Raw genomic sequence first — 57033 nt, 5'->3', positions numbered from 1 at the left:
GGCGAAGTTGAGATCATCTGCTCCGACGGCACCATCCCCGCCGCTAACAGAACTGCCGATGAAAACCCCGCTGGCTACGAGGTCTACGCCGGTATTGCCGCCCGCCCCACCAGCAAAGGAACCCGGCGCTCCAGTGCCACCGTTGCCCCCCGATTCAGGGCCCCCTGGGATCACGATCGTAGCTCCCGTTCCGGGGTCGAACTGGCTGGAACCGCCGCCTTCACCGTTGCCCGCACCGCCGCTACCGGAACGGTTTGGTACGCCCGAGCCGCCGGGAGCGCTGCAGGCCTGGGTCGCGCCGGGCGCACAAGCCGCCCAAGCTGCCAGCGGAGAGCCGGCAAGGCCTAAACCCAAGGCAAGTGAGGATGCGGTGAGGAAGGCGTCTCTCGAGAGAGAGAATGAGGAAAGAGACGTGCCACTCAACAAGTCGATCCACAGCACCTTCATCGTGATGACAGGCCGCAACTGTCGCTCAGAGGCGGTGCTGGACTCATGCCGCTCGTTTCTCGAAAGGCACGGCTGCTTCATCGGTTCCTCCTCTGCAGCCCATAGGCTCAACTTGAAAGGTAGTTCGGCCGCGCAAGTATTATGATAAGAAGCCTATTCTTCCACTTTAAATCCTGGCTCGGGTCCTGTTTCTTTCAGATTGTTACCTTCGGGCAACTAAGGAGCATAAGGTTCTGTGGGTCAGTTTGGCTGCTGCCCAGCGAGGATCTATCGCAACCATTAGTCTCAGAGTTGCAGGTGCTCTGCGGAAGGCCCCAGCGGGGCCTTGTCACGTTAACCGCCTTTGAACGCAATGGAATTTGGTTAACGGCACAGTTGGTTCACGCGACAGCGCCGACCATAGTTTTCCATTTTACCGTCGAGGTGAGACGCTGCAGATTCATGGTAAGACTCCACAAGCCTCTGAGCGAAAGTGACCGCGACATCGCCGCAAAGGAACCATCGGTCTCGGATGCCTTATGCTCCGCAATCACGGATTAGGATAACTATTGGAGTCAGCATCCATTCAGGTCATCGAGGACTTCAGGCGTCCTCGCTTGCTGAGATTGGAGACGAGGTCGCTGAAACGGTCGCCTTGAACGGCAATGTGGTTCCGCAGCAGAGATCGGGCAGCTTCCGCATCACCGGCAAGGATAGCTTCGACGATTTCGCCGTGCTCCTTTAATGATCCCTTCATGCGGTTGCGCACGTGCAGCTGCAAGCGACGGTATGGGCGCAGCCGCCGATGCAGCGCCACGCATTGTTCCTCCAGAAAGCTGCTGTGACTTGCCGTATAAATAGCAAGGTGGAACGCTTCGTTCTCGTAGTAATAGCCATCGGGATCTTCTCTCATCGCCGCGGTCTCGCACCTCGCATGAGCGGAAAGCAATGCCTCGCGGTCCTGGTTCGTGTGGCGGCGGGCGGCAAGAGCGCCCGCCATCCCCTCTAATTCCGCCATAACCTCGAACATCTCGAATACCCGTTCCGGACCCGGATCGACGACGACGGCTCCGCGTCGTGGACGAATCTCAACGAGGCCGATCGCGCTCAACTGCATGAGAGCCTCTCGGATAGGAGTCCGCGACACGCCAAAGTGACTGGCGAGTTGGACTTCGTCGAGGCGCTCGCCCGGCTCGAACTCACCCTTCAGGATACCGTTCTCGATCTCGTCTCTCAGCTTGTGAAAAGTGTTCTCGACCATCCGCTCCTCGCTCAACAGGAGGCTGCCTAGCAAGACCCAATACGAGATTAGTCTTATTGTATACACACGAGTTGACAATGTGTGCAATGAGGAAGCACATTATCGTCAATTCGGCAGGATTGCCGGAACACGAGGGAGGAAAGAATGAGGAAATATGCGAAGCTGCTGAAGTTTTCTGCTGTTCTAAGCCTGGGCAGCCTGCTCGCCTCGGGTGCGCTTGCCCAGACTGTTCTGAAGGCATCTCATCAGTTCCCCGGTGGCAAGGGCGACATTCGCGACGAGATGGTGCAGATCATCGCCCGCGAGGTCGAGGCCGCCAATGTCGGTCTCAAAATTCAGGTTTTCCCCGGCTCTTCGCTCTACAAGCCGAACGACCAGTGGAATGCTGTAACGCGCGGCCTGCTCGACTTGACCTCATTCCCGCTCGACTATGCTTCGGGCCGTCATCCTGAATTCTCCGCCACCCTGATGCCGGGGCTTGTCGGCAGCTTCGACCGGGCAATGCGGCTCAATGATTCCGAGTTCATGGCGGACATCAAGAAAATCGTCGATAATGCCGGGGCTATTGTGATCGCCGATGCCTGGCTGTCAGGCGCCTTCGCGTCCAAAAAGAACTGCATTACCGCGCCGGATACGATAAAGGGACAGGTAATCCGTGCCGCCGGCCCGGCTTTCGAGGAGATGCTGGCCGCCGCGGGCGCATCGATTTCCTCTATGCCATCCTCGGAGATCTATACCGGCATGCAGACCGGCGTTCTAGACGCTGCCAATACGTCCTCGGCGAGTTTCGTTTCCTATCGCCTCTTTGAGCATGCAAAGTGCCTGACTGCGCCCGGCGAAAATTCGCTCTGGTTCATGTACGAGCCGGTCCTCATGTCGAAAAAGGTATTCGACAGGCTGAAGCCCGAGCAGCAGAAGGCGATCCTCGCGGCGGGCGAGAAGGCGGAGGCCTATTTTAACGAGGAAGTCCGGAAGGGCGATAAGGTCATGGTCGATGCCTACAAGAAGGCAGGTGTCGAAGTCGTCGAGATGTCGAAAGCCGATTACAACGCCTGGCTCGAATTGGCCAAGCAGTCTGCTTACAAGAATTTCGCTGCCAAAGTCCCTGGCGGAGACAAGCTGATCGAGAAAGCCTTGGCCGTGAAATAAGGCCTGGAGCTGTTGGTGGCGCGACCACGCCGCGCCCCCATGCCGTCTCTGCCCATTAGGAAGCCCAATATGGTCAAGGCCTTTATCAGAGGGGTCGGGAACCTGTCGCGTCTGTTCGCGATCCTGGCGACCCTCATGATCATCGCAGCGATGCTTGTCGTCTGCCAAATGATTTTCATGCGCTATGTTTTTCGTCTGCCGACGATCTGGCAGACGGACTTCGTCGTTTTCTCGGCCACGGCAGCGATGTTTCTTGGCGCTCCTTATGTCCTGCTAACAGGAGGGCATGTCGGCGTCGACGTCATCGAGCTCACGGTGACCGAACGGACCCGAGCCAGGATGCGGATCGTAAGCAGCCTTCTCGGCTTGATCTTCTGCATCATCATGGTGATCGCGACCTGGGTGCAGTTTCACGATGCCTGGAGCGGAAACTGGAAGCACTCGAGCGTATGGGCGCCGCCGCTATGGGTGCCACTCGCAACCCTTCCCCTTGGTTTCGGGCTGCTCTGCCTGCAATACGTAGCCCAGATCCTTGCACTCACCGCGCTCGACGGGAAGCAGGCAGGCGACCATGTCGCACCAGAGAATGGGCTGATCCACGACGACTTTGTTGAACTGCCTCACACAAAGGAGTTCCCGCGATGAGCCCGACCGGTGCCGGACTGCTGATCATACTGGCCCTCTTCATGCTGTTGGGAACCGGCATGCCGATTGCCTTTGCCCTCGGCCTCGCCGCATTTGCCGCGCTCTTCCTGCAGGATGGCGTGGATATCTTCTACGTGCTTGGAGACACCATGTTCTCGGGCATCGCAAACCTCGCCTATGTCTCCATTCCGATGTTCGTGCTGATGGGAGCCGCTGTGGCCTCCTCGCCTGCGGGATCGGATCTCTACTCGACCCTCGATCGCTGGCTGAACCGGATACCCGGCGGGCTCGTCCTCTCCAATATCGGGGCGTGTGCGATCTTCTCAGGCATGACCGGCTCGTCGCCCGCCACCTGCGCGGCCATCGGCAAGATGGGAATCCCGGAGATGCTCCGGCGTGGCTATCCCACCTCAGTCGCAACGGGCTCCATCGCGGCAGGCGGGACACTCGGAATCCTCATTCCGCCCTCCGTTACGCTTATCGTTTATGGCATCGCCACAGAAACATCGATCGGCCGGCTTTTCATGGCGGGGGTGGTGCCCGGCATCATGCTGACGATCATGTTCATGATCTGGGCGGTCATCGACTGCAAGCGCAAGGGATACGAGTTCGATGCCCGCGCCATCCGCTATACGTTCAAAGAGCGACTTGCCGGACTGCCGCGGATCCTGCCGTTTCTGCTGATCATCGCCGGAACGCTCTACGTGCTCTATGGCGGCCTGGCGACCCCCTCGGAGGCGGCGGGCGCCGGGGCGCTCCTCACCTTGCTGGTGGTCATTGTCACTTACAGGCTGTTCCGGTTCCGCGCTGTCGCTGAGATATTCGGCTCTGCCATGCGTGAAAGCGTCATGATCATGATGATCATGGCTTCGGCGGAACTCTTCGCATTCGCGCTCTCATCGCTGTTCATCACTCAGACCGTAGCGTCAGTGATCGCCGACATGGAAGTGAACCGGTGGGTTCTGATGGCGATCATCAACGTGTTCCTGCTGGTGTGCGGAATGTTCCTGCCGCCAGTCGCCGTCATCGTCATGACTGCGCCGATGCTCTTTCCGATTGTCACCCAAGCCGGTTTCGATCCGTACTGGTTCGCAATCGTGCTGACCATCAACATGGAGGTCGGCCTCATTACCCCCCCAATCGGCCTCAATCTGTTCGTGATCAACGCCATCGCGCCGGATATCCGGACGAAGGATATCCTCTGGGGATCATTGCCCTATGTACTGGTCATGTTCCTGGCCATCGTCATTCTCTGCGTCTTCCCTGAGATCGCGACATGGCTCCCGAACCAGATGCTGGGAGCTATCGAATGAGCACGCCATCGTTCCCCAGCAACACGGTTCTGACGATGGCCGAGTGCAGCCGAGGACTCCTTGCGCACGAGGTTTAACGGAGGCAGAGCATGAAGTTCTACAGCTCGAGGACTGGAATGGCCGACGCCTCTACGTTTCTCGGGGATCTCATCGATACGCTGACGGGAAGGGGGAGGGCCCTGCTCGGTCGCAAGAGTGATCGGGCCGGAATTCCGCAGCTCGACTTGGTCGCCATGAGCGAGTTGCTCCTGTCGCGGAGGGGTGAGGCATCCGGCGTGGCTTTGGCACAGGCACTCCTGGCGAGCTATGGCGCCGCGCCAGATGCAGACCGTGTTGCATTCCTGCAAGCCCTTGCCGATCGTTTCGGACCTGATCGCCGCCGGGTCGAACATGCGATTGAAGCGGTTCGCAAGGATCAGGGAAGGGAAGCACTGGAGGCACTGCATGCCGCGGCCGAGCCTCGGCGCCAGGAGCTGTTTCGGAGACTCAATCTTGCCCCGGACGGTACCGCAGCCCTGATCAGAATGCGTGAAGATCTCAGCAACCATGTCAAGGACAATTCAGGACTGAGGTGCGTCGATGCCGATTTCGCGCATCTCTTCTCGTCCTGGTTCAATCGGGGGTTCCTGGTGCTGCGACCGATCGACTGGACCACGCCGGCCAACATTCTCGAGAAGATCATTCGTTACGAGGCGGTGCATGCGATCCAGAACTGGGACGACCTGCGCAATCGGCTTGAACCCGATGATCGCCGCTGCTACGGCTTCTTCCATCCTCAACTCGTCGACGAGCCGCTGATTTTCGTCGAGGTGGCGCTGACGAAGGACATTCCCAGGGCTATCGGTCCGCTCCTCGATCTCGCTCGCAAGCCGATTGCAGCGATCGAGGCAACAACAGCGGTATTTTACTCGATCTCGAACACGCAGAGAGGATTGAGCGGCATAACTTTTGGCAACTTCCTGATCAAACAGGTGGTGGAGAATCTCAAACACGAACTGCCGAACTTGAAGACATTCGTGACGCTTTCTCCTGTGCCCGGCTTTGCTGCATGGCTCGCTCGTGAAAGGAAGACCGAGGAATCGGTTTGTCTCAATGCTAGCGCCAAGGAGGTATTGACGGCTCTCGACGAGCCCGCCTGGTATGAAGATGAAGCGAAAGCTGAAAGGGTTTGCGCTGTCCTCGTCCCGACCGCAGCCTATTACTTCTTGAAGGCGAAGGATCCGAAAGGCCGTCCCGTCGATCCGGTAGCCCGGTTTCATCTCGGCAACGGAGCCCGGCTGGAGTGCCTCAACTTCCTCGGCGATGTCTCCCCCAAGGGCCTGAATCAATCGCATGGAATGATGGTGAACTACCTCTATGCCTTCGACGAGATCGAGAAGAACCATGAGGCGTTCGCGGAGAAAGGCGCAGTCGCTGCTTCGTCTCTGGTCCGAAAAGCGTTGCGGACGGATTTTCCCTCCCGCGATCTGATGCCAGCCACATGACTACAACACTCCACGACGCCCATTTCAGAGCTCCTGCCATGAATGCAAACCTGTTCGCTCGGCTTGAACGATCAATTGCCACCCCCATGAAGACTGCCATCGCCACATCTGACGGTGAGACGATCAGCTATGCGGACCTGATCGCGCTGTCAGCCCGTCTGGCGAACGTTCTGGTTGCCCGCGGAGTCAAGCCAGGTGACCGAGTCGCCGTTCAAGTGGAAAAGTCGGCTCCGGCGCTGGTTCTGTACCTTGCGACCGTACGAGCAGGCGCTGTCTATCTTCCTCTCAATACAGCCTACACGCTGACCGAGCTTGAGTATTTCATCGGCGATTCCGAGCCCTCCCTGGTAGTCTGTGATCCCAGCAAGCGCGAAGGAGTCCAACAACTCGCCGCGAAGGTGGGTGCCAAGGTCGAAACGCTCGATGCACAAGGGCAGGGCTCTCTCACGAGGGCTGCAGACGATGCCTCCGAAGCGTTCACGACGGTGCAGAGGGCAGGGGATGATCTGGCGGCGATTCTCTATACGTCAGGTACGACCGGCCGTTCGAAGGGAGCGATGTTGACGCACGATAATCTCGCTTCCAATGCCCAGACATTGATCGAGTTCTGGCGCTTCACGGCGGATGACGTGTTGATCCATGCGCTGCCGATTTACCATACCCATGGACTTTTCGTGGCCAGCAACGTCATCCTGTTCTCCGGCGCGTCGATGATCTTCCTGCCGAAGTTCGATGCCGATGAGATCCTGAGGCTAATGCCTCGCGCCACCGCTCTCATGGGAGTTCCGACCTTCTACGTTCGTCTGTTGCAGCATCCCGGCCTCACGAAGGACTCAACGTCGGGCATGCGCCTGTTCGTGTCGGGATCAGCCCCCCTTCTGGCCGAGACCCATCGTGAGTGGAGTGCGCGCACCGGCCATGCCATCCTGGAGCGTTACGGCATGACGGAAACCAATATGAACACTTCCAACCCCTACGATGGCGAAAGAATTCCGGGTGCGGTTGGCCTGCCTCTGCCGGGTGTATCGGTACGCGTCACCAATCCCGACACGGGGGAGAAGCTGGCGTGCGATGAGATCGGCATGATCGAGGTGAAGGGTCCGAACGTTTTCAAGGGCTACTGGCGCATGCCGGAGAAGACGGCTGCCGAGTTCCGCCTAGACGGCTTCTTCATCACCGGCGATCTCGGCAAGATCGACGATCGTGGATACGTGCACATCCTCGGCCGCGGCAAGGATCTGGTGATCACCGGCGGCTTCAACGTTTATCCAAAGGAGATCGAAGATGAGATCGACGCTATCCCAGGCGTGTTCGAGAGCGCGGTGATTGGCGTGCCGCACAAGGACTTTGGCGAGGGAGTGACTGCCGTCGTGGTCCGCTCGAAAGAGGCAAGGGTAGACGAAACGGCAGTTTTGACCACGCTCGAGGGCCGCCTTGCAAAGTTCAAGCTGCCGAAGAGCGTCGTCTTCGTCGACGAACTTCCGCGCAATACCATGGGCAAGGTGCAGAAGAACGTGCTGCGCCAGCGGTTCGCTGATCTTTACGCTCCGCCGCCACAGGCGGCTCCGATGTCGTGAGATAATAGGGTTGTTGTCAGTAGCTTGGTCTTGCTCCGGTTTTGTGGAGAGCGGCTTGATAGCTGTCCGGTCAGCCTTTTCGCACTAAATCGGACTGAGATAGTCGAGTGTCGAGTGATGCCGGCCGCTCAGTTCCGCCCAAGCTTCTGTCCTGCCTACGCCGATCTCGCCGAAGAGCCACTCCCGGAAGATTTTGATCTTTGGGAGGTCGACAGCCGACTTGAGCGTCACAAAACCGTGGCCCTGCGCCGTGATGGCCTCGGATTTGAAAGGGATGACCAGTTTGCCGGCCTGTAGTTCCCGCTCTGCCAGAAGCATGCTGTCCAGGCACACGCCGAGACCATCGACGGCAGCGCTGATTGCCATGAAGGAACGGTCAAAGCGAAGGCCCCGTTCGAGATCGAGCTGAATCTTGTGGCGACGTGCCCACTCGCGCCAACTCACGATGTTGATCTCGGAATGGATCAGGGTGTGCCTACGCAGATCCTCCGGGCATCGAATGGGATTGAGGCCCGCCGCCAGAGCCGGTGAGCACATAGGGACGATGATGTCCGTTGGGAACGGGACGAGAACCGTCCCGACCTTTGGCGGTCCGGGATTATAGCGGATGTCGATATCGACTCCGTCGTCCGTCAGGTCGGCCGGCGTCACAGAGGCGTTCAGACGGATGTCGATATCCGGATTGAGTTCCTTGAAGCGAGCCAGCCTCGGGACCAGCCACTGAGTGCCAAAGCTCGGGGTGGAATGTACCGTAAGGATTGCACTCCTGCTGGCTGTCGCAACGTTTCGCGTCGCTCGATCAATGCGAGCGAACGCAGCCGTAACTTCGGCTGCATAGTAAGTGCCTGCTTCGGTCAGAATAATGGAGCGATGCGCACGGGTGAACAGCTTTACGCCGAGCTGCTCCTCCAAGAGCTTAATCTGGTGGCTAATCGCCGAGGGCGTAACAGCCAAGTCTTCTGCTGCGAGTGCGAAGGACCCGAGGCGCGATGCCGCCTCAAAGGCCTGTAGTGCTTTGATTGAGAACCGGTTTCGCATCGCAGTAATTACATGAGTTAATCTCACCTATCCGCCAGCTTATTCATTTGTTGAGTTCATCTCAAGACGCTACAGTTTCATGACATTCCGGCTGGCGACATCGTCATCCGACCAATTGCATCAAGATTGGAGCGCTTCGTCGCCAGCCTGGAAGCCCGACTTAGAAGGCGAGCCGGCGCAGAGGGCCGCGCGGACGACGGTTGCACAGGAGAGGACATGCTGCTTTCGAACAAGATCTGCGTGATTACAGGGGCGGCTTCGCGGCGCGGTATCGGGCGTGCGACTGCTACTTTGTTCGCCCTGCATGGCGGTCGTTCCATCATTCTCGACTTGGATGAGGATCAGGCGGCAGGAACTGCCGCTGAGCTAGGCGAGGCGCATCGCGGCTATGGATGCGACGTGACCGACAGAAGTGCGTGCACAGCCGCTATCGAGCGCGTGATCGCCGAGTTCGGCCGCGTTGACGTCCTGGTCAATAACGCGGGCATCACTCAGCCTCTGAAATTCCTGGATATCGCGCCAGAGAACTACGACGCCGTCCTCGATGTGAGCCTTCGTGGCACTCTTTATATGAGCCAGGCGGTCATTCCCCACATGCAGGGCCGCGGGTCGGGATCGATCGTCTGCATGTCCTCCGTGTCAGCGCAGCGTGGCGGCGGCATTTTCGGCGGCCCGCATTACAGCGCTGCCAAGGCCGGGGTGCTCGGTTTGGCGCGGGCGATGGCGCGCGAGTTCGGCCCTGCAGGAATCAGGGTCAATTCCATCACACCAGGCTTAATTCAGACCGACATAACGGGCGGCAAGCTGACGGACGAACTCAAGGCCGAAATCCGCAAGAGCATTCCGCTCAACCGCCTTGGAGACGCAGACGATGTCGCCCGAGCATGCCTGTTCCTTGCCTCTGACCTGTCGTCCTACGTCACGGGCGCCACGATCGACGTCAACGGCGGCATGCTGATCCATTGAGACTGATTGCTGGCTTCTGCAAAGCAGGGCCCTTCAGGCCCTGGCACTTAAAATTCCGGAGAGAGAAGTGGAAGGTCCACCTGTAGGGCACAACATCGATCTGGCCGAGCGCGCCTACCGCATTCGTCGCAATGCAGTGCGCATGGGCGAGGTGCAGGGCCAGGGATATATCGGCCAGGCGCTGGACATCGCCGACGTGCTGGCTGTCTCTTACTTCCATGCCATGCGTTACCGACCCGACGAGCCCAAGTGGGAGCATCGCGATCGTTTCCTGCTATCGAATGGCCACTACGCGATCGCTCTGTATGCGGCCTTGATCGAGGCGGGGATCATCCCGGAGGAGGAACTCGAAACCTACGGCAGCGACGACAGCCGACTACCGATGTCCGGAATGGCCAGCTACACACCTGGCATGGAGATGTCCGGCGGCTCCCTTGGGCTCGGGCTGAGCATCGCTGTAGGTATGTGTCTAGGCCTGAAGCGCAAGGCCTCCCACTGCCGGGTCTACACGCTTTTCTCCGACGGAGAACTCGATGAGGGCTCCGTCTGGGAGGCGATCATGTCGGCATCTCACTGGAATCTCGACAACCTCATCGGCATCATCGATGTCAACAACCAGCAAGCCGACGGTCCGTCCACGCAAGTGATGGCCTTCGAACCACTGGCGCAGAAACTCCAGGCATTCGGGTGGCATGTCCAGCGAGTGGACGGCAACAACCTGGATGCAGTGGTCGCCGCCTTCGATGCCGCACGCGATTGCACCGAGCCCAAGCCTCGTATGATCATTTGCGATACCCGCATGGGCAAGGGAGTGCCATTCCTCGAGGCTCGTGAGAAGAACCATTTTATTCGCGTCGACGCTCACGAATGGCAGCTCGCCCTCGATGCGCTGGATGCCGGGAGGAACGCATGAGCCAGGCAGCCAAACCACCCGCAGGAGAGAATTCCAAGCCGCGCCTGACCACCTCGGCGATGATTGCCTCAATCGCCTCGGAGGGGCAGCGCACCAAGCCGGCTCCCTTCGGGCACGCTCTCGTCGGGCTGGCCCGGACCCGACCGGACGTCGTCGGCATGACAGCCGATCTCGGAAAGTACACGGACCTTCACATTTTCGGGAAGGAGTTCCCCGAGCGCTATTACCAGATGGGAATGGCCGAGCAGCTCCTGATGGGAGCAGCAGCTGGGATGGCGCATGAGGGGGCGCTCCCATTCGCGACAACCTACGCAGTGTTCGCATCGCGACGGGCCTACGACTTTATCCATCAGACGATCGCTGAGGAAAACCTCAATGTGAAGATCGCCTGCGCTTTGCCTGGCCTTACCTCGGGCTATGGACCAAGCCACCAGGCCGCGGAGGATTTGGCATTGTTCCGCGCCATGCCGAACATGACCGTCATCGATCCCTGTGATGCGCACGAGATCGAGCAGGTCGTTCCGGCTATCGCCGCTCATGCAGGTCCAGTCTATATGCGCTTGCTGCGCGGCCAAGTGCCGTTGGTTCTCGATGAGTACGGTTACCGTTTCGAACTCGGCAAAGCGAAGCTCCTCCGCGACGGGGCGGATGTGCTGATCATCTCATCCGGTATCATGACGATGCGTGCGCTCGAAGCTGCTCAGGCGCTTGAGGCTGATAAGATCGGAGCGGCAGTGCTGCATGTCCCGACCATCAAGCCCCTCGATACGGAAACCATCCTGCGCGAGGTCAGACGCGCGGGACGCATGGTCGTCGTCGCCGAAAATCACACCGTGATCGGCGGCCTGGGCGAAGCTATTGCAGGACTGCTGATGCGCACAGGCGTGCACCCGGCATTCAGGCAGATCGGTCTGCCCGATGAGTTCTTAGCCGCTGGAGCGCTGCCGACGCTTCACGACCGATATGGCATTTCTACCAATGCTGTGAAGGAAAGCATCAAAGGCTGGCTATAGAATAACCAATAAAGGCCGTGAGTCATTAGCCGCTTGCGGATCAAAACAACGACAGAAGGCCCGATCAACGGGCTTCAATCCAGGAGGAGAACACACATGAAGAACTCGATATCACGCCGTACTCTTGTCACCGGTGCCCTGTCAGCGCCGGCCATCCTGACGCTGTCCCGCGGCGCATGGGCTGCAACCAATCTCACTCTCGGTCACAATGCGGCCCCAGGGAACCCGCGCAGCATCGCAACAGAGCGCTTCGGCGAGATGGTCAAAGAGCGGTCGGGAGGGCGGATTTCCGTTCGTGTCGCGGGAGCCGAGCAACTCGGCAATGAGCAGTCCCTGCTCACAAGCCTGCGAACAGGCGCCGTGGACATGACGGTCAACAGCCAGGGCTCCGTTTCGGCTCTGGTCCCGGAGATCGCGGCCCTCGGCCTGCCCTTCCTGTTCGAAGACAGCGCTGCCGCTTTCAGAGTGCTGGAAGGACCGATCGGTGAAGAACTCGCACAGCGGCTCTCGAAAGTTCAAATGGTGCCCCTCGGCTGGTGGGACAATGGCATCCGCCACATCACCAACAGCAAGCGGCCAATTTCTAAGCCTGCCGATCTGAAGGGACTCAAGATCCGCACCCCGCCGGACCCGATGACAATCGACATCTTCCAGGCACTTGGGGCCGGAACCGAACAGATCAGCTTCGGAGAGCTCTACATCGCACTGCAGCAGGGCGTCGTGGATGGTCAGGAAAACCCGCTGACCAACATCGCAAGCTCGAAGCTCTTCGAGGTGAACAAGTTCATCAGCCTGTCGGGCCACAAGTGGGAGGTTTCCCCTTTCCTAATCTCGCAGATCACCTGGACACGGTTGCCTGCTGCCGATCGTGAGATCATCAAGGCTTCCGCCAAGGAGGCGGGCGACCTGCAGCGCAAGCTGTTCGCCGAGAACGAGGCCAAGTACAATAAGGAATTCCGGAGCAATCCGAACCTAGCCGTCAACGAGGTCGACAAGGCGGCTTTCCGGGAGGCATCCGCCAAAGTCGTCGATACCTGGCGTTCGAAGCCTTTCGGCGCGTTTGTCGACCAGCTCACCAAGGCTGCCCGGGCATGACCCAAGTCGCCCCGCTCCCCGACCGTGAACAAGAAATGGCCACGGGGAGCGGTGCGCTCGCCGTGGCCACGATCATCGACCGGGCCATCGGTTGGGTGTGCAAGGCGATGATCCTGCTGACGGGTATTGCACTGCTCGCGATTCTCACGGCGAATGTCGTCGCCCGCTATGTTCTGGAAAGCGGGGGGTTCCGGTTCGCTCAGGAGCTTCCTGAGCGTCTTTTCCCCTGGTTCATCATGGCGGGCGTGGCGCTCGCGGTTCAGAAGGGTGGCCACATGGCCGTGGAGACCGTCCTGGCCCGGTTGAGCCGCAACGGAGCACGCATTCTGCTGCTTGTCGGGCACTTCATCATTATCCTCTCCTATGCCATTCTTGGTTGGGAGGCGATCGGTGTTGCCGACATCGTGTCGATCGAGAAAAGTCCCGTCCTTGGACTGTCCAGCAGCTACAGCTATTACGCGCTCGCTCTCGGCTGCCTGGCTATCATCCTGACGACATTCGCTCTTGCGCTCCGAGTGGCCATGCTTGGACCAGAGGCCATGCCGACGCCAGATCCAGAGGAGACGGGCGTATGAGCATCGTTCTCGTCATCGTATTTACGGTCCTCATGCTGCTGGCGATCCCGGTTGGCCATGCACTGGTCATCGCCGCCGGCGCGACATTGGCTTGGCAGCAGGAGCTGCCTCTGATGATCGTCGCACAGCAAATGTACCAGCAGACGCAATCATTCCCGATGCTGGCGCTCCCCTTCTTCATGATGGCGGGAAGCCTGATGCTGGGCGGAAGGCTAGGTCAGGAGCTTTTGACTTTCGCCAGCAAAGCTATGCAACGCTGGCGTGGTGGTCCTTTGTCGACCACGGTCGTCGCCTCGGTCGTCTTCGGAGGGGTGTCAGGAAGTGCGGTCGCCAATGCAAGCGCTCTCGGATCGGTGCTCATTCCGTGGCAGAAGCGGCAGGGCTATCCGGCCGGATTGTGCGCCGCCAACAACGCTACGTCAGCGGTCATCGACATCCTGATTCCGCCGTCGATTCCGATGATCCTGTACTCCCTTGTCAGCGGAGTCAGCATCGCCGATCTCTTCACGGCAGGCATCCTTCCTGGAATTCTCATGGCAGGTGGCTTCGTCGTAACCTGCAGCCTGATCGCGCGCTGGCGCGGTATCCACTCTGAGGATCCTGCTGTCGGGCGGATGGAGCTTCTAAAGCTCGCCGTGCTGAGTGGTCCCGCCCTTCTCATGCCGATCCTCATCCTTCTCGGCTTGCGGTTCGGTATCGCCACGCCCACCGAGATCTCCGTGCTGGCGGTTGTCTACGCCCTCGTTCTCAGCGCCTTCTTCTATCGCGATCTGACATGGAAACATTTCTACAATTGCTTGATCGAATCCGGTATAGCGACCGGTGTGGTCATGCTCGTGATCATGGGGAGCGCGATCGTCGGCTGGATTTTGACCTTCGATCAGGTCCCGGTCCGGTTTGCTGAATGGGTTTCGGCCACGATCTCCAATCCGCTTCTGGTGATCATGGCCATGAACATCCTGCTCTTGATCGTGGGGATGCCGCTCGATCTTCCGCCGGCGATCTTGCTGCTGGGGCCGATCTTCGTACCGCTCGCGGCGACCATAGGTCTGGATCCCGTACAGCTCGGGATCATCATGGTGCTCAATCTCGGAATTGGGCTCTACACGCCACCGATCGGAACCACGCTCTTCATTTCTTCCTCGATTGCACGAGCGTCACTTGCCGACACCACGCGTGAGCTCTGGCCATTCTTCGCTGTCGCCATGCTGGTCCTTCTCGCAGTAAGCTATATCCCGGCACTCACGATCTACTGAGTTGAGGCGTTCTATCCGAATACAGATCGAACGCATGTTCTGTGGTCGAAGTGAGCGAAGCCGACAATGGGTAGACCATCAAAGGTAGGACAAACGGCATGAAACGCGTTGCTTTCATCGGCCTTGGCGCCATGGGACTTCCGATGGCCACGAACCTTGTGGCGAGGGGCTTCACGGTCGCTGGATACGACCTGAATCCGAAAGCCCTCGGAACTTTCGAACGCGCGGGGGGAATTCCCTCAGATGCCGCGGCCAAAGCGGCAGCCGGAGCGGATGTCCTGATCATGATGGTGGTGAATGCGGCTCAGGCAGAAGCGGTGCTCTTCGCTGACGGAGGCCTGGACGCGCTTCCCCGTGGCAGCACCGTCGTGTTGATGGCAACTTGCGCGCCCGGCTCGGTCGAGGCGCTTGCCGCACGCGTCCAGGCAACCGGGCGCCACTTCGTCGACGCCCCGGTATCCGGTGGGGTGGTGGGTGCCGCTGGGGCCACGCTCACCATCATGGCGGCGGCGCCGCAGGAGACCTTCGAGACGGTAAAGCCGGTGCTGGATGCAATGGGAGACAAGGTCTTCCATGTGGGCGAGAGACCCGGCCAGGGAGCCGTCGTCAAGACCGTGAACCAGCTCCTGTGCGGCGTGCATATTGCGGTCGTCGCCGAGGCTTTCGCCTTGGCTGAAAAGGTTGGCGTCGATCTCAGGATCCTGCTGGAAATCATGAGCGGCTCCGCCGCTTCGAGTTGGATGTTGAAGGATCGCGGGCCGAGGATGCTGGAAACCGAGCCCATGGTTACAAGCGCAGTGGATATATTCGTCAAGGACCTCGGCATCGTGCTGGAGGCGGGACGGGATGCCAAAGCGGCGCTGCCTCTCGCGGCGGTTGCTCATCAGCTTTTTCTGGCGGCTTCAGGGCGCGGAGAAGGCGCCGCCGACGACAGCCAGGTGATCCGCACCTACCACGCGATGAATGGAACCGATCGGTCCCAGTCATAAGAGACAAGGCTTTCTGGTAATGACGAGCGTCAATCCCCGCTTGATGGCCAATGCGATACGCTTCCTGTCCATGGATGCTATCGAGCGAGCATGCGAGGGCCATCCCGGAACCCCGCTCGGCGCAGCCGACATCGTTACCGCACTCTTCACCCGCCATTTGAAGTTCAATGCTGCGGACCCGTCATGGTTCGACCGCGACCGCTTCGTGCAGTCGAACGGACATGGCTCGATGCTCATCTATTCCCTGCTGTACCTCACAGGATATGAAAAGATCACCTTGGATGAGATCAAGCGCTTTCGCGTGCTTGGTTCCCACTGCGCAGGTCATCCCGAATATGACCCGGCCGCAGGAATCGAGGTGACAACAGGCCTCCTCGGACAAGGCATTGCCAATGCCGCCGGCATGGCCCTGGCGGAGGCGTTCCTGAGCGCATGGTTCGGTCCAGGGATCGTCGACCACCGCACCTATGCTCTGGTCGGTGATGGATGTCTGCACGAGGGTGTCGGGCAGGAGGTTATCTCTCTCGCGGGGCATCTGCAGCTCGGCAAGCTCACGTTCCTGTGGGATGACAATCGGATCACGGATGACGGCGATATCGCACTCGCGTGGTCCGACGACATCGCGGCGCGGTTTCGTGCCAGCAACTGGCATGTTCAGGCGGTCGACGGTCACGACATCGAAGCTGTCTCCGCGGCTCTTGCACGAACCAAGGAGGATCCTCGCCCATCGGTGATTGCCTGCACGACGATGATCGGGCGCGGAATACCCAGAGTGGAGGGCCAGCGTGCCGCTCACGGTGGCCGGATTTTCAAGGAGGACACCGATGCAGCGCGCAAATCCCTCGATTGGACGCACGCGCCCTTCGATTTTCCAGACAAGGTTCTGTCTGCTTGGCGCGAGGCCGGGAGGAGGGGGACTGCGGAGCAGAAGGAGTGGCAATCCCGAGTCGATGCCATGCCCCCCGAAAAACGCCGGGAATTCGACCGCCTCCGGGAGGGGCGCCTGCCCGACGGGTGGGAGACCGCGCTGCACACGTTCAAGCAGGAGGCGGCCAGGAGCGGATACGCGGACCACGGATACAAGATTTCCGGGGAGATCCAGGATCTCCTGGCCAAGGCGATACCCGAGCTCGTCTCTGGCGCACCTGATCTCGAGGGAGCGACACTCCACAAGCGTAGCCTATCGGCCTTTTCTGCAGGAGACAGGAAGGGGCGCTACGTTCATTACGGCGTGCGGGAGCACGCGATGGCATCGATGCTGAACGGCATGGCCGCTCATGGGGGGGTTGTACCGATAGGCGTCACTTACCTGGTGTTCACCGATTACAATCGAGCGGCGATGCGGATGTCGGCCCTTATGGGCCTACCGGTCAAATACATATTCAGCCATGATTCCATTGGAATAGGCACAAATGGCCCCACCCATCAGCCCGTGGAGTTCCTTGCCTCGTTCCGGGCGATGCCGAATATGCTCGTTCTGCGCCCTGCCGATGCCGTGGAGGCGGCGGAGTGCTGGGAAATCGCAATGGAACATTGCTCCGGCCCCTGCGCGCTGATGTTCGCACGCCAACCTCTCGAACCAGTTCGTTTGACTGACACTGCCGAGAATCTATCCCGTCGTGGAGCATATGTGCTCCTGGATGCAGAGGGAGGGCCAAGACGCGCCACTATCCTGGCAACAGGGTCGGAGGTCGCAATCGCTTCGAAAGCGCGCGCAATGCTCCAAGCTAATGGAATACCAACAGCTGTCGTGTCGATGCCGAGTTGGGAGCTGTTCGAGCTTCAAGATAACGAGTACCGGAGCCAGGTCATCGGCAGGAATACGGTGCGTGTGGCCGTCGAGGCAGGCATCCGACAGGGATGGGAGCGCTATGTGGGCGAGGATGGCGGATTCGTCGGCATGAGCGGGTTCGGGGCTTCCGGCGCTGTCGCGGATCTGTATGCCCATTTCGGTATCACAGCGGATCGCGTCGCCGATGAGATCCGGCGGATGTGCACGACAGCATCGCCGCGTTGTCCTTGATCTCAGCGGGCGGAAGAGTCCGCCCAGGGCACGGCTTTACCGAAGCATGCTCCATGCTTTCAGGAAGAAGTCCGGAGCTCCGAAGTTGCCGGACTTGAGCGCGAGGACGAGATCATCGTTTCCGAGCGTCCGCGTCCATGGAACGCCTGGGTCAATTTCAGGGCCGATGGCGAGTGCCTTCACGCCGAGAGCCTGCACGACCGCTCCCGATGTTTCGCCGCCAGCGACGATCATCCGCGTGAACCCGAGCGCCGGGAGAGCACGGGCGATCTCCGCGAGGGTATGCTCGACGATCGCGCCCGCGTTCATACGACCGAGTTTGTGTTGAACGTCCTGCACCTCGCGGGGTGTCGCCGTCGAGTAGATCAGAGCAGGACCATCGGCCTCCTGCGCGGACAGCCAATCGAGAGCGGTTCGTGCGGTGAGCTCACCGGAGGCGAGCGACATGGGATCGAGGCGAAAGGCGGGAACACCCCGCGAGATTGCGATTTCAACCTGCTGGTTGGTGGCGCTGGAGCAGGAACCAGCCAGGATGATCGCCCGTCCCTGGGGCGCATCGAACCTGCTGTCGGTCGAGGGTGAAACGGACGGCTTGTCTCCGCGATAGGCTGCGGGCAATCCCATGGCAACTCCCGACCCTCCCGTGATGAGCGGCAGGTCGGCCGCCGCCAGACCAATCGAGCGCAGATGGTGGTCGGTCAGCGCATCGACGATCACGATCCGATGTCCTGCGGACTTCTCGCGCTCGAAGGCCGCGCGAATGGCATCAGGCCCCGCCTCGACATCCTCGAAGGCTACGAGGCCGATCGAGAGCTTTGTCTGCCGCTGCAGAACCCGCACGAGGTTCGAATCGCGCATGGGCGTGAGCGGATGATCTCTCATGCTGCTCTCATGCAGCGGCACGCCGTTGACGAACAGGTGCCCCTTGTAGACTGTTCGGCCATTGGCGGGAAACGCGGGGCAGGCGAGGGTGAAGGGACTGTCCGTGAGGGCGATGAGCGCTTCCGTGACAGGTCCGATATTGCCCTCGTCCGTGGAGTCGAACGTGGAGCAATACTTGAAGAAGAAGTGTTGTGCTCCCGCCTTGCGCAGGGCCTCCGCTGCGGCCAGGGACTGCTCGACAGCCTCCGGTGCCGGGATGGTCCTCGACTTCAGGGCAACGACGACGGCATCCGCCCTGGACAGGTCCACGTCCGGTCCCGGAACGCCAATCGTCTGAACCGTCTGCAGTCCTTCGCGGGCGAGCATGAGTGCGAGGTCGGTCGCTCCCGTCAGATCGTCGGCGATGCATCCAAGTTTCATGCGCTGCTCCCATCGAGGTTCGTTGCGGTGCGGTTACTCGACCAGGCCGAGAGCCAGCCTAGGCCGTCTTCCGTGCGTCCGCGCGGCTTGTACTCGGCGCCGATCCACCCGTCGTATCCCATCCGGTCGAGCGCCCGGCAGATCTCGACGTAGTTGACCTCGCCTTCATCCGGCTCTGCGCGGCTGGGTACGGCCGCGATCTGCACGTGCCCGATGAGCTTGATATAAGTTTCGAGACGGCGGGTCAGATCCCCCTGCATGATCTGCGTATGATAGCAGTCGAACATGATCTTCACATTGGAGCGGCCCACCTGCTCGATGATGGACGCCGCCTGCTCGATGCGGGAGAGAAAGTAGCCCGGTTTGTCGCGGTGGTTGATGGGCTCGAGAAGGATCGTCATGCCGGCGCGCGCCGCCTTATCGGATGCGATCGTCAGATTGTCGACAAATGCCCGCTCGGCCGCTGCAAGATCATCTGGCGGCACGATTCCGGCCATGCAGTGAACCGCACCGGCGCCGATCTCCGATCCATAGGAAAGGGCCTGATCCACGGCCTGCTGGAACTCGCCCTCCCGTCCGGGTTGGGCTCCTAGGCCGAAATCGCCTGCAGATGCATTCCCCACGGGCGTATTCAGGCCAAGCATGGTCAACCCGTTCTTCTCAAGGGCGTCGCGCGTGGCAGAAGCCGGGATCTGATAGGGCCAATGCATCTCGACGGCCTTGAAGCCGGCGGCGGCCGCGGCTGCTATGCGGTTCAGTTCGGAGTGGTCAGAAAAGAGAAATCCGAGATTGGCCGAGAAACGGGGCATCGGTTTATCCGCATTTGTGGGAATGGATGTGAGGCTCGGTGCAGGAATTCTCTGGGCTTGCCGCACCATTCGCGGCTAGCGCCTCGTCAAGCCCGAAATGATCGACAAGATCGCGCACCTGAGCGTGGGTCAGGAGGCGCGGATTGAGGCCGCGCAGGAGAAGATGGAGTTTGGCCGTCTCTTCCAGTTCCTCCATGGCATAGACGGCGGCCTCCAGGTCCTTGCCTGCGACGACGGGGCCGTGATTGGCGAGAAGAACGGAGGTGTATCGTCCCGCAAGCCCGCGGATCGCACCGGCCACGGCAGGGTCGCCCGGGCGGTAATAGGGCACGAGGGCCGTGCGTCCCACGCGCATCAGGTAATAGGCGGTCATTGGTGGAAGGACGTCTGCCGGGTTCAAATCCGGGAGCATCGAAACCGCAACGGAGTGGGTGGAGTGCAGATGCACGATGGCGCCTGCATCGCGACGGGTGGCGTAAAGAGCCATATGAAGCGGTAGTTCCTTGGTCGGCCTATCCCCGGAGAGAAGCCGTCCGTCCTTATCAAGGCGGCTTATGCCGACCGGATCGAGGAAACCGAGGGAGCTATTCGTGGGCGTCGTCAGCCAGCCCCCATCCTCGAGGCGGATCGAGATGTTCCCTGATGATCCGGCAGTCAGGCCGCGCTCGAACAGGGAGCGGCCGAAGCGGCAGATGGTTTCCCGGACTTGGCTCTCATCGCTCATTTGGAGGACCTCGAAGCAGGTGAGACAAGGATCGTCCGCGCCGTCCAGGTCTCAAGCCGGTGGCACGACAGGGTTTTACCGTCGGATGACTCTTTTGCCGCGCTCCCAGGTTTTCATCAAGTGCGCCGCCAGCACGCGGGATAGGCGCTCGACGACCGCGCTGGTCCGCTTTTCCGTGCCTCCGCTTCCGATGTCGCTGATCCGCCGCAGCCGGGCTTGGAAAATGCCGTGCACGCAGGAGGCCACCGCCTTGTTCTTCGAGAGGCGAAGGATAGTCGAATGGATACGCTGGTTGAGCTTGAATTAGGGCAGTCGGTTGTGTCGGGTAGACGTGTCCATCACGCGACCATGCAGCTTCCACACCACCTGAATCTCGGCGTCGGTCGCATTCTCACAGGCCAGACGGCCCGCTAGGCCTTCGAGATTTCTAAGAACGACGAGGCTGTCGTGAACATCCTCGGGGCTGAAGCACCATGCCACGGCCCCACGTTCCGGCGATAACTCCGCGTGTCCCTCGCTGGTGGAGAACGTGATGGCCTCCATGAGCCGTCCATCCGTCAATTTCGCTGATACATGGTACCGCAAGATGGCTCTATCGCAAACTTTTGTTCCATAGTTTCATTTCTGGAATGGCGGTCTCAGTAGAGGAGGAGCGGGTATTCAAGGACAGGTAATTTGATCGTTCGGCCGTCCTTCTGTGCGTCCGGTGGTATCTGGCCTACATTACGTCCCCTGAGAGACGCCAAATCCACTCGCCTTCCGTTTCGCCGACACAATACAGAGACGGATGGAAGAGCGAGGCCCCTGTCCGAATGAGCTAGGCCCCGGACTGAACCCCGGGCATTGGCCCGGGTTGTCCTGCCGGGGCGACTTTCCGGCTCCTATGATGGGCCGCAGGATCCACGGGAGCTCACCGTCGCCCCACATCCCGGGGCCGCATCGAAGATGGTGCCGGCGACCTGGGGGAGGACAGGATGACCTGGACGGCGGCCCTCGGGTGGTTCTTCGCGGCCTATGCGCTGCTCACCGGCGTCTTCATCCTTCTGGAGAACCGGCGCCCTCAGGCGACCCTCGCGTGGATGCTGCTGTTTCTGACCCTGCCGGGTATCGGACTTGTCATCTACGTCCTGTTCGGACGCGACCGAAAGGCATTCAGCCGGCAGAGCAAGCTGGCGCGCCAGAATCTGAAGGGGACCGCCGCGCCGCTGTTGAAGCAGTTCCTCGCCCGTCAGGACGCCGAGATCAGCAGACTCGAGACCCAGAGTCCGGTTCGCAGGCGGCTCATGTCGTTGGTGCGACGCAACTCACATTCCGCCCTGACAACACACAACCGAGTCGCCATCCAGCAGGATGCATCCACGTTCTACCCCAATCTGATGGAGGACCTGAGAAGGGCGCGGCAAACGATCTATCTCCAGTTTTACACCTGGGCCGACGACGCCTTCACGCGCGAGCTCAAGGCGATCCTGATCGAGCGGGCCGCCCAAGGCGTCGAGGTGCGCCTGCTCTATGACCCCTTCGGGTCACTGTTCCGCCTTACCCACCGCTACAAACGCGAGCTCAGCCAAGGCGGCGTGAAATGGGCGCCGGTGTCGGCGCTTTACTGGCTCCATACGATCTCCTACCGCAACCACCGTAAGATCACCGTGATCGATGGGCAGGTTGGCTACACGGGCGGTATGAACATCGGCCAGGAGCATCTCGATGGCGGTCCCACCTTCGACAATTGGCGGGACACGCAGGTTCGCTTCGAAGGGGAGGCGGCGGCAGCTCTGCTGGTGGTATTCTTCGTTGACTGGTACAACGCAACGGGCGAGGACCTCTTCGCGGCTGATCGCTTCCCGTCGCTTGCCAATGGGCTGCCGCCCCCAACAACGGAGGACCCAAGCGCAAGCGATGGATATGTGCCGGTACAGATCCTGACCTCCGGTCCGGATTCAGAGTGGCGAGCGATCCGCCAGCTGTACTTTGCCATGATCATGTCAGCCCAACGCAGTCTGCGGCTGCAGACGCCGTTCTTTATCCTCGACGCAACCATCGCGGAGGCGCTCAAGGCGGCGGCGCTGGCCGGCATTGCTGTCGACGTGATGGTGAGCAACCGCGGCGAGGGGCTGAACCAGACGCCGTACTGGGCCGCGAATACCTACCTGGCCGAAGTCGCGGCTGCCGGGGCGCGGGTCCACCTATATAGGAAAGGCTACCTGCATTCCAAGACGCTCAGCATCGACGGCGAGGTCTGCTCCATCGGCTCGGCCAACCTCGACATCCGCAGCTTCAGCATCAATTACGAACTCAATGCGGTGATCTACGACACGCGGCTCGCACAGGAGCTGGAGGCGGCGTTCGAACAGGATCTCCGCGACTGCTTCTCCTTCGATCCGGCCGAATACCGGCGCCGTTCCGGTCTGCTCCGATTGCGGGACTCCGTCGCCCGGCTTCTGTCGCCTCTGCTATAGGGTCGCATCCTAAGGCCGCCGGGCCAGAATCAACTCGATGGGAGCGCCCGCTTCCTGCGCGGCTATGACCCAGGACGGCAAGCCTGAGCCGCTGACAGGCATAGTCGATTGGGTGACTGCATAACAAAATGTGGCATCTGAGAGGGCAATAGGCTTATCATTTCTGAATATTGCCCCAAACCCGGGCAAACGGGACTTGACGTCCATGGCCACAGCTGTGATCTGGGACAGGTCTTAGAGAGGTACTAACCTCGCTTGTGCGGGACTAGCGCTTTCCAATGAGCATGGATTGATGTCGGATCATTCAGCCAACCTCGGACCTCAAAACGCCCCGCTCTTGTCAGTCAGGTCTTTGTCGGTCGAATTCGGCGGCGGGCCGGGGGCCTTTCGCGCCGTCAAGAATGTCAGCTTCGATGTTCAGCCGGGACAGACCCTGGCGGTCGTGGGCGAGTCCGGATCCGGCAAATCCGTCACGTCGCTGGCGATCATGCGCCTGACAGACTACACGGGCGGGCGTATTGCGGGCGGGGAGGTGATCTTTCAGCCTTCCGCCGGCGAGGCCCTGGATCTGGTCAGGGCCGCCGACGATCAGCTCCGGGCGATCCGTGGTAACGACATCGCGATGATCTTCCAGGAACCGATGACGTCGCTCAATCCCGTCTTCACCATCGGCAACCAGATTGAGGAAGCACTTCTTCTGCACGAGAGACTGACCGCGCGCGAGGCGCATCTGCGCGCGAAGGAGCTTCTGCAGAAGGTACGCCTGCCGGATGCGGACAGGCTGCTGGAGCGCTATCCGCATCAGCTGTCCGGCGGCATGCGCCAGCGTGTGATGATTGCGATGGCCTTGGCCTGCAACCCGAAGCTGCTCATTGCCGACGAGCCGACCACGGCGCTCGACGTGACGATCCAGGCCCAGATCCTCAACATCATCCGGGATCTGCAGCAGGAAATGGGCATGGCCGTCATCTTCATCACCCATGACATGGGCGTGGTCGCCGAGATGGCCGACGACGTGGTGGTGATGTGGAAGGGCGAGAAGGTGGAGCAGGCGCCGGTGCGGGACATCTTCGCCGCCCCGCAGCATCCCTATACCCGCGCGCTGCTTTCCGCCGTGCCGCGGCTCGGCAGCCTGAAAGGGCAGCCATATCCGAAGCGCATGCCGGTGATGGTGTTGGATCACGGCGCACCGAAACAGGTCGGTGAGACGCACATCCAGGATACCGCCGATTATACGAACCCGCTGCTTCAGGTGGAGAAGCTCACCACGCGCTTCGACGTCGGCAAATCCTTCTTCGGCCGCGTAACCCATCGCGTCCACGCGGTAGAGGAAGTGAGCTTCGAGATCTATCCGGGCGAGACCCTGGCGCTCGTGGGCGAATCCGGCTCCGGCAAGTCCACCATCGGCCGTACGCTTCAGCAGCTCGTCGAGCCGACGGGCGGCATTGTGCGCTTCGATGGGCGGGACATGGCCTCGATGAGCCAAGCGGAGCGCCGGCGCCTGCGGCAGGAGATCCAGTACATCTTTCAGGATCCCTTCGCCTCGCTCGATCCGCGCCGCACGGTAGGCTACAGCATCGCCGAGCCGATCCTGGTGCACGGCCTGATCAAGGACCGCAAAGAGATCGAGCGCCGGGTGCATGAGCTGCTGGAGCAGGTCGGCCTGCAGCCCCAGCATGCCAAGCGCTACCCGCACGAGTTCTCGGGCGGCCAGCGGCAGCGCGTGTGCATCGCACGGGCGCTGGCGAGCAACCCGAGGCTGATCATCGCCGACGAGTCGGTTTCCGCGCTCGATGTGTCGATCCAGGCGCAGATCGTCAATCTGCTGATGGAACTGCAGGAGAAGAGGGGCCTATCCTATCTCTTCATCACGCACGACATGGCGGTGGTGGAAAAGATCAGCCACCGCGTGGCGGTGATGTATCTCGGCCAGATCGTCGAGCTCGGCACCCGGCAGGCAGTCTTCGAGAACCCGCAGCATTCCTATACCCGCAAGCTCCTGTCGGCGATTCCGATCGCCGATCCGGCCATCGAGCGCGCGAGGGCGAGGATCGAAGGCGAGATCCCGAGTCCGGTGCGGCCCGTGGGGCAGGAGCCGGCTATCCATCGCATGCGCGAGGTGGCGCCCGGCCATTGGGTAGCGCTCGAAGCCGAGGCGCTTCGGGGCGCGGCGTGAGACTCTTGATCATAGGGAGACAAGGATGAAATTCGCTAAAACTCTGAAGGCTCTCGGCCTTACGGCCGCCGTGGCCTTCGCGCCGTTGATGGCGTCGAGCGCGCAAGCGGCCGACACCATCACGGTCGCAGTCGCGATCGATCCCGGCAGCTGGGACCCGATCGACACCTTCCTGGTGGACTGGTCCTCCGCAGCCAACAACATCTATGACGGGTTGACCGCGCGCGGCGCGGACATGAAGCTGAAGCCCGCTCTCGCCACATCCTGGGAGTTCCTGGACAACAACAGCCGCATCCGCTTCAAGCTGCGCCAGAACGTGAAGTTCCACAACGGCGAACCCTTCAACGCGGCGGCGGTCAAATTCACGTTCGACCGGCTGCTCGGTGACGAGGGCAAGAAGGGGCCGCAGCAGTCGAACTACAACACCATCGACCATGTCGAGGTGGTGGACGATTCCACGGTCGACTTCGTAATGAAGCAGCCGGATCCGGTGCTGCTGACGAAGCTCGCCGGCTACGGCGCCATGATCGTGCCGCCGAAATACATCCAGGAAAAGGGCGACGATTACTTCAACACCCACCCGGTCGGCACCGGTCCGTTCAAGTTCGTCGAGTACAATCCGAAGGTCAGCTTGACAGTCGAGGCCTTCCCCGAGCATTGGGGCGGCGCGCCCAAGCTCGACCGTGTGGTGACCCGCTTCATCTCCGAGGCGAATACGCAGGTCGCCGAGCTCCAGGCGGGCCGCATTGATGTGGCGACACTCATCCCCTTCGGCCTCGCACCGACAGTCGAGAAGAGCTCGAATCTCAATCTCATCAGCATCACCGGCCCAACAGTGGTTTCGCTGCGTCTCAACACCAAGAACGGCATCACCAAGGATGAGAACGTCCGCAAGGCGCTGATCATGGGCATCGACCGCGATGCGATCATCAAAGCCGTTCTTCTCGGCCATGCGAAGCCCATCGCGAGCTTCCAGTCCGAACTGTCCTTCGGCTATGACCCGAACCTGAAGCCGCTGCCCTTCGACCTCGTCAAGGCGAAGCAGCTGCTGCAGCAGGCCAAGGTTCCGGCTGGCGCTCCGGTCAAGATCGACTTCCGCGGCAACGACGCCACATTCCGGGAGGTCGCTCAGGCTGCAGCCGGCTACCTGCAGGCGCTCGGCCTCAAGCCTTCGCTGCAGCCCTACGAGCCGCCGGTTCTGCTCAACGACATCATCCCGAACGGCAAGACCGGCGAAGCGTGGCACCAAGCATGGGGCGGCTGGACCTTCGACTACGACAACACCGCTTACCTGATGTATCACTCCGGCGAGAAGTGGAACCCGTACGATAACGATGCCAAGCTGAACGAAATGCTCGAGAAGCAGCGCTCGATCTACGACGTGAAGGAACGCGAAAAGATCCTGCAGGAGATCGCCCGCTACGTGGCCGACAAGGCTCTCGAGATTCCACTCTACAACCAGAACACGATCTACGGCGTGAACAAGCGGGTGAAGAACTTCGACGCTCCATCGGATCGACGCTTCCGCTTCGTGGAAACGACCGTCGAGTAAGCTGCTCTCCAGAGCGCTTTCCCTGCGAGGGCGCCTGCTGAGCCCATGACATCGGAAAGGGCCCCGCGAGAGCGGGGCCGTTTTTCCAAGACCGAAGGATCATCCCATGGCGGGCTTCATCCTCAAACGACTGTTGCAGGCCGTTTTCGTGGTCCTGGCCGTCACCCTGATCGTCTCCTTCGCGATCAGGCTGTCGGGAGATCCAGCGATCATGCTGATGGGCGGCGGCAACGTCACCGAACAGGACCTGCAGAACATCCGGCAGGCTCTGGGCCTCGAGCGCCCGTTCTACGTTCAGTACCTGAGCTTCCTGCAGGGGATTCTGGTCGGGGATTTCGGGCGCAGCTTCATGGGCAACACGCCCGTGTCGACGCTGATTGCCCATGCGCTGCCGTCGACGCTGCTCCTCGCCTTCACGTCGCTCCTTGCCTCCATTGCCCTGTCAGTGCCGCTCGGGGTCCATGCGGCGGTCAATCGTGGCCGCTGGCCCGATCAGCTCATCCGCATCCTGTCGCTGATCGGGCTGTCCTTCCCGAATTTCTGGCTCGCCATCATGATGGTGCTTCTGTTCTCCATCGTGCTGGGCCTGCTGCCACCGAGCGGCATGGAAGGTCCGGAGAGCTTCATCATGCCGGTCCTCACCATGGGGATCATCCTGACCGCCACGAATGTGCGTTTGGTCCGGACCTCGATGTTAGAGACGCTATCGCAGCAATATATCATGGTCGCGCGCTCGAAAGGCTTGCGCGATAGGGTTGTGCTCTACAAGCACGCACTGCGTAACTCGGCCATTCCGCTCGTCACCTATATCGGTTTGCAGTTCGGCAGCCTCATCGGCGGCATCGTGATCGTGGAGCGGGTGTTCAACTGGCCCGGTATGGGAACGCTCGCCTTCGACGCCATTTCGGCACGCGACTATCCCGTCCTTCAAGGGACCATTACGGTGTTGGCTCTCTTCATCGTTCTCATCAATCTTGCAGTCGATATCGCCTACGGGCTGATCGATCCCCGCATCCGGACGGAGTGATGCCGATGGCTACCGATCAGGCAGCACCTTCGTCGCGCAGGTTTTTCAAATCGTTCGAGCTCGTCCTCGGCCTCATCTTGACCGGCGGGATCTGCCTTGCCGTTCTGTTCTCGCCCCTCCTGTTTCCGGACGGTGGCGAGAGCATGGACCTCATGGCGCGCCTCCTGCCGCCATTCCATGACCCCGCGCATATCCTCGGAACCGATCCGCTCGGCCGAGACGTCCTGGCGCGGGTGATCGTCGGTGGCAAGATCTCGCTCACCGTCGGCATTCTCTCGGTGCTGGGAGCGGTCATTCTCGGCACGCTCATTGGCTTGGTCGCGGGCTACTACCGGGGCATCACCGAGATGCTGCTGATGCGTTTCGCGGATATTCAGCTGGCGCTGCCCTTCATTCTGATCGCGATCATGTTCCTGGCCATTCTGGGCACCGGCGTGGACAAGGTGATCTTCTTCATGATCGTGGCGCAATGGGTGCAATATGCGCGCTTGGTGCGCGGTTCCGTGCTGGCGTTACGGGAGCGGGAATTCATTCTCTCGGCTCGCGCCATCGGGGTCGGCAATGCACGCATCATCTTCGTCCATATTCTGCCCAACGTGCTCGGCCCCATTGTCATTCTGATGACCCTGAACGTAGCCAACAACATTCTGCTCGAAAGCAGCCTGACCTTCCTGGGCTTGGGCGTTGATCCTCTGATACCGAGCTGGGGCGGAATGCTTGCTGACGGGCGCACCTATCTCCAATCGGCGTGGTGGGTCAGCGTCTTCCCAGGGCTTGCGATCATGTTCACTGTGCTCGGCCTCAACCTCCTGGGCGACTGGCTGCGCGATTATCTCGATCCTACAGGACAAATTTCAAAATGATCGAATTGCTCAACGCGCAGGTTCCCCGCACTCTCGACAGTCTTGTCCGACAGTGGACGGAGCAGAGCCAGCCTGGAACGCGCCTCGAAGCGTGGCTTTTCGAGGATGACGCGGAAAGGCGCCAAGCAGAGGAGATTCTGGCGAAGGCCGGCGTCACAGCGCGAATCCGCAGTGCCTACAAGCCTCTCGTCCACGCATTTCTCGAAGAGATCGGCATGGATGGTCTAACGCGCGTCACCGTGCGTTACCCCGTTCATCCGCAGGCCAATCCAATACGGTTTTTGTCGGAAGCTTACCCACTCGTAGCCTTGCTCGACAATGTCGAGACGCGTTTTGAGCCCGGCGACGAGAACCTGAACTACCAGGTTCATGCTGAGTACGACGATGGGCGCCTGGTGGAGCATACGGTCTTTGCACCGAACCGTCTGCGCGCGAATCATCTCGAACAGACCGATCTCAGCCCGGCCGGCTGGCTCAGGGTCACGAATCGGTCCGATGGCGCGGACGACGTCGACGAGGCACTGGAGACGGAGCTCGAGCAGGTTTTTCAGAAGGCCATGACGGCTCTTATGGCTCACGCTTGGCCCGCAGAGGAACCCTATGCGGAAACGATTTCCATCGATGTAACGATTCCCGGGATCGAGCGGCCTCTCGCCTACGGCGACGAAGTCATGAGCACCCGCGAAGCACTGCACGAGGATTTCTATTTCTCACTGCTCGAATTCTTTAAGCACAAATCGGGCCGCCCGCCGGAGGATCGTGGCCTGCAGCCCGGCCAGATCGTGCCGGACATTCGTGCTGGCGGCGGTGACGCGCATGTACGGGTAGCCCTTCTCCCCTTCGGGCCGCCGCAGGATCCTGCCCGGCCTGAGCAAGATATCGAGACGGCGCATGCGGCACCGGACTTGGCACAGATCTATCGCGAACTGGCTGCGCTCCCGGGTGAAACCTTCGAGGGCCGCTCACGTGAAGGGCGCCCCGTGCGTGGTCTCTACCGCCCCGGCTCACGCCCGGCTGTCCTGCTGACCAGCGGTCAGCATGCCAACGAAACCTCCGCTCCCGTGGGGTCACTGCGGGCGATGCGCAGGCTGCTCGCAAGGCCTGAGGCTAACATCGCGTATATTCCGGTCGAGAACCCGGACGGGTACGCTTTGCATGGCCGCCTCTGCGAAGGGAGCCCGCGCCATATGCACCATGCGGCGCGTTACACGTCTCTGGGGAACGATCTTGAGTTCGGCCGCGACGATCCAGTCTATGAGATCGGCGCACGCAACCAAGCGCTCGCAAAGTCGGGCGCGCAGCTCCACATCAACCTCCATGGGTACCCAGCTCATGAATGGACCCGGCCCTTTACGGGCTATCTGCCGCGCGGTTTTGAACTCTGGTCGATCCCGAAGGGATTCTTCCTTATCATGCGGTACCACCCGACATGGGCTTCTGCGGCGCAAACGCTGATCGAAGCCGTTACGAGAGGTTTGGCGGCGGTTCCAGGTTTAGCCGAGTTCAATCGCCGTCAGATTGAAATCTGTGCGATTCATTCCGGCGGGACACCCTATGAGATCATCAACGACGTGCCGTGCCTGCTGACTGCCGAGACACGTCACCCGACGCCGCTGACCCTCATCACGGAATTCCCGGACGAGACGATCTATGGCGATGCTTACCGCTTCGCTCATACCGTGCAGATGGCTACTGTGATTGCAGCCGAGGAGGCCTTTGCAACCATCATGGATGCGGCCTCCTGAAGCCGGTTCTGTCGCAAATCCGGAGCGGGGCGAGGAAGTATCGGGTACTTGCGGAGAGCTATAGAAGTGCTCGGCGAGGGATAGCCGTGAGCCGCGAACGTACTTCGTCTGTCTTTTGCGGATCATGTGAACCATCTCGATGCCGCCCAGGATCGCCCGAGCTGATGTCATCGACTTGAAGCCAGGCAGCGGCGGTCCTGATCCCGGGCGCGACTGAGCTGGGGATCGCCCCATCCGTGCTCAGGAACTGGCGAGCTATTGCCCATGGAGCGGCGCCCCGATCCAGGGCGGCGTTCAACGCCGGATCGATAAGCACCGGGATCCCATCATCGCCAGCCGATCAGGCGGCCGAGATCGCGCGGGTGCGGCGCGAGCTGGATCGCACCCGGATGGAACGGGACAGCTTAAAAGCCATCGGCATCTTCGCGGAGGTGCCGAAATGAGATTGGGCTTCATCGAGCAGCATGCCCGTACCAGGCCGGTGCGGCGCATGTGCCGCGCGCTCGGCGTCTCGCCCAGTGGCTACTATGCTTGCCGCTCCCGGTCGGAGAGCCAAAGGGCTCAAGCGAACCGGCGTCTTGCGCACACCCCGCTGCAGCAGGAGTTCACGGCATCGGCCTCCAACCGCATGTGGCTGGCTCGACTTGGCGGCCGTGCTGGGCCTGGCCACCCGCAAGGTGGTGGGCTGAGTGAGAGGCGATCATCTGCGCCCAGACCCGAACCGGCCGAGCCGAAAGCGAGCTGACCCGGTGTCCACACAAGCGGCGGAAGATCAGCTTGTGAGAATCTTGAACTCAGCGAGCGCAGCCTTGGCCTCATGCGTCCCCTGACCTGCTGCGTCCTCCAGACAATGGTCGATGTGGTCCTGGATCAGCTCGCGCTTGGCATTCGCAATCGCCCTCTCGACCGCGTGGAGCTGCTGGGCGAGGTCGACACAGGGACGGCCGGCCTCGATCATCTGGATGACGGAGGCAAGATGGCCATGCGCCCGCTTCAAGCGGGCGATCATGTCAGGATGGCTTGCATGAATCATTCGAAAGTCCTATCCCCTAGGAGGGGATTAAACGAGGGGCTGCCTCAAGGCGCGCAGAGGTCTCTGTCCGGTCCCGCCGTCGACACCCCGCTGTTGCCAAAGGTCCTTCCATGCTCACCGTTCTTGCCAACCGCACCTATCGCCACCTCTTCCTTGCGCAGGCCATCGCCCTCGTTGGTACGGGCCTCCTGACAGTCGCGCTCGGCCTCCTGGCCTTTGAACTTGCCGGGGCCAACGCGGGTGTGGTCCTCGGCGCGGCACTGGCGATCAAGATGGTGGCCTACGTCGGCGTGGCACCCATCGTCGGCGCCTTCGCCAACCAGCTCCCTCGCCGGGCCTTCCTGGTATCCATGGACCTGGCGCGGGCCGCAGTGGCGCTGCTGCTGCCGTTCATCACCGAGATCTGGCAAATCTACGTTCTCATCTTCCTGTTGCAATCGGCATCGGCAGCCTTCACGCCGACCTTCCAGGCCACCATCCCAGACGTACTGCCGGACGAAAAGGATTACACCCGCGCCCTGTCCCTCTCACGCCTCGCCTATGACCTTGAGAGCCTGCTCAGTCCCGCCCTTGCGGCGGTACTCCTCACGGCAGTTGGCTTCCACTGGCTGTTTGGCGGCACCGTCATCGGCTTTCTCTGCTCCGCTGCCCTGGTGCTGTCCGTAACGCTTCCGCGCCAGCCCCATGCCCGGCACGAGGGTGGCATCTTCGACAAGACGACCTGGGGCATGCGCATTTTCCTCAAGACACCTCGCTTGCGGGGCCTGATGGCACTGAACCTGTCGGTTGCCACGGCCAGCACCATGGTCATCGTCAACACCGTCGTGATCGTCAACGTTGTGCTGGGCCGATCCGACAACGACTTTGCGGTGGCGCTCGGCTGCTTCGGCGCCGGATCAATGGGCGCCGCGTTTCTGCTCCCGCGCATCCTCGACGAATTGTCCGACCGGACTGTGATGATCTGGGCGTCTTGGCTGCTCGGCATCGTATTGCTTGCGTTCGCCGCGGTGGGATGGATCGGAACGGTGAGCTGGCCAGCCCTGCTCATGGCCTGGGTACTGCTCGGCGTGGGACGCTCGGCTGTCCAGATCCCCATTGGACGCCTGTTGCGGCGCTCGGCCCAACCTGCCGACCGTCCGGCCTTGTTTGCGGCGCAGTTTTCCCTGTCGCATGCCTGTGCGCTCCTAACCTATCCCCTGGCGGGCTGGCTAGGTGCGACGGCCGGGATCCCGATTGCGCTCGCGGTGCATGGCCTGATCACGGTGCTGGGCGTCATCGTGGCCTTGTGCGTGTGGCCGGCATCCGATCCTGAGGTCATCGAGCATTCGCATCCCGAGCTGAGCCCTGACGATACGCACATCCAAGAGCATCATGGGCGCCCCCATGCCCATGCATTCACGATCGATGATCTTCACAAGCGCTGGCCTGTCGGAAAGGCTATGGAGCAAGGTTCCTAGCACCGCCTTGGGTACCATGGTCGTCGTCGCCACTGTCATCATCGTTCGCGGCGGTGACCTAGTCCGGGCCATCAACCAGGTGGCCTTGCTCGTTGCTTCTGACCCGCCAAACTGGCCCATTTGGAGGACAACTTTTCTGGGCATTTTGATCCTTGAGGAGGGTCAGTGCCATAAAGAAGTCGCGCTCCACGGATGAGCCGATCGCCTTGGCCCTGCGCAAGTCGAGAGCGGCACGCCGGTGGCGGAAGTGATCCGCAAGATGGGCATCACCGAGCTGACCTTTTACCGGTGGGAGAAGCAGTTCGCCGGCAGGGGCGTGACCGAGATCCGCCGCCTTAAGCAACTCGAGGATGAGAGCGCCCGGCTCAAGAAACTCGTGGCGGACCTCATCCTGGACAAGACCATGTTTCAGGACGCGGTCAAAAGAAAGTGGTGAAGCCCGTCGTTCGGCGCGAGATCGCAGGCCATCTGCAGAAGGCCTATGGGATCGGCGAACGGCGGGCATGCTCCCTACCAAGCGTACCTACCGCCTCTACCGCGAGGAAGGGCTGTCGATCCGGCCCAAGGCACCCCAGCTCAAGCGCGCAAGCGCGCAAGCGCGCAAGCGCGCATCGCGCTATCGGCGCAGGTCCAGGCCGGCCAGGAGCATAGCGCACTGTCCAATTGTGGATTGTGGAATGGTCGGCGGAGATGCCGCGCACAGCCGTCATCTCGTCAAGATCCCGCAGGCTGAATCGGTAAGCCAGATACCAGCGGACGCCCAGCAGGATTACCGAACGATCAAAATGGCGACCTTTAACATCATGTGCCTCCGGAGCGTGCCGGAGGAGTACGCCACATCGAGCTACGGAACAGTTTGTGAAAAATCCGTTCGTTCCGCTCCCAGCGGCAGCCCCTATGTTATCCGACTAAAGGGCCATTTGCAAAACCGCTTGCTGGCCTGCATAGATGTACTAATGTCATGACAACTTGCCCGCTTTGGTTTGGAAAACAGAGGCATTGCAGATGCGGTCAGATTTCTCCATGAAACTCCTGCGGGCACTCTCCGGCGCGGGTCCATTCTTTGTCGCCGCAGGTACGATCACCCTACTAGCGGTGTGGGATTATCCCACCGGAACGGCCATTCGAATGGGGCCGGGATATTGGCCTCGGCTCCTCGGATTCTTGCTGATCGGCCTCGGAACACTCATTTGGGTCGCCGAGGCGAGACACGTTGAGGAGACTCCGGCCCGCATTCCGATTCGCCCCATCATCTTGATTTTCGGGTCTATCATCGCGTTCGCTCTCGCGGCCGAACGGCTCGGGCTGGTTGCAGCCATCACGGTGTCGGTGTTCCTGTCCGTCTTCGCCCGCCCCGGCGCCCGCCTCACCGAGGTCCTGATCCTCACGATGGGGCTCGTGATTTTCTCGGCCCTTCTCTTCGTGGAGATGCTCGGCGTGTCCCTCCCGCTGCTGCCGAACTGGTAAGATAATGGAAGATCTTCTCCCCAACCTCGTCACGGGTTTTGGAGTCGCGCTGACTCCGGCCAATCTCTTCTTCGCTTTCGCGGGTGCGCTCGTCGGCACCCTTATTGGCGTTCTGCCCGGCGTCGGGCCGATCGCCACGATCGCGCTCCTTCTCCCGCTCACCTACCATTTCGAGCCGGTCAGCGCCTTGATCATGCTCGCGGGCATCTATTACGGCGCTCAGTATGGCGGCTCGACCACGGCGATTCTCATGAACCTGCCAGGGGAGAGCGCCTCTGTCGTCACATGCCTCGACGGGTATCAGATGGCGCGGCGCGGACGGGCCGGAGCCGCCCTGGCGATCGCCGCGCTGGCGTCCCTTTTCGCAGGCTGTCTCGCAACGCTTGTTCTCGCCGCGGCGGCAACGCCGCTGACGGAAGCCGCGCTCCTGTTCGGGCCGGCCGAATATTTCTCGCTCATGGTCCTGGGGCTCGTCGCTGCGATCGTCCTATCCGAGGGCTCCGTGCTCAAGGCTCTGGCGATGATCGCGCTCGGCCTCGTTTTCGGCATGGTCGGCACCGATACCACCACGGGCCTGCAGCGCCTGACGTTCGGAGTCCTCGAGCTCTCGGACGGGATCAGCTTCGTGCCAATCGCCATGGGCCTGTTCGCCGTACCCGAGATCATCCGGAACATCGTGCAGCCGGAGGAGCGCAGCGTCGCCAAGGTGTCCTTCGGCAAGCTCTGGCCTAGCCGCGAGGAGTTCAGGTTGGCCTGGCCCGCGGCCGTGCGCGGAACCGGACTTGGGGCCCTGCTCGGGATCCTCCCCGGCGGCGGCGCGACTCTCAGTTCCTTCGCCGCGTACGTGATCGAAAAGCGCCTGGCGCGGGATCCGTCGCGGTTCGGCCAGGGTGCGGTCGAAGGGGTCGCGTCTCCCGAAGCCGCCAACAATGCCGGAGCGCAGACCTCGTTCATTCCCCTGCTGACCCTCGGAATCCCGGCCAACGCCGTCATGGCGCTCATGGCAGGAGCCCTGACGATTCACGGCATCCGTCCGGGGCCGAGCGTCATCTCCGAACAGCCGGAACTGTTCTGGGGTCTGATCGCCTCCATGTGGATCGGCAACGTGATGCTGGTCGTCATCAACTTGCCCCTGGTCGGCGTCTGGGTGAAGCTGCTGACGGTTCCCTATCGCTGGCTCTACCCCGTGATCCTGGTGTTCTGCTGCATCGGCGTCTACAGCGTCAACAACAGCACTTTCGAGATCCTGCTGCTGGTCGCCTTCAGCGCCCTCGGACTGCTCCTGTACCGCCTGCGCTGCGAACCGGCGCCATTACTTCTCGCCTTCGTGCTCGGGCCCATGATGGAGGACAATCTCCTTCGCGCCATGCGCCTCTCGCGCGGCGACCCGACAACGTTCGTCACGCGTCCGCTTAGCCTTGCGCTGCTCCTGGGGACCCTGGCGCTGCTGCTGCTGGTCGTTCTCCCGACAATCAAGAAAAAGCGCCACCAAGCCTTCGGCTAAATCTCGTAAAAGGAGGAAACACATGAACCTTTGGAAACCGCTCGTCGCAGTGGCACTCGCCGCCTGCGTTCCGCTTGTGAGCGCGAACGCGCAGGGTGACTGGCCTACCAAACCCGTCCGCATTATCGTCCCATTCCCGGCTGGCGGAGCGACGGATGTCATGGGCCGAATCGCCGCGGAAGCGCTGTCGCAGAGGCTCGGCCAGCAATTCGTCGTCGAGAACAAGGGTGGGGCATCGGGCGCGATCGGCGCCGAGGCCGCCCAGAAGTCCGCGCCGGACGGCTACACGCTGATGGTTGCGACTCCGGCCACGCAGGTGACCAACCAATACCTGAAGGCGAAGCTCCCCTATGAACCGGAGAAGGGCTTCGCCTCCGTGGTGCTGCTCTCACGCAGTCCCGTCCTTCTCGTTGCCCATCCGTCGGTGAAGGCGAACTCCGTCGCGGAGCTGCTCGAACTCGCGCGCAAGGAACCGGGCGCGATCAACTTCGGAAGCTCGGGCGCCGGCGCGACCAGCCACCTGGCCGGAGAGCTCTTCAAGTCCATGGCCGGCGTCGACATCGTGCATATTCCCTACAAGGGAGCCGGCCCTGCCATGACCGATCTTCTCGGCGGCCATGTGGAGCTGATGTTCGACAACTTGCAGACGGCGGTTCCGCAGGTTCAGGCGGGCAAGCTCAAGGCGCTGGGCATCACGTCGGCGACTCGCGAAAAGAGTCTTCCGGACGTTCCACCGATCGGAGACACTGTTAAGGGTTACGAGGCGTTGAGCTTCTTGGCTCTCGTAGCGCCTAAGGGAACGCCTCGCCCTATTATCGATACGATCAGCAAGACGATCCAGGAAGAGTTCGAAAAGCCGGAACTCAAAAAGCGCCTGAGCGATCTCGGAATCGAGCCGGTCACCAGCACGCCCGAGGAGTTGGATACCTTCCTGGCCGCCGAGCGGGCCAAGTGGAAGAAGGTCATCGAGACAGCGAAAATCACCGCGGACTAGGACGTTGGACGTGAAAAGTGGCATCCACTTTTCACCGACGCGCTGTCCCTCGTCATGGCTGGACCCGATCCGGCCATGACGAATGAGACAGAGCCCGCACTCCCGCCGAGAATGCGCTACGTTCTCCGACCTGGCTCCCGCGCGTCGCCCGCATCGGGAGCCCAAACCTGGCTCTCTGCTCCAGCCACCCGGAGCATGCTCATCTCGTACTCGTAGAGATCGGGGCGATAGAGAACCTCGATATACTCGACCACACGGCCCTTCTCGTCCCGGACCTGGCGTTTGACGGCCAGCAGCGCCGAGCCAACCTCCACCTCAATCAAGGGTGCCACGATGGTATCCGCGAGCTTCGCGGTGATCGTTTGATCGGCCCGCGCCACGGTGACGCCCGCCTCCTCCAAGAGAACGAGGAGCGGCTTCTTGCCGAGATCTGCCTTACTGAACGTGCGGCCGATCGTTTCCGGAACATAGGTGGTCAGATAGGAGAAAGGTGTGCCTTTGAGCCGCCTCACGCGCACGGTTTTCTGGACAACCGTTCCGATAGGAATCTCCATGGCCCGGGCTACTTCGGTCGAGGCCGCCACATATGCGAAGGACAGCACCTGAACCGATGTCTTGAGGCCCATCGCCAGAAGGTTCTCGAGCAGACCTCTCAGGTTGCCGCGCAGCGGCTCCTGTCGCAGGGGCGGCTGCGGGTAGGTCCCGGATCCCCGGCGACGGGAAATCAGCCCCTCGTCATCGAGCCGGTCGAGCGCTCGCCTGATGGTGATCCGAGAGACCGAAAACAGGGATGCGAGTTCGTGCTCGCCTGGCAATGGCTGTCCCGGCGGGTACGTGCCCTCGACGATCTGCTGCTTGAGAACGACGTAGACCTGATGATGGCGCGGCGACAGCAAGCCGGATGGGCTTTCGCCTCCCGGAGGGTTCGAGTGAACCGTCATTGCCCAGCACCTCCCCATCGAGCGGCATCATCTTAAACAAGGCACACCGCCAAGACCAATCCGGTAGCAGCTGCCCGCGAACAAGAAAATGGCCGGCGACCTATACCAAATGCCAAGCGCGGCTCCGCACCCGCTCATCTTGTCTAGTTGTTATGCCCATAGTACAAGTTGCGAAGCAAGGAACGAGACACCGTCGTGAGCACCAAATATTCCCTGAGAAGCCGCCTCGCCCAGAACCCGCCGCTCCTCTGCCCCGGCGTTTTCGATGCCTTGAGCGCTGCCTTGGCCGAACAGGCTGGCTTCGAAGCCGTTTATCTCTCGGGGGCCTCGCTGGCCTATACGCGGCTCGGCCAGCCGGACATCGGACTACTCGGGCTGACGGAGTTCGCAGACGCGCTTTTCCGGATTCGCGACCGCATCGAAATCCCAATCATCATCGATGCAGACACAGGCTTCGGAAACGCCATCAACGTCAAAAGGACGGTCCGCACGCTGGAGCGCAGCGGCGCGAACGCGATTCAGCTCGAGGATCAGTCCTTTCCGAAGCGCTGCGGCCACCTGAAAGGCAAGGCGCTCATCCCTCCCGCCGAGATGGCGGGTAAAATTCGGGCTGCCGTCGATGCACGGCAGAGCGAGGATACCCTGATCGTCGGCCGGACGGACGCGATTGCTGTCGAGGGGCTGAACGCGGCCTTGGATCGCGCCGAGATGTACCTCGAGGCGGGCGCTGATGTCCTTTTCGTGGAAGCGCCTCGCAGCATCGACGAGATGAAGTCCGTTCAGGCGCGGTTCGAGCCCCGCGTTCCTCTGCTTGCGAACATGGTCGAGGGCGGAACGACACCCGTGCAGTCATCGGGCGATCTGGCGCGGCTCGGGTTCCGCATCATTATCTATCCGGGCGCCCTGGTCCGCCTCCTCGCGCGGACGATGGGCGAGTTTCTCGGCCAGCTGAGAGCGTCCGGCACGACCGCCGCCTACAGCGATCGCATGTACGATCTCACGCAGCTCAACGACGTGATTGGCACCACGGCCGTTCTCCGCGACGGCGCGCGCTACGATCCCGCGAAGGGGGACGAAGAGAAAGCCGATGGCTTCGTCGCGAAGCTGGCCTCGTAGGTTGAGTGAGAGTGCGTCGATGTCCGCTAAAACTCAGTTCGACAAGCTTTGGGACAGCCATGCGATCGTCACGCGCGAGGACGGGCAGACCCTCTTATGGGTTGACCGTCATTTCGTCCATGAGGGCTCGTTTCATGCCTTCAATAAGCTGAAGGAGCGCGGCACCGGTGTGGCCCGTCCGGATCTGACATTCGGCGTCGCCGATCATTACGTGCCGACGCGCCGGTCCGGACATTCCATCGATCCGGCGATTCTGAGTATGGTCCGGCAGCTGGAGGAGAATACGTTCGGCCATGGCGTGATGCTCTTCGGCCTGAATGATCCGCGCCAGGGCATCGTCCATGTGGTCGGCCCGGAGCAAGGGCTGACGCTTCCCGGCTTGCTCGTCGTCTGCGGCGACAGCCACACCTCGACCCACGGAGCCTTCGGCGCCTGGGCGTTCGGCATCGGAGCCTCGGAAGTGGCCCATGTCCTGATGACCCAAACCCTGTGGCAGAAGAAGCCGAAGCGGATGCGGATCACCGTCGACGGAAAAATCCCTCCCGGCATCACGGCGAAAGATATCGCGCTCTCGATCATCGCCACGATTGGAGCTGACGGCGCGCAGGGCCACGCGGTCGAATATGCCGGATCGGCGATCCGGTCCTTGTCGATGGAAGGACGCCTGACTCTCTGCAACATGTCCATCGAAGCGGGCGCGCGGTGCGGCATGGTTGCGCCCGACGAGACCACGATCGACTTCCTTCGCGATTTGCCCTTCGCGCCGAAAGGCGAGGCCTTCAACAGGGCTGTGGAGGACTGGATGCGGCTGTCGAGCGATCCGGATGCGGTGTTCGACCGTGACATCGTTCTCGACATGTCCAATATCGCGCCCGTCGTGACATGGGGGATCAGCCCGGAAGAGGCGCTGCCGATCACGACGACGATTCCCGATCCGGACAGCATGCACAACGACGGCAAGGCGCAGCAGATCCGCAACGCTCTCGACTACATGGGCCTCAAGCCCGGCCAGAAGCTCACCGATATTCGCATTGACCGGGTCTTCATCGGTTCGTGCACCAACAGCCGGATCGAGGACCTTCGCGCGGCCGCTCTGGTTCTCGCCGGACGAAAGTCCAAGGTCCCGGGACTCGTGTCGCCCGGCTCGACCCTGGTCAAGCAACAGGCGGAAGCTGAAGGGCTCGACCGGATCTTCCGAGAGGCCGGTCTGGAGTGGGCAGAGTCAGGCTGCTCCATGTGCGTTGGCATGAACGGAGACATCGTCCAGCCCGGTGAGCGCTGCGCCTCCACCACCAACCGGAACTTCAAGGGGAGGCAGGGCCCCGGCTCGCGAACCCATCTCATGTCCCCGGCCATGGTCGCGGCTGCCGCCGTGACGGGCCGTCTCGCCGACGTCCGTGCTTTGATCGAGGAGCGCTCCTGATGCAGCCCTTCACGCACCTGACCGCGATTGCGTGCCCCATGCCGTATCCTAATATCGATACGGATCAGCTGATCCCGGCCCGATTCATGAAGCGCTCCCGGGCTGAGGGCTATGGCGGCTACCTGCTCCACGACATGCGGTTTGACAGCAACGGGGCGGAGATTGCAGGCTTCCCTTTGAACCGACCAGAATTCAGGCAGGCGCACATCGTTGTGGCGGGGAGGAATTTCGGAGCGGGCTCCTCCCGGGAGGCCGCCGTCTACGCCCTGGTCGATTATGGAATCCGATGTGTCGTTGCGCCGAGCTTCGGCGACATCTTCGCGTCCAATGCCGTCAACAACGGCCTGCTTCCGGCGCGTGTCGGAGAGCAGGATGCGGAGACTCTGTTTCGAGCGATCGAGAGCGGCGTTTCTGCGTTGCGGATCGACCTTGAGATCCAGACGATCACTGCGGGCGATCTGGTCGTTCCCTTCGCAGTCGATCCCGTCTGGCGCATGAAGCTTCTGAACGGCTGGGACGATATCGACCTGACCCTCAGCCACGGGAATGTGATTGAAAGATTCGCCGCAGAAGATTTCAACAGGCGCCCCTGGGCTCAGATCTCTCGATCCTGACGGCGGAGGTGCAGTTGCGTTAACTCGGGCATGAGTGCGAACTGTGCCGCTCTACTGGCAAAACCCAACCCATCTGAAGCATGCGCCGTGTCACGCGCATATGCTGCGCCCAGGCTTTGTCTGGTCCAATCACAAGCCGCTCAGAATGCTCCCACTCGGAAGCGCAATAATTTTTTCTCGGAGCCGAGAGGCGCATTTATCCTTACTGCTACCACTAGCCGTCGAATCCTCCTGAGCACCATCCTAGGCCGCTGTCCTGATAATCAAATCCCTTGGCTGGGCCTGGCCACTACTGCGCTCCACTACGAACAAGATCATGCTCGCTCCAGGGGATGCCATACAAAACATCCTGTTCTTAATAATGGATTTTCCTGTTTACAGGAAGAAAAATCCTTTATATTGAACAGATATGATGCTGACGCTGCCCCAAGAACGATTTGATGCATTTGATGATCAATGCTCCCGGTGGGCAGGATGCTCGCAGGCACTCGCAGAGCAACTCAGCAATGCCCACCGCTTCGCCATCCAGCGCGTCCGGCTTCGCATCTCCGATACGTTCGAGGGGCAAACGGGCGAGGAGGAAGCATTCTGGTCTGCCCTTCTGGGCCTGACAGGACAGGATCGCGTTCCATTTTGCCCACAACACACTCGAGGTGTCATTGGTCAATTTGAGCGCTTGCAGGCTATCCGCCTCAACAATAAGAAACTCATCAGGTTCAATCCTCAGACCGATATTATCCTCATCAAGATTGATCCCAGACAGGCCGCCCGAAGAATCTGCGCCCTCGCTTGGGGCGAGAACGGAGCCATTCTCGATATGGTCTCGTGTCTCATTCCTCCGCCTTCACACCCGCCAACGAGGCTCACTCTGCCACGACGCACCGAGGAGGCAGCCTCGTTCCCGCTGCCAATTCCCGCATAGCGCAGCAGGATATGTTGATCCTGCTGCGAACGGCGGCACGCCGTGTGTCAGAAGCCGCTGTGGCAAAGCCTCTGCAACTGCTCGAGGGAGCAGCTATCGAGATCGAGTGCGGGTAATAGATCGTTGTCTCTCGTTAAGTCGCGCCCATACGCCGCCGAGAACAGATTAATACCTGCCTCGTGCAGGGTTGCAGGCGCACCGGCCATTCGCCCGAGAAGAGCAGTCGGCACCAGGCCGAAGGGAACATCCTCCAGAATGTACCGGCTGTTCACAGTGGTGGGGCCGAAGCCTCCACGACCCTGGCGGTGCATCTCCTGATTCATCTCTGACACGCTGCCCATGGGCACATGGAACGAGAGTGAGAAGTGCTCCTTCACGGTGCGCACCGACAAGCCAAAGGTCTTTGCAATGGCCAGACGCTCCTCGTCGAGTGCCTCGATGAGGCGTCCGACGGTGGGTGTGACATTCTCGCCTTGGCCCCACACTTCGCCGCGCTCCATGCGGGTCAGGTTCAGGAGTGCGATCGCGAGATGGTTCTGAGGATTGAGGTTGCTCAGGGCGATCGCAAGCAGGCCGTCGCGCTTGACGAAGCGATCGCCGAAAAGCGTGGTGCACAGCGCGTGCCCTTCGGCGATGGCGCTCTGCGGAACTGTCGCGAGATCGACTTTCTGGCGTACGGTGGCCACGAATACCTCGGTTGGACTTTTCTGCCGACCGGTCGTTACGGTAGTGCCCCAAACAATGATCGGCGCGCGTACACCGCGTGCGGCAAGCAACTTCGAGAGATACAGCGCGCCGAACGAGGCATGCGAGCTGATGATGACCGGCTGCCCTTCGCGGATATGGGGTGCCGCCGCCTCGAACACACGCTTGTGACCGTAGCCGGGCAGGGCGATCATGACCGCGTCAGCAGTCTCGACGGCCTCAGAGCAGCTCCGGGCAATACGCGGCGTGAAGGTCCCCTCGACCGCATTGGTGGCCATCAGAGGCTTTCCTGCGGCAAGCTCCTTGGTGCGCTCCCCAGAGGGCGACCAAAGCATGGGGTCGTGTCCCGCCTGCGCAAGATAGGCAGCCGCCCCATAGGCTATAGCGCCCGCTCCAAGAATACTCACCCGCATCGACTTCTCCTCTTCCGTTGGTTTTGGTGCCGCTCGGCACGTATCCGCGCCTTGCAGGGCGTGTATGCTATCAGCTGGATTCGTGCCCAGCTTGCGAATGCCTCTGAGAGATCTTGATGCCATCCGCAATCCACGAAACTGGATTCGTCCATCCGCAGGTCTTCTTTATTCTGGATGGATAGTATATCTATATTGGCCTATGGTTGAAATTCCATTTTCCAGGACGTGGGAAAGTTAACCTGCATGGCTGAAGAGATCAATACGCCGCAGATCGGCCCAATCATCCAGCGTCACAGGAAGAGCCTCGGGCTGACACTTGAACAACTGGCAGCGCTGTCGGGTGTCTCGAAATCGATGCTGTCCCAGATCGAGCGGGGGCAGGCCAATCCCACGTTCGCCGTGCTTTGGGGTTTAACAAGGGCGCTCAAGATCGAGTTCTCGGATCTTCTCGCCGGAAAGTCCGTGCCGCATTCGTCCGATGATACGATCGAGATCGTGCCGGCAACGCAAACACCGGAGATCCGCAGTGGCGACGGATCCTGCCGGCTTCGTATCCTTAGCCCTGCACGCCTTGCGGGACGCATCGAATGGTACGAGGTCGAAATCGCCCCGTCCGGGATGCTGGACAGCGGGCCGCACGCAACCGGGGCTTTCGAGCATTTCACGGCGCACACGGATGGATTCGAGATCACGAGCGGCCACGTCACACGTTCGCTCAAGGCGGGAGAGACGGCGCGCTATCCAGCTGACGTGCCGCATCGGATCCGTAATGTGCTCAACAAGCCGGCTAAAGGATTGATGATCCTCCTCTATCGATAAACTTTAGGGAAGGTGACAGAAAATACTCTGGATCCAACTTGACACGTTTCCGTTATAGTGGAAATATCCATTATATTGAAAGCGTGGAGAGCGGATGTGAGGTTCCTCGATCACCTGGCCGACCTTCTCAAGGACATCGAGGCAGAGGGACTCTACAAGCAGGAGCGCCTCATCACGGGGCCTCAAGGCGGACGGATCGACGTCGCCTCGGCGGGCGGGACGCGCAGTGTCGTCAATCTCTGCTCGAACAATTATCTTGGTCTCGCTGATCATCCCGACATCATCGCCGCTGCCAAAGAGGGCCTCGACAGGTTCGGCTTCGGCATGGCTTCTGTTCGCTTCATCTGCGGGGCGCAGACGCTGCATCGCGAGTTGGAGTGTGCCATCGCCCGCTATCTCGGCAAAGAAGATGCAATCCTCTTCGCAGCCTGCTTCGATGCCAATGGCGGCGTGTTTGAGCCATTGCTCGGCCCGGAGGATGCGATCCTCTCCGATGCGCTCAACCACGCGTCGATCATTGACGGCATTCGCCTGAGCAAGGCCAAGCGCTATCGCTATGCCAACGGCGACATGAACGCCCTCGAGGACAGCCTCAAGGAGGCCGTTGCTGACGGGGCGCGCTTCAAGCTCATCGTGACCGATGGCGTCTTCTCGATGGACGGATACATCGCCAACCTGCCTGCGATCTGTGATCTCGCCGAGCGCTACGATGCGCTCGTGATGGTGGACGATTGCCACGCTACCGGTCATCTCGGTGAGGAGGGTCGCGGAACGCCCGCCCTTACCGGTGTCGGGGACCGGGTGCACATCGTGACCGGCACCCTCGGCAAGACCCTCGGTGGAGCAATGGGCGGCTTCGTTGCCGCTGCGCAGCCGGTCATTGACATCCTGCGCCAGCGGGCTCGGCCATATCTGTTCTCCAACAGCTTGGCGCCAGCTGTTGCGGCGGGCTCGCTGCGCGCGATTGAGATCGCGAAGAGCGCCAACGATCGACGCGCCACGCTCGCTCGCCATGCGGAGCGCTTTCGGGGTGCCATGGCAACGGCCGGCTTCGAACTTCTTCCCGGTTCGAGCCCCATCATACCGGTGATGCTCAATGACGCGCGCCTATCGCAAGACATGGCGCGTTCGCTCGACGCGCGCGGCGTCTACGTTGCAGGTTTCTTCTTTCCTGTCGTGCCGAAGGGGAGGGCGCGCATTCGCACGCAGATATCGGCCGCGCTCAGTGACGCCGATATCGACTATGCCGTCGATGCCTTCAAGGATGCCGGCAAGGCGCTCGGCATTATCTGATGATGGCCTTAAGGAAACAGGTTCGATGAAAGCGCTCGTTAAAGCCCAAGCGACTCCCGGCCTCTGGCTGCACGAGGAGCCCGTCCCGACTATCGGACCGGAAGACGTGCTCGTGCGCGTGCGCAAAACGGGAATCTGCGGCACTGACATTCACATCTATACATGGGACGAGTGGGCGAGCCGCACGGTTGCGGTGCCAATGGTCGTTGGCCACGAGTTCGCCGGTGAGATTGTCGAGAAAGGCTCTGCGGTTCGCGATCTCGGTCTCGGCCAGCGCGTGTCCGGCGAGGGGCATGTGATCGGGATGAGGAGCCGGGCAGCCCGCGGTGGGCGGTTCCACCTCGATCCCGAGACGCGAGGCATCGGCGTCCACATTCAGGGAGCCTTCGCGGACTACGTCAAGATCCCCGCCTTCAACATCGTTCCTCTTCCTGACGACATTGACGACGAGATCGGTGCTATTCTCGATCCCCTGGGCAATGCCTTGCACACGGCACTGTCGTTCGACCTCGTGGGCGAGGATGTGCTGATCACCGGCGCTGGCCCTATCGGAATCATGAGCGCAGCCGTCGCGCGGCACGTCGGCGCTCGGCATGTCGTCATTACCGACGTAAACCCGAAGCGCCTTACGCTCGCCGCGGAGGTCGCCGACGTAGTGCCCGTTGACATATCCAAGGAGGACCTTGCCTCCGTCATGGGACGGCTTGGAATGAAGGAGGGGTTCGACATCGGCCTTGAGATGAGTGGCGCCCCCGCCGCGTTTGAGCAGATGGTCGATCATCTTGTCATGGGTGGAAAGATCGCGATGCTTGGCATCCCCGCGCGTCCTTTTCCGGTCGATTGGACGAAAATCGTGTTCAAGATGATCACGGTGAAGGGCATCTACGGACGTGAGATGTTCGAGACGTGGCATAAGATGCTTTCACTGCTGCAATCGGGCCTCGATGTAAGAAAGGTTATTACACATCGTTTCGACGTTGCGGAGTACGAACGCGCTTTCGAGGTCATGAAGAGAGGTGACAGCGGCAAGATCATCCTGAACTGGGCTTCCTGACGTGCACTACGTCGTGCGGAGCTCCTCCATTCGACGGGCCGGAATCAGGTCCGGTTTCTCAATTTGGCGCGGACGGCCAAGTTTGGGCTTGTCCCGCGCCGATCAGGTGGGCTTAAATCCCGCCTGCCTTTGGCCTATCCCGCGGCTCACGATCCGGAGGACAGGCCTCTTCAATAAAGAGAGGGGACATAAGATGGACGTCAGGACGACACGCAGATCCGCATTGAAGATCCTTGGTGGAGGTGCGCTCGCAGTGCCCTACATCATTCGCCCGCGGCCGGGCTGGGCGGCGACCCAGGTGCTCAACATCACGACCTACGACAAATTCCTGCCCAAAGAATTTCTCGACAAGTTCCAGCGCGATACTGGCATCGAAGTCCGCATCCGACTTACGGACGACCAAGGCAAGCAGTACAATCTGCTTACGGCGGAGGCGTCTAAGCCCTCCACGGACATCGTCACGGTCGCTGGCCACCGATTCGCGCAGTTTGTCGATTCGAAGCTGCTCGCTCCACTCGACACGGGGCGCATCCCCAACTGGAAGAACTTGATCAGCGTCTACCAGGATTCGCCCTGGCTGCGCATTAACGGCAATATCTGGGGCACGCCTATCCTCGCTGGTTACGAGGGGCTGGTGCGGAACACCGAACAGGTGAAGGACACCGACAGCTGGGGCGTGATGTTCGATCCCAAGTACAAGGGACTTACCTCGTACATCGTCGGTGACTTCCTTTCCATCACGATGCTCTATCTCGGGCATGACGGCGATTTCGTCAGCTACATGGGCAAACCTCAGGAGGCGCAGAAGGCGACCAACGAGGCTCGTGACTTCCTGATCAAGAATAAGGGCATGTTGCGCAAGTTCTATGATGCCGGCTCGGAAGTGCAGCAGATGTTCATCAATGAGGACATCTATCTTGCACAGGCCTGGTCTGGCCCCGCGGCCAAGTTGATCATGGAAGGCCACCCGGTCGAGCTGTCCGTGCCCAAGGAAGGCACCTACGGCTTCGTCTACACCCTTAATTTGGTGAACAACGCGCCGAATGCTGAGAACGCATACAAGTTCCTCGACGCGGTGCTTGCCTCGCCGGAGGTCGGCGCGTCCATGACTCGCCAGTCGGGCTTTGCCTCGACCTTCAGTGGTGTGGATAAACTGCTGAACGAGCGCGAGCGGAAGGCCGCGGCCCTGCCACAGGCCCAGGTCGAGCGCATCCGCTTCTTCAGCTCACAAAACCGCGACATGAAGAACGAGATGGTCGATCGCGCGTCCGCCGAGATCAAAGCCGCCTAAACATCCAAGCGCAGCCTCCGGTCACTCTTGCTGGGGGCTGCGGAACGACAAAACGGACGTATGACAGTGATCACTCAGGGCGCAACGACCGCCGCACATCCCCCGGACGAACCCCGTGCAGCTCCACGCTACGGATCAGTCTTTGGTTACCTAGCGGGCTCGACACTCTACCGCTCAACCATCGGTGCCGTCCTTGAGACGCGCATCGGTCGGCTTTTCTTACTCGTGGCTGTTCCCCTAATCTGGATCGTCGGGTTCAACCTTGGACCTCTGTTCCAGGTGATCCGTATCAGCTTCCTGGCGAACTATCCTCTGGAGGAGGGCGCCGAAGCAGCTTACACCCTTTCCAACTACACGGCTTTCTTCCAGGAGCCGATCTATTACATCCCCTTTATCCGCAGCCTGATCTTCTCGGCGCTGGCGACGGCGGTCACGCTGATCATCGTCTACCCGATCGCCTATTACATCGCCAAGATCGTCCGCCCGCAGCGACGCACCAAGGCTCTGCTGCTGCTGCTGGTGCCTTTCTGGGCGGGCGAGATCATTCGAACGTTCTCAGTCATCATGCTCTTGGCCAATCGCGGTGCCCTCAACATGCTGCTCCGCGAACTCGGGCTGATCGACCGGCCAATCCCCATGCTCTACAGCTATTTTTCCCTGAGCTTCGGCGTGGTCTATCTCATCTGCCTCTATATGCTGCTGCCGCTCTACTCGGCGATCGAGAAAATCCCCTCGCATCTGCTTGATGCCGCAGCCGACCTCGGAGCGGGTCCTTTGACTCGGTTCCGCAGGATCGTTCTGCCACTGTCGCGCGATGGAATTGTATCAGGCTGCAGCCTGGTGTTTCTGACCTGTATCGGTGTATTTGCAACGCCGATGCTGCTCGGAGGGCCCAACACATCCCTGTTCCCCGAGACGATCGGTGCCTTCTTCCACGGCGCGAGCGACAAATGGCCCATCGGAGCGGCTTTCGCCACTATCCTCTTAGTCGCCTCTTTGATCACGGCAGGACTTTTCATGCGGGTCATCGGCGATCGGACAGCGAGGCTCATGTGATGCGCGAGAATCCTGCCCTGGTCGATATGCCACGCATGCTGCTCACAGCAGCCTACTGGGCTTTCGTTCTCTACCTTCTCGCGCCTTTGGCACTGATGATGCTCATGAGCTTCAAGGACGCAAACTTCATTGCCTTCCCGATCGGGAAATGGACGCTCGACTGGTACGCCAAGTCACTTCAGGACCAGCAGTTCCTGTCCGCGTTCGCTTATTCTCTCCTGATCGCCATAAGCTCGACCGCTGCGGCCACGGTCATCGGGGTTTGGATTGCGCTCCTGATCTCCGCCGAGGGAATTTGGGCCCGGACCGTGATCTTCGCGCTTGCGTGCATCCCGGCAGTGGTTCCTGGCATGATCTCGGCCATTTCACTGCGCATTTTCGTCCGCACCATCGACATGCAGACGGGAACCGAAGCGATTATTCTCGGACACACGGTGCACGCCGTCCCCTTTGTCGTCGTCATGGTCCTTACACGCCTTCGCGCCATGCCGCGCAGCTTGGTCGATGCCGCACGAGACCTCGGTGCTGATCCCATCATCGCCTTCTTTCGTGTGACGCTGCCCTTCTTGTGGCCAGCAGTGATCGGCGGCATGATCTTCTGCATGCTGCTCAGCATCGATGATTTCGTCCGCACCTTCTTCCTCGGCGGCTACCAGGCGACCTTGCCGATGCTCATCTTTGCCAAGATCCAGGGGGGCATGTCGCCTGAGATCAACGCAATGGCGACCCTTGTCCTGGTGACGACCGCCGCCGTCGGCCTCTACGCCGAGCATTTCACCCGCAGTTCGAGAGCCCGCTGATGGAACCGATCGTCCATTTCGACAATGTCACGAAATTGTACGGCCAGTACAAAGCCGTAGATGCCCTGGATCTCAAGATCGAGCCTGGAAAGTTCGTGACCCTGCTCGGTCCATCGGGCTGCGGCAAGTCCACGACCCTGCGCATGCTCGGGGGCTTCGAGATCCCGAACTCCGGCCGGATCCTCCTCGGCGGCAAGGACGTGACGCGCCTTCCTCCCAACCGGCGCAACGTGAACATCGTGTTCCAGGATTATGCCCTGTTCCCGCACATGACGATCGCGCGCAATATCGCTTTCGGAATGGAGCTTCAGGGCCGGAAGTCGGACGAGATCCATCGCCGTGTCACGGAACTGCTCAATCTCGTCCAGCTCGAGGCATTCGCCGACAGGATGCCTGCACAGCTCTCCGGCGGCCAGCGCCAGCGCGTCGCCCTGATGCGGGCACTCGCGCCCGATCCCCAGGTGCTCCTGCTGGACGAGCCTCTGAGCGCCCTTGACGCGAAGCTGCGTCAGCAGATGCAGATCGAGCTGAAATCCATCCAGGAGAAGACCGGGAAGACCTTCCTGTTCGTGACGCACGATCAGGAGGAGGCCATCACGATGTCGGATCAGATCGTTGTGATGAACCAGGGGAAGATCGAACAGATTGGCGACCCGCACACGCTTTACGGTAGGCCGCGCAGCCGCTTCGTGGCGAATTTCATCGGGGAGACCAACTTGCTCGAGTGTATCGTCGAAGGGGCCGACGAGCGGAGCGCTGCGCTCAGGTGGGCCGGGGGTCCCATGCGCGCCGCCGTTAACGATGTCCACCCTAAATCGGGTGACCGCATACACGTGGCCATTCGTCCTGAAGCCATCCAGTGCTCTCCGGAAGGGCAGGCGGGTGTCAACAGCCTGCCCGGACGGGTCGACCAGCGCATCTTCAAAGGCAATCACACCTCCCTGAGAATTGAGGTTGCGCCGGGGTGCTATCTGAATGCCCTCGTGGATCCGGCCTCCTCGAGCCGGCTGTTGGATCCGCAGGTCTGGATACGCTGGAACGAGGACAGCGCCGTGATTCTCCACGATTAACGCGCCTTCGCGCCGCTACACCCACGACAGACCGAGGCGATACGTGACACATTCTCATCGTGACGCGAGCGACTGCGGCCTAGAGGCCCTTGGCGCTCGAGTAGAGCAGGATCTCGCTTACCTCAACTATCCGCCAGCGAACTGGCTTCCTACCACCACGCATTCCAGTGAACGGCCGGTCAGTGATGTGGTGGTGGTAGGCGCAGGGATGTGCGGCCTCGTAGCCGCCTTCGCCCTTACGCGTGCGGGTATTCGGAATCTGCGGATCGTCGACAAGAACCCCGAAGGGTTCGAGGGGCCGTGGATGACCTATGCGCGGATGGAGACGCTACGCTCGCCCAAACAATTGCTGGGGCCAGCCTATGGTGTGGCTTCGCTCACGTTTCGCGCATGGTTTACGGCGCAGTTCGGGACCGAGGCGTGGGAAGAACTCTTCCGCATCCCGCGCCCGATGTGGATGGATTACCTTCGGTGGTACCGTAGTGTGCTGAAGCTACCGGTGGAGAACGGCATTGAGGTGACGCGCATCCGCCCGCTCGACGACCTCCTCGAGCTTGAAATCGAGAATGGCAATCAGCCTGCCATCCTGACGCGCCGTGTCATTCTCGCCAATGGTCGTGAGGGACTGGGAGCACCAACGATCCCGTCGTTTGTGCGGGATCTTCCACGCGAACGCTGGTCCCATTCCTCGGACGAAATCGACTTCGCCGCCCTTCGTGGAAAGCGGGTGGTGGTTATCGGGGTCGGTGCCTCCGCGATGGACAACGCTGCTGTGGCGCTCGAGGAGGGTGCCCGTGAGGTCCGGCTTTTGGCGCGGCGACAGAAGATGCCGACGATCAACAAGCTCATGGGGGTCGGGTCCTACGGGATGACGGCTGGCTTCCCGAAGCTGAGCCCCGTGTGGCGCTGGCGCATCATGGACTACTCCTTCAAGCAGCAGACGCCTGCGCCGCGCAACTCGACCCAGCGGGTGAGCCGTCATTCCAACGCGTTCTTCCATTTTGGCTGCGGCATCGAGACGATGCAGGTGCGGGGCGATGAAATCGTCATCAGGACGCAGGCCGGTCGGAGCTTCATCACCGATCATGTGATCCTCGGCACTGGATTTTCGGTCAGCGCGACGAGTCGACCCGAGCTCGCCGAGTATTCGGACAACATTGCGACGTGGGGCGATCACTACACACCTCCAGCCCAGACAGGGAACGCTGATCTTGCGACCTTCCCCTGGCTTGGTGACGATTTTTCCTTCATGGAGAAAGTGCCCGGCACCGCGCCCTGGTTGCCAAAGATCCATTGCTTCAATTATGGCGCGACCCTGAGCCTGGGGAAGGTCAGCGGCGATATTCCGGCGATCAGCGAGGGAGCGGCGTGGCTTGCTCGAGGTGTGGCGGCCAGTTTCTTCGTATCCGACGTTGAACACCACTGGCAAGCTCTTCTCGACTACTCGCAGCCGGAGCTTCAGGGTGACGAGTGGCAAGATGCCGACGCCGAGAGTCCGGCGGACGTCCGGATTGTCTAGACGCCCCATTTCGGTCCCTCCCATCCGAGACGAAAGGAACATCTCATCATGGATCTAGGCGACCCTGCGGATATCATCGACAAGGCAGCGGGCCTCAACCCCGCAACGGGGGTGGGCATCTTGCGCCGCGAGCGTCCGGAAATCCTGCGCCTGAGCCAGACGAGCTACAGGGCCGCCTTGCATCCGGCTGATGCTGGTAACCTTTCCTACGTCGAACGTGCGGCGCTCGCATGCCGCATGGCCCGCCTCCTGAAGGATGATGCGCTAGCCGCCCACTATGCCGGTCTGCTCGGTGGTGAGGGGGCTGGCTCGTCCACGGCGACGCTCGTCGATCCTAGTATCACGAACGCCGTGGATGCGCGCACGAACGCGATCCTGCGCCACGTCGATCTGCTGACGCTTTCCCCTGAGAAGGCAACACGTGGCGACGTCGAGAGACTCATGTCCGCTGGCCTCACCGACCGGGACGTTGTGACGCTAACGGGTCTGATTGCCTTTGTGAACTATCAAGCCCGCGTGGCGGCGGGAATGCGCATGCTGAAAGGCGAATGAAATGGGCGATCCCGTGCACGAACTGACCCTCCAAACTCTGGACTGGCACCCCTACGTTACTCCGGTCGACCTGCAGCAAGCGACCCCGGAGCAACTCGATGTTTTAAAGGTGACCCCATCAAACACTAAGGTTTCTGCCTATCTGCTGGTGCTCGCTCAGGACGCGGAGATCCTGGCCGAGCGGACGCCGCTCTACAACGACATCATGTACAGCCGCGGTGGACTGTCACGTGCCGAGCGCGAGTTGGGCGCTCTCGCGGCCTCCGTGGTGAATCGCTGCATCTATTGCGCCTCGGTCCATGCCAACCGCTACATCACGTTGAGCAAGCGTCCCGATGTGGTCGAGACGATCTATCGCGAGGGGGCCGACGCCGAGTTGCCAGCCCGCGACCAAGCCATTTTCGATTATGGCGTCAAGCTGACGCGCGCACCTGGCTCTATCGACGCGGAAGACCTTGCTGCGCTGCGCGAGGTCGGCCTCAGCGATCTGGAGATCCTCGACCTGACCCATGCCGCAGCCATCTTTGGTTGGGCCAACCGCCTCATGCACACTCTCGGTGAACCGCGGCGGCAGGACTGATCCCCACGGCGGGTGATGTCTGGATTCCCGCAGCAGAAAGGTCGAACGGTGAGCGACAAACGAAGTCGATCTTTCGAAGTGTCCCACCAGGAGATCCTACGCATAGCCCTGCCGATGATGCTTGCCCATCTCTCGACACCGCTTGTCGGGCTCGTGGCGACGGGCGTTGTCGGGCGCGCGGGAGATGCCGCACTCATCGGCGGCGTGGCCTTGGCTTCCGTCATCTTCGATGTGGTCTTCGTGTCCTGCAACTTCCTGCGGGGGGCGACCACAGGCTTTACAGCCCAGGCTGTAGGCGCTGGCAACCGCACGGAGGAACAGAGCATGCTGCTCGGAGCCTTCGTAATCGCGGTAGGGGTGGGCGTCACGCTCGTGCTGCTGCGGCAGCCAATCGGAATTCTGGGCCTCGAGGTCCTTGGTGCGTCGGGAGCGGTCGCAGAGGCAGCAAAGGGGTATTTCGCGATCCGCATCTGGTCGGCACCGTTTGTTCTGTTCAACTATGTTGCATTTGGCTGGATTCTTGGGCGAGGGGAGGCGTTTCTCGGACTGATGCTGCAGACGCTGCTCAACGGTCTCGGAATCGCCTTAAGCCTGTGGTGGGTGCTGTATCTCGGATGGGGTGTGGAGGGGGCTGCTCTCGCCAGCGTCGTCGCGGAAGCTGTCACTACTGCGGCAGGTCTTGGCCTCGTCATCACGCGCACCAGCGCCGCTCACTGGAATCTCGCAGAGATCTGGAATACCCGGCGCCTGCGCCGTCTGGCGGCAGTCAACTCGGACATGATGGTGCGCTCGCTCGCACTTCTTCTCGGGATCTCGTTCTTCACGCGACAGAGCGCGGCGATGGGAATAGACATTCTGGCCGCGAACACCATCCTGCTCCGGTTCTATTCCGTTGCCATCTCCTTCCTCGACGGGATGGCTACGGCAGCGGAGCAACTTGCAGGCCGTGCGGTAGGCGCACGCTACCGCCCTGCCTTCGATCAAATGGTCCGACTCACCACCGGTTGGGGCGTCGGGATTGCGGTTGGCATCTCGTTTGCGATCGCCCTCACAGGGGGATTGGTGATCGATTGGATAGGGCCATCCAGGCCTGTGAAGCACATGGCTTATGAGTTCCTTCCTTGGGCCGTACTTCTCCCACTCGCCGGAGCGGTAGCATTCCAGATGGATGGCATCTTTATCGGCGCGACATGGTCGCGTGAGATGCGCAATATGATGCTACTCTCATTAGCCATATATCTCGCGGCTTGGGCAGTTCTGACACCTGCCTTCGGGAACCACGGGCTTTGGATGTCCTTCCTGATCTTCCTTGGTGCGAGGAGTATCGCGTTCAGACTCTGGATGCGCCGCCTCGTTCCTCGCACGTTCCCCTGATATCCGAGTAGGATGCGATCCTGCCGCGCGTATTTCAGAGGTCCTGCCATACTGGAAGCAGGGCTCGATCCGCGCTCGCGCCGGCTTCGCGTTTGATCGCGCTTTGATCTTCGCCGCCGGTGGTTTCGCCTTCGCCAGCCTCTCTGCCGGTATCGGCGCCTCCAATGATGACATGTTGACCGGCTGGATCCTCGGCGCTGGTATCGAGTATGCCTTCACCAACAACCTGACGACCCGTCTCGAGTACCGCTACACCCGCTACGATGGCGACAGCATCGTATTCGACACTACAGACTTCGGGGGCAGCGAGCTTGAGTTCCACACGGTGCGCGTTGGCGTGAGCTACAAGTTCGGCACCTACTAAGGTTCGTCACGTGAGCGACAGAAAAGGACCGGGGTTCCCCGGGCCTTTTTCGTTGGCTGGAAGGTAGAACGCGGGCAATTAGCGAGAATAGCATTCCTCGGCGAACTGCAGATGACGGCGACGATTGTGTGCGTCAAGTTCTGCAAAGCAGGGCGGCCAGTCAGATTGTCTGAGCGGCGTCGCGGAACTGATCCTTCTTGTGCTCTTTCAGGTCCTCCATGTTGACGTAGCGGCGCGCCTCAAGCCAGTTCTCATGCGTATTGACTGCCAGCGCTCGTACCAGCGGACAGCATGAGACCGCATCGGGGCAGATCCACACCACGTAAGTCCGTCGCCTGATCTCCTCGTTGGCGTGCTCAAGCATGTTGGTGCTATCGAGGTGCTTGTGGTGCCGGCGCTGCAGCCCGTAGAAGGTGAGCGTCTCTTCGATCGTCTCCTCGGCCCAGGGCACAAGGCGCAGGTAGCAGCCCTCTCAGTTGGCAGTCCAGGCCGCTAGATCGCGCCGGGCTTCCTCGACCGAGCGGCGGTCGCACAACCAGCGCAGCTCCTGCAGGACGTCATCATCGACCTTGCGCAGCAGGTGATCGAGCGCGTTCCTCAAAAAATGCATATAGCAGTGTTGATAGGCAGCCTCACTCAGCACCTCGCGGATGGCTGCCCGCAGCCCGGCATGGTCGTCCGCCACCACCAGTTCCACGCCGGAGAGGCCGCGGTCGCTCAGGCCGCGGAACCGAACACCTGAATAGCGATCCTCAGTTTTGTTGGGATGACGCCGGCTGTCATAGCCACCGCACCGGATCGTCATGCCCCGAACGACCGCATGCCGAAGCTGCCCCGGTCCGTCTGCTATCCCCCGCGTCGCCATACCCCAAGCCGAGCCGAGCGGGCCTGATCCTCTGCCGCCAAAAGCTCGTCCGGCGCATCCGGGGTCGCGCGGCCGCCACCGGCCGCCAGAATGATCGCCGACAGATTCTGCCCGCCAATCTGGCAGCGATGCACGCCTGAGGTTCCACTCTGGGTGCAGGCGATTTCGCGCCGCCTCAGAAAACGGGCGAGCTGTCGAGCCATGGCTCCACGCTCACCCTGGATCCCTTCCAGGCGGATGAGGATGCCGCCAATTGCCAAGGTTCCTGTGTCGAGCACCTCCGGCACGCCACGAAGGCTCTCAGTGGCAGAGGGAGCGGGTGAAGGCAACGGAAGAGGCGTAGCGCGGTCAGCACTACCGGCCACCTGAGTGACGGGAGAGGGACGCTTTCCCTTCGCAAGCACGGGTGTGGCGCGGGCCATGAAGTCGCGCCAGATCTGGGCCGGTAGATCGCCGCCCACCACCTTGTTCATGGGCGTGTTGTCGTCGTTGCCAACCCAGACCCCAACGGTCAGGTCCGGCGTGAAGCCGATGAACCAGGCATCCCGGTATTCCTGCGTGGTGCCGGTCTTTCCGGCGACCGGCACATTCGGCAGCTGCGCCGCCTTGCCCGTGCCCTCGCGCACGACCGCCTGCAGGAGGTCGAGCATCGCACCTCGGCTCTCGCCAAGTGCGCCAGCATTTGGCCGGGGAGCAGGACGTGTGGCCAAGGACTGCTGACCCGCTCCCTGAAGCGAGCTCACAGTGTAGGGTGCCAGAGCCTCATTGCCAGTGGCTACGATCCCGTAGGCGCGGGTCATTTCGAGCAGGGTCATCTCGGCCGATCCCAGCGCGAGGCTCGGCACGTTCGGCAGCTCCGACGTGACACCGAGGCGCTTGGCCGTCTCGATCACCGCCGGAATGCCGACCTCGTCTGCGAGCTGGACCGCCACCGTGTTGATCGACTGGGCGAAGGCCGTCTGCAGAGGCATCGCGCCCCGGAAGCGGCCGTTGGCGTTCTGGGGCTCCCAGTCACCGATCTGCGTCGGCTGATCGACGACGGTGGATCGAGGACTGTACCCGTTCTGCAAGGCAGTCAGGTAGACGAACAGCTTGAACAGCGAGCCGGCCTGACGCTGCTGCGCCTGGGTGACTCGGTTGAACTGGCTCGCCTCGTAGTCGCGGCCACCCACCAGGGCCCTGATCGCGCCGTCGGGCGAGAGTGCCACCAGAGCCGCTTGCGAAGCGTTTTTCTTCCGGCCTTCAGCTTCCAGCCGCCGCTCGATTACGCCTTCCGCCAGGCGCTGAAGCTCCAGGTCGAGAGTGGTGTGTCGGCCGAACTGAGAAACTGACCCCCTGACGAAACGAAGAACTGACCCCTCCTTGGCAGAGGAGGAATAGATGTCGACCGGGGTTTCAGTGGATCCTGCATTGTCGCGGACGATGCGGAG

The 57033-nt window shown here is 61.1% G+C and carries 49 protein-coding genes and 5 pseudogenes (1 of these 54 only partly in view); 41 read left to right on the top strand and 13 right to left on the bottom strand.

Annotated elements, in window-relative coordinates:
- Together ACS5Q0_RS19495 and ACS5Q0_RS19490 are read right to left on the bottom strand one after the other, a co-directional pair.
- On the bottom strand, positions 1 to 528 hold the start of the coding sequence (locus ACS5Q0_RS19495) for an autotransporter domain-containing protein (RefSeq protein ID WP_473128307.1). It extends 3246 nt beyond the left edge of the window; the window shows 528 of its 3774 coding nt (coding positions 1-528); the start codon lies at positions 526 to 528; the stop codon falls past the left edge of the window.
- A gap of 484 nt (positions 529 to 1012) precedes the next feature.
- Entirely contained in the window at positions 1013 to 1687 is a 675-nt protein-coding gene (locus tag ACS5Q0_RS19490; protein ID WP_473128306.1) for a GntR family transcriptional regulator, read from the bottom strand.
- A 144-nt stretch (positions 1688 to 1831) separates the two neighbouring features.
- Here ACS5Q0_RS19490 and ACS5Q0_RS19485 point away from each other — a divergent pair, with 144 nt between their 5' ends.
- From ACS5Q0_RS19485 to ACS5Q0_RS19465, 5 genes are all read left to right on the top strand, one after another.
- The gene (locus tag ACS5Q0_RS19485) at positions 1832 to 2836 is read left to right on the top strand and encodes a TRAP transporter substrate-binding protein (protein WP_473128305.1); all 1005 of its coding nucleotides are present in this window, start codon (positions 1832 to 1834) and stop codon (positions 2834 to 2836) included.
- Positions 2837 to 2905: 69 nt separating this feature from the next.
- Positions 2906 to 3481, top strand: a complete 576-nt coding sequence (locus tag ACS5Q0_RS19480) for a TRAP transporter small permease subunit (protein WP_473128304.1) — start codon at positions 2906 to 2908, stop codon at positions 3479 to 3481.
- Positions 3478 to 4794, top strand: a complete 1317-nt coding sequence (locus ACS5Q0_RS19475) for a TRAP transporter large permease (protein ID WP_473128303.1) — start codon at positions 3478 to 3480, stop codon at positions 4792 to 4794. The genes ACS5Q0_RS19480 and ACS5Q0_RS19475 overlap by 4 nt, the downstream gene beginning before the upstream one ends.
- Before the next feature lie 89 nt (positions 4795 to 4883).
- Entirely contained in the window at positions 4884 to 6278 is a 1395-nt protein-coding gene (locus ACS5Q0_RS19470; RefSeq protein ID WP_473128302.1) for a malonyl-CoA decarboxylase, read from the top strand.
- Between the two features lie 38 nt (positions 6279 to 6316).
- Entirely contained in the window at positions 6317 to 7855 is a 1539-nt protein-coding gene (locus tag ACS5Q0_RS19465; protein WP_473128301.1) for a malonate--CoA ligase, read from the top strand.
- Positions 7856 to 7939: 84 nt separating this feature from the next.
- Here ACS5Q0_RS19465 and gcvA read toward each other — a convergent pair whose 3' ends face one another.
- The gene (gene gcvA, locus ACS5Q0_RS19460) at positions 7940 to 8893 is read right to left on the bottom strand and encodes a transcriptional regulator GcvA (RefSeq protein ID WP_473128300.1); all 954 of its coding nucleotides are present in this window, start codon (positions 8891 to 8893) and stop codon (positions 7940 to 7942) included.
- Positions 8894 to 9109: 216 nt separating this feature from the next.
- Between gcvA and ACS5Q0_RS19455 the strand changes: the two genes are divergently transcribed.
- The 8 genes from ACS5Q0_RS19455 to tkt all read left to right on the top strand — a co-directional run bounded on the left by ACS5Q0_RS19455 (position 9110) and on the right by tkt (position 17723).
- Complete coding sequence (locus ACS5Q0_RS19455) at positions 9110 to 9859, top strand: SDR family NAD(P)-dependent oxidoreductase (RefSeq protein ID WP_473128299.1); 750 nt, start codon at positions 9110 to 9112, stop codon at positions 9857 to 9859.
- Between the two features lie 67 nt (positions 9860 to 9926).
- On the top strand, positions 9927 to 10772 hold the full coding sequence (locus ACS5Q0_RS19450) for a transketolase (RefSeq protein ID WP_473128298.1): 846 nt from the start codon (positions 9927 to 9929) through the stop codon (positions 10770 to 10772).
- Positions 10769 to 11785: a transketolase family protein gene (locus tag ACS5Q0_RS19445; protein ID WP_473128297.1), complete on the top strand. Its 1017-nt coding sequence runs from the start codon at positions 10769 to 10771 to the stop codon at positions 11783 to 11785. The genes ACS5Q0_RS19450 and ACS5Q0_RS19445 overlap by 4 nt, the downstream gene beginning before the upstream one ends.
- Positions 11786 to 11881: 96 nt before the next feature.
- Positions 11882 to 12880, top strand: coding sequence for a TRAP transporter substrate-binding protein (locus tag ACS5Q0_RS19440; protein WP_473128296.1), 999 nt, complete (start codon positions 11882 to 11884; stop codon positions 12878 to 12880).
- Positions 12877 to 13455 (top strand): TRAP transporter small permease, encoded by a 579-nt coding sequence (locus ACS5Q0_RS19435; RefSeq protein WP_473128295.1) that lies wholly within the window; start codon positions 12877 to 12879, stop codon positions 13453 to 13455. Before ACS5Q0_RS19440 ends, ACS5Q0_RS19435 begins: the two co-directional genes overlap by 4 nt.
- Positions 13452 to 14711 (top strand): TRAP transporter large permease, encoded by a 1260-nt coding sequence (locus ACS5Q0_RS19430; protein ID WP_473128294.1) that lies wholly within the window; start codon positions 13452 to 13454, stop codon positions 14709 to 14711. Before ACS5Q0_RS19435 ends, ACS5Q0_RS19430 begins: the two co-directional genes overlap by 4 nt.
- 98 nt (positions 14712 to 14809) lie before the next feature.
- Complete coding sequence (locus ACS5Q0_RS19425; RefSeq protein ID WP_473128293.1) at positions 14810 to 15700, top strand: NAD(P)-dependent oxidoreductase; 891 nt, start codon at positions 14810 to 14812, stop codon at positions 15698 to 15700.
- A 43-nt stretch (positions 15701 to 15743) separates the two neighbouring features.
- Complete coding sequence (gene tkt / locus ACS5Q0_RS19420; protein WP_473128292.1) at positions 15744 to 17723, top strand: transketolase; 1980 nt, start codon at positions 15744 to 15746, stop codon at positions 17721 to 17723.
- Between the two features lie 36 nt (positions 17724 to 17759).
- On the opposite strand, the gene otnK is transcribed toward tkt, so the two are convergent.
- From otnK to otnC, 3 genes are read right to left on the bottom strand one after another with little or no spacing between them, the layout of a single operon-like run.
- Entirely contained in the window at positions 17760 to 19025 is a 1266-nt protein-coding gene (gene otnK / locus ACS5Q0_RS19415) for a 3-oxo-tetronate kinase (RefSeq protein WP_473128291.1), read from the bottom strand.
- The gene (locus ACS5Q0_RS19410) at positions 19022 to 19834 is read right to left on the bottom strand and encodes a hydroxypyruvate isomerase family protein (RefSeq protein WP_473128290.1); all 813 of its coding nucleotides are present in this window, start codon (positions 19832 to 19834) and stop codon (positions 19022 to 19024) included. The genes otnK and ACS5Q0_RS19410 overlap by 4 nt, the downstream gene beginning before the upstream one ends.
- Before the next feature lie 4 nt (positions 19835 to 19838).
- The gene (gene otnC / locus ACS5Q0_RS19405; protein ID WP_473128289.1) at positions 19839 to 20558 is read right to left on the bottom strand and encodes a 3-oxo-tetronate 4-phosphate decarboxylase; all 720 of its coding nucleotides are present in this window, start codon (positions 20556 to 20558) and stop codon (positions 19839 to 19841) included.
- Positions 20559 to 21532: 974 nt separating this feature from the next.
- On the opposite strand from otnC, the gene cls reads away from it, so the two are divergent.
- The 6 genes from cls to ACS5Q0_RS19375 all read left to right on the top strand — a co-directional run bounded on the left by cls (position 21533) and on the right by ACS5Q0_RS19375 (position 30377).
- Positions 21533 to 23014 (top strand): cardiolipin synthase, encoded by a 1482-nt coding sequence (gene cls, locus ACS5Q0_RS19400; protein ID WP_473128288.1) that lies wholly within the window; start codon positions 21533 to 21535, stop codon positions 23012 to 23014.
- 292 nt (positions 23015 to 23306) lie between these two features.
- Entirely contained in the window at positions 23307 to 25190 is a 1884-nt protein-coding gene (locus ACS5Q0_RS19395; RefSeq protein ID WP_473128287.1) for an ABC transporter ATP-binding protein, read from the top strand.
- Positions 25191 to 25215: 25 nt separating this feature from the next.
- Positions 25216 to 26742: an ABC transporter substrate-binding protein gene (locus ACS5Q0_RS19390; RefSeq protein WP_473128286.1), complete on the top strand. Its 1527-nt coding sequence runs from the start codon at positions 25216 to 25218 to the stop codon at positions 26740 to 26742.
- 106 nt (positions 26743 to 26848) lie between these two features.
- Positions 26849 to 27769: an ABC transporter permease gene (locus ACS5Q0_RS19385; RefSeq protein ID WP_473128285.1), complete on the top strand. Its 921-nt coding sequence runs from the start codon at positions 26849 to 26851 to the stop codon at positions 27767 to 27769.
- A 5-nt stretch (positions 27770 to 27774) separates the two neighbouring features.
- The gene (locus ACS5Q0_RS19380; protein ID WP_473128284.1) at positions 27775 to 28632 is read left to right on the top strand and encodes an ABC transporter permease; all 858 of its coding nucleotides are present in this window, start codon (positions 27775 to 27777) and stop codon (positions 28630 to 28632) included.
- Complete coding sequence (locus ACS5Q0_RS19375) at positions 28629 to 30377, top strand: M14 family metallopeptidase (RefSeq protein WP_473128283.1); 1749 nt, start codon at positions 28629 to 28631, stop codon at positions 30375 to 30377. Before ACS5Q0_RS19380 ends, ACS5Q0_RS19375 begins: the two co-directional genes overlap by 4 nt.
- A 63-nt stretch (positions 30378 to 30440) precedes the next feature.
- Here the strand turns inward: ACS5Q0_RS19375 and ACS5Q0_RS19370 are convergent.
- A pseudogene (locus ACS5Q0_RS19370) lies at positions 30441 to 30569 on the bottom strand (IS6 family transposase); the annotation flags it as partial.
- Between the two features lie 17 nt (positions 30570 to 30586).
- Here ACS5Q0_RS19370 and ACS5Q0_RS19365 point away from each other — a divergent pair.
- Positions 30587 to 30957, top strand: a pseudogene (locus tag ACS5Q0_RS19365) (IS3 family transposase); the annotation flags it as partial.
- A gap of 192 nt (positions 30958 to 31149) precedes the next feature.
- On the opposite strand, the gene ACS5Q0_RS19360 reads toward ACS5Q0_RS19365, so the two are convergent.
- Positions 31150 to 31410, bottom strand: coding sequence for a metal-sensing transcriptional repressor (locus ACS5Q0_RS19360; protein ID WP_473128282.1), 261 nt, complete (start codon positions 31408 to 31410; stop codon positions 31150 to 31152).
- Positions 31411 to 31520: 110 nt separating this feature from the next.
- On the opposite strand from ACS5Q0_RS19360, the gene ACS5Q0_RS19355 reads away from it, so the two are divergent.
- Both ACS5Q0_RS19355 and ACS5Q0_RS19350 read left to right on the top strand, forming a co-directional pair.
- Positions 31521 to 32867 carry an MFS transporter gene (locus ACS5Q0_RS19355; RefSeq protein ID WP_473128281.1) on the top strand — a complete coding sequence of 449 codons (1347 nt, stop codon included), beginning with the start codon at positions 31521 to 31523 and terminating at the stop codon, positions 32865 to 32867.
- Positions 32868 to 33037: 170 nt separating this feature from the next.
- Positions 33038 to 33380, top strand: a pseudogene (locus ACS5Q0_RS19350) (transposase); the annotation flags it as partial.
- 128 nt (positions 33381 to 33508) lie between these two features.
- On the opposite strand, the pseudogene ACS5Q0_RS19345 reads toward ACS5Q0_RS19350, so the two are convergent.
- Positions 33509 to 33637 (bottom strand): annotated as a pseudogene (locus ACS5Q0_RS19345) (IS6 family transposase); the annotation flags it as partial.
- 235 nt (positions 33638 to 33872) lie between these two features.
- On the opposite strand from ACS5Q0_RS19345, the gene ACS5Q0_RS19340 reads away from it, so the two are divergent.
- The 3 genes from ACS5Q0_RS19340 to ACS5Q0_RS19330 are packed head-to-tail and all read left to right on the top strand — an operon-like array spanning position 33873 to position 36832.
- Positions 33873 to 34334, top strand: a complete 462-nt coding sequence (locus ACS5Q0_RS19340) for a tripartite tricarboxylate transporter TctB family protein (RefSeq protein ID WP_473128280.1) — start codon at positions 33873 to 33875, stop codon at positions 34332 to 34334.
- Positions 34335 to 34338: 4 nt separating this feature from the next.
- On the top strand, positions 34339 to 35838 hold the full coding sequence (locus tag ACS5Q0_RS19335; RefSeq protein ID WP_473128279.1) for a tripartite tricarboxylate transporter permease: 1500 nt from the start codon (positions 34339 to 34341) through the stop codon (positions 35836 to 35838).
- A 22-nt stretch (positions 35839 to 35860) separates the two neighbouring features.
- Positions 35861 to 36832, top strand: a complete 972-nt coding sequence (locus tag ACS5Q0_RS19330; RefSeq protein ID WP_473128278.1) for a Bug family tripartite tricarboxylate transporter substrate binding protein — start codon at positions 35861 to 35863, stop codon at positions 36830 to 36832.
- 116 nt (positions 36833 to 36948) lie between these two features.
- On the opposite strand, the gene ACS5Q0_RS19325 is transcribed toward ACS5Q0_RS19330, so the two are convergent.
- Positions 36949 to 37773 carry a GntR family transcriptional regulator gene (locus ACS5Q0_RS19325; protein WP_473128277.1) on the bottom strand — a complete coding sequence of 275 codons (825 nt, stop codon included), beginning with the start codon at positions 37771 to 37773 and terminating at the stop codon, positions 36949 to 36951.
- Between the two features lie 195 nt (positions 37774 to 37968).
- Here ACS5Q0_RS19325 and ACS5Q0_RS19320 point away from each other — a divergent pair, with 195 nt between their 5' ends.
- The 4 genes from ACS5Q0_RS19320 to ACS5Q0_RS19305 all read left to right on the top strand — a co-directional run bounded on the left by ACS5Q0_RS19320 (position 37969) and on the right by ACS5Q0_RS19305 (position 41848).
- Positions 37969 to 38889: an isocitrate lyase/PEP mutase family protein gene (locus ACS5Q0_RS19320; RefSeq protein ID WP_473128276.1), complete on the top strand. Its 921-nt coding sequence runs from the start codon at positions 37969 to 37971 to the stop codon at positions 38887 to 38889.
- A 19-nt stretch (positions 38890 to 38908) separates the two neighbouring features.
- The gene (leuC, locus tag ACS5Q0_RS19315) at positions 38909 to 40312 is read left to right on the top strand and encodes a 3-isopropylmalate dehydratase large subunit (protein ID WP_473128275.1); all 1404 of its coding nucleotides are present in this window, start codon (positions 38909 to 38911) and stop codon (positions 40310 to 40312) included.
- A complete protein-coding gene (gene leuD, locus ACS5Q0_RS19310) occupies positions 40312 to 40926 on the top strand; it encodes a 3-isopropylmalate dehydratase small subunit (protein ID WP_473128274.1) in 615 nt (204 codons plus the stop codon). Before leuC ends, leuD begins: the two co-directional genes overlap by 1 nt.
- 409 nt (positions 40927 to 41335) lie before the next feature.
- Positions 41336 to 41848, top strand: a complete 513-nt coding sequence (locus ACS5Q0_RS19305; protein ID WP_473128273.1) for a hypothetical protein — start codon at positions 41336 to 41338, stop codon at positions 41846 to 41848.
- Between the two features lie 47 nt (positions 41849 to 41895).
- On the opposite strand, the gene ACS5Q0_RS19300 is transcribed toward ACS5Q0_RS19305, so the two are convergent.
- A complete protein-coding gene (locus ACS5Q0_RS19300) occupies positions 41896 to 42966 on the bottom strand; it encodes an NAD/NADP octopine/nopaline dehydrogenase family protein (protein WP_473128272.1) in 1071 nt (356 codons plus the stop codon).
- Positions 42967 to 43209: 243 nt separating this feature from the next.
- Here ACS5Q0_RS19300 and ACS5Q0_RS19295 point away from each other — a divergent pair, with 243 nt between their 5' ends.
- From ACS5Q0_RS19295 to ACS5Q0_RS19240, 12 genes are all read left to right on the top strand, one after another.
- Entirely contained in the window at positions 43210 to 43785 is a 576-nt protein-coding gene (locus tag ACS5Q0_RS19295) for a helix-turn-helix domain-containing protein (protein WP_473128271.1), read from the top strand.
- 96 nt (positions 43786 to 43881) lie between these two features.
- Positions 43882 to 45078, top strand: coding sequence for a glycine C-acetyltransferase (locus ACS5Q0_RS19290; protein WP_473128270.1), 1197 nt, complete (start codon positions 43882 to 43884; stop codon positions 45076 to 45078).
- Between the two features lie 25 nt (positions 45079 to 45103).
- The gene (tdh, locus tag ACS5Q0_RS19285; RefSeq protein ID WP_473128269.1) at positions 45104 to 46132 is read left to right on the top strand and encodes an L-threonine 3-dehydrogenase; all 1029 of its coding nucleotides are present in this window, start codon (positions 45104 to 45106) and stop codon (positions 46130 to 46132) included.
- 193 nt (positions 46133 to 46325) lie between these two features.
- Positions 46326 to 47423, top strand: coding sequence for an extracellular solute-binding protein (locus ACS5Q0_RS19280; RefSeq protein ID WP_473128268.1), 1098 nt, complete (start codon positions 46326 to 46328; stop codon positions 47421 to 47423).
- 60 nt (positions 47424 to 47483) lie between these two features.
- Positions 47484 to 48479, top strand: a complete 996-nt coding sequence (locus ACS5Q0_RS19275; protein ID WP_473128267.1) for an ABC transporter permease — start codon at positions 47484 to 47486, stop codon at positions 48477 to 48479.
- Positions 48479 to 49279, top strand: a complete 801-nt coding sequence (locus ACS5Q0_RS19270) for an ABC transporter permease (protein ID WP_473128266.1) — start codon at positions 48479 to 48481, stop codon at positions 49277 to 49279. The genes ACS5Q0_RS19275 and ACS5Q0_RS19270 overlap by 1 nt, the downstream gene beginning before the upstream one ends.
- Positions 49279 to 50349, top strand: coding sequence for an ABC transporter ATP-binding protein (locus ACS5Q0_RS19265; RefSeq protein ID WP_473128265.1), 1071 nt, complete (start codon positions 49279 to 49281; stop codon positions 50347 to 50349). Before ACS5Q0_RS19270 ends, ACS5Q0_RS19265 begins: the two co-directional genes overlap by 1 nt.
- 43 nt (positions 50350 to 50392) lie before the next feature.
- Entirely contained in the window at positions 50393 to 51868 is a 1476-nt protein-coding gene (locus tag ACS5Q0_RS19260) for an NAD(P)-binding domain-containing protein (protein WP_473128264.1), read from the top strand.
- A 48-nt stretch (positions 51869 to 51916) separates the two neighbouring features.
- Positions 51917 to 52420: a CMD domain protein gene (locus ACS5Q0_RS19255; protein WP_473128263.1), complete on the top strand. Its 504-nt coding sequence runs from the start codon at positions 51917 to 51919 to the stop codon at positions 52418 to 52420.
- A gap of 1 nt (position 52421) precedes the next feature.
- Positions 52422 to 53000 (top strand): peroxidase-related enzyme, encoded by a 579-nt coding sequence (locus tag ACS5Q0_RS19250; protein WP_473128262.1) that lies wholly within the window; start codon positions 52422 to 52424, stop codon positions 52998 to 53000.
- A gap of 15 nt (positions 53001 to 53015) precedes the next feature.
- Complete coding sequence (locus tag ACS5Q0_RS19245; RefSeq protein ID WP_473128261.1) at positions 53016 to 54374, top strand: MATE family efflux transporter; 1359 nt, start codon at positions 53016 to 53018, stop codon at positions 54372 to 54374.
- Complete coding sequence (locus ACS5Q0_RS19240) at positions 54313 to 54738, top strand: outer membrane protein (protein ID WP_473128260.1); 426 nt, start codon at positions 54313 to 54315, stop codon at positions 54736 to 54738. Before ACS5Q0_RS19245 ends, ACS5Q0_RS19240 begins: the two co-directional genes overlap by 62 nt.
- 160 nt (positions 54739 to 54898) lie before the next feature.
- Here ACS5Q0_RS19240 and ACS5Q0_RS19235 read toward each other — a convergent pair.
- Both ACS5Q0_RS19235 and ACS5Q0_RS19230 read right to left on the bottom strand, forming a co-directional pair.
- A pseudogene (locus ACS5Q0_RS19235) lies at positions 54899 to 55459 on the bottom strand (transposase); the annotation flags it as partial.
- Between the two features lie 125 nt (positions 55460 to 55584).
- Positions 55585 to 57033: penicillin-binding transpeptidase domain-containing protein (locus ACS5Q0_RS19230; protein WP_473128259.1), on the bottom strand; the 1449-nt coding region annotated here is incomplete at its 5' end.

Source organism: Microvirga sp. HS2 (genome assembly GCF_055792805.1).
Note: the sequence above shows the minus strand (reverse complement) of the source record. Positions and strands in the feature narration are given on the sequence as shown.

Bases quoted from the DNA above. Each gene is read 5' to 3' on its own strand.
- ACS5Q0_RS19250 (WP_473128262.1), top strand. From the start codon at position 52,422: ATGGGCGATCCCGTGCACGAACTGACCCTCCAAACTCTGGACTGGCAC.
- ACS5Q0_RS19490 (WP_473128306.1), bottom strand. From the start codon at position 1,687: ATGGTCGAGAACACTTTTCACAAGCTGAGAGACGAGATCGAGAACGGT.
- cls (WP_473128288.1), top strand. From the start codon at position 21,533: ATGACCTGGACGGCGGCCCTCGGGTGGTTCTTCGCGGCCTATGCGCTG.
- ACS5Q0_RS19340 (WP_473128280.1), top strand. From the start codon at position 33,873: ATGCGGTCAGATTTCTCCATGAAACTCCTGCGGGCACTCTCCGGCGCG.
- tdh (WP_473128269.1), top strand. From the start codon at position 45,104: ATGAAAGCGCTCGTTAAAGCCCAAGCGACTCCCGGCCTCTGGCTGCAC.
- ACS5Q0_RS19270 (WP_473128266.1), top strand. From the start codon at position 48,479: ATGCGCGAGAATCCTGCCCTGGTCGATATGCCACGCATGCTGCTCACA.
- ACS5Q0_RS19470 (WP_473128302.1), top strand. From the start codon at position 4,884: ATGAAGTTCTACAGCTCGAGGACTGGAATGGCCGACGCCTCTACGTTT.
- ACS5Q0_RS19385 (WP_473128285.1), top strand. From the start codon at position 26,849: ATGGCGGGCTTCATCCTCAAACGACTGTTGCAGGCCGTTTTCGTGGTC.
- ACS5Q0_RS19295 (WP_473128271.1), top strand. From the start codon at position 43,210: ATGGCTGAAGAGATCAATACGCCGCAGATCGGCCCAATCATCCAGCGT.
- ACS5Q0_RS19435 (WP_473128295.1), top strand. From the start codon at position 12,877: ATGACCCAAGTCGCCCCGCTCCCCGACCGTGAACAAGAAATGGCCACG.
- tkt (WP_473128292.1), top strand. From the start codon at position 15,744: ATGGCCAATGCGATACGCTTCCTGTCCATGGATGCTATCGAGCGAGCA.
- gcvA (WP_473128300.1), bottom strand. From the start codon at position 8,893: ATGCGAAACCGGTTCTCAATCAAAGCACTACAGGCCTTTGAGGCGGCA.
- ACS5Q0_RS19325 (WP_473128277.1), bottom strand. From the start codon at position 37,773: ATGACGGTTCACTCGAACCCTCCGGGAGGCGAAAGCCCATCCGGCTTG.
- ACS5Q0_RS19305 (WP_473128273.1), top strand. From the start codon at position 41,336: ATGATGCTGACGCTGCCCCAAGAACGATTTGATGCATTTGATGATCAA.
- ACS5Q0_RS19375 (WP_473128283.1), top strand. From the start codon at position 28,629: ATGATCGAATTGCTCAACGCGCAGGTTCCCCGCACTCTCGACAGTCTT.
- ACS5Q0_RS19455 (WP_473128299.1), top strand. From the start codon at position 9,110: ATGCTGCTTTCGAACAAGATCTGCGTGATTACAGGGGCGGCTTCGCGG.
- ACS5Q0_RS19330 (WP_473128278.1), top strand. From the start codon at position 35,861: ATGAACCTTTGGAAACCGCTCGTCGCAGTGGCACTCGCCGCCTGCGTT.
- ACS5Q0_RS19355 (WP_473128281.1), top strand. From the start codon at position 31,521: ATGCTCACCGTTCTTGCCAACCGCACCTATCGCCACCTCTTCCTTGCG.
- ACS5Q0_RS19430 (WP_473128294.1), top strand. From the start codon at position 13,452: ATGAGCATCGTTCTCGTCATCGTATTTACGGTCCTCATGCTGCTGGCG.
- ACS5Q0_RS19245 (WP_473128261.1), top strand. From the start codon at position 53,016: ATGTCTGGATTCCCGCAGCAGAAAGGTCGAACGGTGAGCGACAAACGA.
- ACS5Q0_RS19360 (WP_473128282.1), bottom strand. From the start codon at position 31,410: ATGATTCATGCAAGCCATCCTGACATGATCGCCCGCTTGAAGCGGGCG.
- ACS5Q0_RS19425 (WP_473128293.1), top strand. From the start codon at position 14,810: ATGAAACGCGTTGCTTTCATCGGCCTTGGCGCCATGGGACTTCCGATG.
- ACS5Q0_RS19265 (WP_473128265.1), top strand. From the start codon at position 49,279: ATGGAACCGATCGTCCATTTCGACAATGTCACGAAATTGTACGGCCAG.
- ACS5Q0_RS19475 (WP_473128303.1), top strand. From the start codon at position 3,478: ATGAGCCCGACCGGTGCCGGACTGCTGATCATACTGGCCCTCTTCATG.
- leuD (WP_473128274.1), top strand. From the start codon at position 40,312: ATGCAGCCCTTCACGCACCTGACCGCGATTGCGTGCCCCATGCCGTAT.
- ACS5Q0_RS19380 (WP_473128284.1), top strand. From the start codon at position 27,775: ATGGCTACCGATCAGGCAGCACCTTCGTCGCGCAGGTTTTTCAAATCG.
- ACS5Q0_RS19410 (WP_473128290.1), bottom strand. From the start codon at position 19,834: ATGCCCCGTTTCTCGGCCAATCTCGGATTTCTCTTTTCTGACCACTCC.
- ACS5Q0_RS19395 (WP_473128287.1), top strand. From the start codon at position 23,307: ATGTCGGATCATTCAGCCAACCTCGGACCTCAAAACGCCCCGCTCTTG.
- ACS5Q0_RS19335 (WP_473128279.1), top strand. From the start codon at position 34,339: ATGGAAGATCTTCTCCCCAACCTCGTCACGGGTTTTGGAGTCGCGCTG.
- leuC (WP_473128275.1), top strand. From the start codon at position 38,909: ATGTCCGCTAAAACTCAGTTCGACAAGCTTTGGGACAGCCATGCGATC.
- ACS5Q0_RS19445 (WP_473128297.1), top strand. From the start codon at position 10,769: ATGAGCCAGGCAGCCAAACCACCCGCAGGAGAGAATTCCAAGCCGCGC.
- ACS5Q0_RS19485 (WP_473128305.1), top strand. From the start codon at position 1,832: ATGAGGAAATATGCGAAGCTGCTGAAGTTTTCTGCTGTTCTAAGCCTG.
- ACS5Q0_RS19480 (WP_473128304.1), top strand. From the start codon at position 2,906: ATGGTCAAGGCCTTTATCAGAGGGGTCGGGAACCTGTCGCGTCTGTTC.
- otnK (WP_473128291.1), bottom strand. From the start codon at position 19,025: ATGAAACTTGGATGCATCGCCGACGATCTGACGGGAGCGACCGACCTC.
- ACS5Q0_RS19255 (WP_473128263.1), top strand. From the start codon at position 51,917: ATGGATCTAGGCGACCCTGCGGATATCATCGACAAGGCAGCGGGCCTC.
- otnC (WP_473128289.1), bottom strand. From the start codon at position 20,558: ATGAGCGATGAGAGCCAAGTCCGGGAAACCATCTGCCGCTTCGGCCGC.
- ACS5Q0_RS19275 (WP_473128267.1), top strand. From the start codon at position 47,484: ATGACAGTGATCACTCAGGGCGCAACGACCGCCGCACATCCCCCGGAC.
- ACS5Q0_RS19440 (WP_473128296.1), top strand. From the start codon at position 11,882: ATGAAGAACTCGATATCACGCCGTACTCTTGTCACCGGTGCCCTGTCA.
- ACS5Q0_RS19300 (WP_473128272.1), bottom strand. From the start codon at position 42,966: ATGCGGGTGAGTATTCTTGGAGCGGGCGCTATAGCCTATGGGGCGGCT.
- ACS5Q0_RS19280 (WP_473128268.1), top strand. From the start codon at position 46,326: ATGGACGTCAGGACGACACGCAGATCCGCATTGAAGATCCTTGGTGGA.
- ACS5Q0_RS19465 (WP_473128301.1), top strand. From the start codon at position 6,317: ATGAATGCAAACCTGTTCGCTCGGCTTGAACGATCAATTGCCACCCCC.
- ACS5Q0_RS19390 (WP_473128286.1), top strand. From the start codon at position 25,216: ATGAAATTCGCTAAAACTCTGAAGGCTCTCGGCCTTACGGCCGCCGTG.